50 protein-coding genes and 4 pseudogenes are annotated in these 56360 nt (G+C 67.9%); 24 read left to right on the top strand and 30 right to left on the bottom strand.

The window, feature by feature from the left end; all coding sequences use genetic code 11:
• Window positions 1-816: 816 nt before the first annotated feature.
• From AAHF99_RS24780 to AAHF99_RS24770, 3 genes are all read right to left on the bottom strand, one after another.
• A complete protein-coding gene (locus tag AAHF99_RS24780) occupies window positions 817-1956 on the bottom strand; it encodes a YihY/virulence factor BrkB family protein (RefSeq protein WP_342167019.1) in 1140 nt (379 codons plus the stop codon).
• Between the two features lie 43 nt (window positions 1957-1999).
• Window positions 2000-4906: a bifunctional diguanylate cyclase/phosphodiesterase gene (locus tag AAHF99_RS24775; RefSeq protein WP_342167018.1), complete on the bottom strand. Its 2907-nt coding sequence runs from the start codon at window positions 4904-4906 to the stop codon at window positions 2000-2002.
• An 84-nt stretch (window positions 4907-4990) separates the two neighbouring features.
• Window positions 4991-5278, bottom strand: a complete 288-nt coding sequence (locus AAHF99_RS24770; RefSeq protein ID WP_342167017.1) for a hypothetical protein — start codon at window positions 5276-5278, stop codon at window positions 4991-4993.
• A 140-nt stretch (window positions 5279-5418) separates the two neighbouring features.
• Here AAHF99_RS24770 and AAHF99_RS24765 point away from each other — a divergent pair, with 140 nt between their 5' ends.
• The 7 genes from AAHF99_RS24765 (at window position 5419) to mdoH (ending at window position 12280) form a co-directional block, all read left to right on the top strand.
• Window positions 5419-6525, top strand: a complete 1107-nt coding sequence (locus AAHF99_RS24765) for an SMP-30/gluconolactonase/LRE family protein (protein ID WP_412759947.1) — start codon at window positions 5419-5421, stop codon at window positions 6523-6525.
• A 96-nt stretch (window positions 6526-6621) separates the two neighbouring features.
• Complete coding sequence (locus AAHF99_RS24760) at window positions 6622-6975, top strand: hypothetical protein (RefSeq protein WP_342167015.1); 354 nt, start codon at window positions 6622-6624, stop codon at window positions 6973-6975.
• Window positions 6976-7049: 74 nt separating this feature from the next.
• Window positions 7050-7403, top strand: coding sequence for a hypothetical protein (locus AAHF99_RS24755; RefSeq protein WP_342167014.1), 354 nt, complete (start codon window positions 7050-7052; stop codon window positions 7401-7403).
• Between the two features lie 32 nt (window positions 7404-7435).
• Entirely contained in the window at window positions 7436-7597 is a 162-nt protein-coding gene (locus tag AAHF99_RS24750; RefSeq protein ID WP_342167013.1) for a YqaE/Pmp3 family membrane protein, read from the top strand.
• Between the two features lie 421 nt (window positions 7598-8018).
• Window positions 8019-8462: a Ros/MucR family transcriptional regulator gene (locus tag AAHF99_RS24745; RefSeq protein WP_342167012.1), complete on the top strand. Its 444-nt coding sequence runs from the start codon at window positions 8019-8021 to the stop codon at window positions 8460-8462.
• Window positions 8463-8591: 129 nt separating this feature from the next.
• A complete protein-coding gene (locus AAHF99_RS24740; protein ID WP_342167011.1) occupies window positions 8592-10145 on the top strand; it encodes an OpgD/OpgG family glucan biosynthesis protein in 1554 nt (517 codons plus the stop codon).
• On the top strand, window positions 10145-12280 hold the full coding sequence (mdoH, locus tag AAHF99_RS24735; RefSeq protein ID WP_342167010.1) for a glucans biosynthesis glucosyltransferase MdoH: 2136 nt from the start codon (window positions 10145-10147) through the stop codon (window positions 12278-12280). The genes AAHF99_RS24740 and mdoH overlap by 1 nt, the downstream gene beginning before the upstream one ends.
• 2 nt (window positions 12281-12282) lie before the next feature.
• Here the strand turns inward: mdoH and AAHF99_RS24730 are convergent, their stop codons facing one another.
• Window positions 12283-12831, bottom strand: a complete 549-nt coding sequence (locus AAHF99_RS24730) for an invasion associated locus B family protein (RefSeq protein ID WP_342167009.1) — start codon at window positions 12829-12831, stop codon at window positions 12283-12285.
• Between the two features lie 220 nt (window positions 12832-13051).
• Here AAHF99_RS24730 and AAHF99_RS24725 point away from each other — a divergent pair, with 220 nt between their 5' ends.
• The gene (locus AAHF99_RS24725) at window positions 13052-14245 is read left to right on the top strand and encodes a YbfB/YjiJ family MFS transporter (protein WP_342167008.1); all 1194 of its coding nucleotides are present in this window, start codon (window positions 13052-13054) and stop codon (window positions 14243-14245) included.
• Window position 14246: 1 nt separating this feature from the next.
• Here the strand turns inward: AAHF99_RS24725 and AAHF99_RS24720 are convergent, their stop codons facing one another.
• Entirely contained in the window at window positions 14247-14723 is a 477-nt protein-coding gene (locus AAHF99_RS24720; RefSeq protein ID WP_342167007.1) for a CYTH domain-containing protein, read from the bottom strand.
• Window positions 14724-15147: 424 nt separating this feature from the next.
• Between AAHF99_RS24720 and AAHF99_RS24715 the strand changes: the two genes are divergently transcribed.
• The 8 genes from AAHF99_RS24715 to AAHF99_RS24680 all read left to right on the top strand — a co-directional run bounded on the left by AAHF99_RS24715 (window position 15148) and on the right by AAHF99_RS24680 (window position 25817).
• Window positions 15148-17604 carry a PAS domain-containing protein gene (locus tag AAHF99_RS24715; protein ID WP_342167006.1) on the top strand — a complete coding sequence of 819 codons (2457 nt, stop codon included), beginning with the start codon at window positions 15148-15150 and terminating at the stop codon, window positions 17602-17604.
• Between the two features lie 72 nt (window positions 17605-17676).
• On the top strand, window positions 17677-19257 hold the full coding sequence (locus AAHF99_RS24710) for a sigma-54 interaction domain-containing protein (protein ID WP_342167005.1): 1581 nt from the start codon (window positions 17677-17679) through the stop codon (window positions 19255-19257).
• A gap of 206 nt (window positions 19258-19463) precedes the next feature.
• Window positions 19464-20015, top strand: a complete 552-nt coding sequence (locus AAHF99_RS24705) for an OsmC family protein (protein WP_342167004.1) — start codon at window positions 19464-19466, stop codon at window positions 20013-20015.
• Window positions 20016-20073: 58 nt separating this feature from the next.
• Window positions 20074-21255, top strand: coding sequence for an acyl-CoA dehydrogenase family protein (locus tag AAHF99_RS24700; RefSeq protein WP_342167003.1), 1182 nt, complete (start codon window positions 20074-20076; stop codon window positions 21253-21255).
• Window positions 21252-22586, top strand: coding sequence for an FAD-dependent oxidoreductase (locus AAHF99_RS24695; RefSeq protein ID WP_342167002.1), 1335 nt, complete (start codon window positions 21252-21254; stop codon window positions 22584-22586). Before AAHF99_RS24700 ends, AAHF99_RS24695 begins: the two co-directional genes overlap by 4 nt.
• Window positions 22587-22645: 59 nt before the next feature.
• Window positions 22646-24004, top strand: a complete 1359-nt coding sequence (locus tag AAHF99_RS24690; protein WP_342167001.1) for a CmpA/NrtA family ABC transporter substrate-binding protein — start codon at window positions 22646-22648, stop codon at window positions 24002-24004.
• A gap of 3 nt (window positions 24005-24007) precedes the next feature.
• Window positions 24008-24847: a nitrate ABC transporter permease gene (ntrB, locus tag AAHF99_RS24685; protein WP_342167000.1), complete on the top strand. Its 840-nt coding sequence runs from the start codon at window positions 24008-24010 to the stop codon at window positions 24845-24847.
• Window positions 24848-24854: 7 nt separating this feature from the next.
• The gene (locus AAHF99_RS24680; RefSeq protein ID WP_342166999.1) at window positions 24855-25817 is read left to right on the top strand and encodes an ABC transporter ATP-binding protein; all 963 of its coding nucleotides are present in this window, start codon (window positions 24855-24857) and stop codon (window positions 25815-25817) included.
• 334 nt (window positions 25818-26151) lie between these two features.
• Here the strand turns inward: AAHF99_RS24680 and AAHF99_RS24675 are convergent, their stop codons facing one another.
• From AAHF99_RS24675 to AAHF99_RS24660, 4 genes are all read right to left on the bottom strand, one after another.
• Window positions 26152-26907 (bottom strand): AAA family ATPase, encoded by a 756-nt coding sequence (locus AAHF99_RS24675; protein WP_342166998.1) that lies wholly within the window; start codon window positions 26905-26907, stop codon window positions 26152-26154.
• 156 nt (window positions 26908-27063) lie between these two features.
• Window positions 27064-27681, bottom strand: coding sequence for a thioredoxin domain-containing protein (locus AAHF99_RS24670; protein ID WP_412759946.1), 618 nt, complete (start codon window positions 27679-27681; stop codon window positions 27064-27066).
• A gap of 29 nt (window positions 27682-27710) precedes the next feature.
• Window positions 27711-28526, bottom strand: a complete 816-nt coding sequence (locus AAHF99_RS24665; protein WP_342166996.1) for a DUF3658 domain-containing protein — start codon at window positions 28524-28526, stop codon at window positions 27711-27713.
• A 272-nt stretch (window positions 28527-28798) separates the two neighbouring features.
• Window positions 28799-29656 carry a hypothetical protein gene (locus tag AAHF99_RS24660; protein WP_342166995.1) on the bottom strand — a complete coding sequence of 286 codons (858 nt, stop codon included), beginning with the start codon at window positions 29654-29656 and terminating at the stop codon, window positions 28799-28801.
• 149 nt (window positions 29657-29805) lie between these two features.
• On the opposite strand from AAHF99_RS24660, the gene AAHF99_RS24655 reads away from it, so the two are divergent.
• Window positions 29806-30675 carry a hypothetical protein gene (locus AAHF99_RS24655; RefSeq protein ID WP_342166994.1) on the top strand — a complete coding sequence of 290 codons (870 nt, stop codon included), beginning with the start codon at window positions 29806-29808 and terminating at the stop codon, window positions 30673-30675.
• 187 nt (window positions 30676-30862) lie between these two features.
• Here AAHF99_RS24655 and AAHF99_RS24650 read toward each other — a convergent pair whose 3' ends face one another.
• Window positions 30863-31324, bottom strand: a complete 462-nt coding sequence (locus AAHF99_RS24650) for a DUF6641 family protein (RefSeq protein WP_342166993.1) — start codon at window positions 31322-31324, stop codon at window positions 30863-30865.
• 683 nt (window positions 31325-32007) lie between these two features.
• Between AAHF99_RS24650 and AAHF99_RS24645 the strand changes: the two genes are divergently transcribed.
• Window positions 32008-32553: a hypothetical protein gene (locus AAHF99_RS24645; protein WP_342166992.1), complete on the top strand. Its 546-nt coding sequence runs from the start codon at window positions 32008-32010 to the stop codon at window positions 32551-32553.
• A gap of 341 nt (window positions 32554-32894) precedes the next feature.
• Here AAHF99_RS24645 and AAHF99_RS24640 read toward each other — a convergent pair whose 3' ends face one another.
• From AAHF99_RS24640 to AAHF99_RS24625, 4 genes are read right to left on the bottom strand one after another with little or no spacing between them, the layout of a single operon-like run.
• Window positions 32895-33824 (bottom strand): VOC family protein, encoded by a 930-nt coding sequence (locus AAHF99_RS24640; protein ID WP_342166991.1) that lies wholly within the window; start codon window positions 33822-33824, stop codon window positions 32895-32897.
• A gap of 27 nt (window positions 33825-33851) precedes the next feature.
• On the bottom strand, window positions 33852-34430 hold the full coding sequence (locus AAHF99_RS24635) for a YceI family protein (RefSeq protein WP_342166990.1): 579 nt from the start codon (window positions 34428-34430) through the stop codon (window positions 33852-33854).
• Window positions 34427-35035: a cytochrome b gene (locus tag AAHF99_RS24630; protein WP_342166989.1), complete on the bottom strand. Its 609-nt coding sequence runs from the start codon at window positions 35033-35035 to the stop codon at window positions 34427-34429. The genes AAHF99_RS24635 and AAHF99_RS24630 overlap by 4 nt, the downstream gene beginning before the upstream one ends.
• 21 nt (window positions 35036-35056) lie before the next feature.
• Window positions 35057-35665 (bottom strand): YceI family protein, encoded by a 609-nt coding sequence (locus tag AAHF99_RS24625; protein WP_342166988.1) that lies wholly within the window; start codon window positions 35663-35665, stop codon window positions 35057-35059.
• Window positions 35666-35781: 116 nt separating this feature from the next.
• Here AAHF99_RS24625 and AAHF99_RS24620 point away from each other — a divergent pair, with 116 nt between their 5' ends.
• Window positions 35782-36729, top strand: coding sequence for a LysR family transcriptional regulator (locus AAHF99_RS24620; protein WP_342166987.1), 948 nt, complete (start codon window positions 35782-35784; stop codon window positions 36727-36729).
• Window positions 36730-36895: 166 nt separating this feature from the next.
• Here AAHF99_RS24620 and AAHF99_RS24615 read toward each other — a convergent pair whose 3' ends face one another.
• A complete protein-coding gene (locus AAHF99_RS24615) occupies window positions 36896-37780 on the bottom strand; it encodes an SDR family oxidoreductase (RefSeq protein ID WP_342166986.1) in 885 nt (294 codons plus the stop codon).
• A 111-nt stretch (window positions 37781-37891) separates the two neighbouring features.
• On the opposite strand from AAHF99_RS24615, the gene AAHF99_RS24610 reads away from it, so the two are divergent.
• Window positions 37892-38299: a winged helix-turn-helix transcriptional regulator gene (locus AAHF99_RS24610; protein ID WP_111473360.1), complete on the top strand. Its 408-nt coding sequence runs from the start codon at window positions 37892-37894 to the stop codon at window positions 38297-38299.
• Between the two features lie 500 nt (window positions 38300-38799).
• Here AAHF99_RS24610 and AAHF99_RS24605 read toward each other — a convergent pair whose 3' ends face one another.
• The 8 genes and pseudogenes from AAHF99_RS24605 to AAHF99_RS24570 all read right to left on the bottom strand — a co-directional run bounded on the left by AAHF99_RS24605 (window position 38800) and on the right by AAHF99_RS24570 (window position 48941).
• Window positions 38800-40005, bottom strand: a complete 1206-nt coding sequence (locus tag AAHF99_RS24605; RefSeq protein ID WP_342166985.1) for an L-dopachrome tautomerase-related protein — start codon at window positions 40003-40005, stop codon at window positions 38800-38802.
• A gap of 193 nt (window positions 40006-40198) precedes the next feature.
• Window positions 40199-41692 (bottom strand): annotated as a pseudogene (tnpC, locus tag AAHF99_RS24600) (IS66 family transposase).
• A gap of 140 nt (window positions 41693-41832) precedes the next feature.
• Window positions 41833-42180 carry an IS66 family insertion sequence element accessory protein TnpB gene (gene tnpB, locus AAHF99_RS24595; RefSeq protein ID WP_111473357.1) on the bottom strand — a complete coding sequence of 116 codons (348 nt, stop codon included), beginning with the start codon at window positions 42178-42180 and terminating at the stop codon, window positions 41833-41835.
• On the bottom strand, window positions 42177-42548 hold the full coding sequence (gene tnpA / locus AAHF99_RS24590) for an IS66-like element accessory protein TnpA (RefSeq protein ID WP_342166984.1): 372 nt from the start codon (window positions 42546-42548) through the stop codon (window positions 42177-42179). The genes tnpB (AAHF99_RS24595) and tnpA (AAHF99_RS24590) overlap by 4 nt, the downstream gene beginning before the upstream one ends.
• Window positions 42549-42779: 231 nt before the next feature.
• Window positions 42780-44341: pseudogene (locus AAHF99_RS24585) on the bottom strand (ISL3 family transposase).
• 271 nt (window positions 44342-44612) lie between these two features.
• Window positions 44613-46076 carry a TolC family protein gene (locus AAHF99_RS24580; protein WP_342166983.1) on the bottom strand — a complete coding sequence of 488 codons (1464 nt, stop codon included), beginning with the start codon at window positions 46074-46076 and terminating at the stop codon, window positions 44613-44615.
• An 83-nt stretch (window positions 46077-46159) separates the two neighbouring features.
• On the bottom strand, window positions 46160-47680 hold the full coding sequence (locus tag AAHF99_RS24575) for a DHA2 family efflux MFS transporter permease subunit (protein WP_342166982.1): 1521 nt from the start codon (window positions 47678-47680) through the stop codon (window positions 46160-46162).
• Window positions 47670-48941 carry an HlyD family secretion protein gene (locus tag AAHF99_RS24570; protein ID WP_342166981.1) on the bottom strand — a complete coding sequence of 424 codons (1272 nt, stop codon included), beginning with the start codon at window positions 48939-48941 and terminating at the stop codon, window positions 47670-47672. The genes AAHF99_RS24575 and AAHF99_RS24570 overlap by 11 nt, the downstream gene beginning before the upstream one ends.
• Window positions 48942-49286: 345 nt before the next feature.
• Here AAHF99_RS24570 and AAHF99_RS24565 point away from each other — a divergent pair, with 345 nt between their 5' ends.
• Window positions 49287-50009, top strand: coding sequence for a TetR/AcrR family transcriptional regulator (locus tag AAHF99_RS24565; protein ID WP_342166980.1), 723 nt, complete (start codon window positions 49287-49289; stop codon window positions 50007-50009).
• Between the two features lie 133 nt (window positions 50010-50142).
• On the opposite strand, the gene AAHF99_RS24560 is transcribed toward AAHF99_RS24565, so the two are convergent.
• Window positions 50143-50754, bottom strand: a complete 612-nt coding sequence (locus AAHF99_RS24560) for a TetR/AcrR family transcriptional regulator (protein ID WP_342166979.1) — start codon at window positions 50752-50754, stop codon at window positions 50143-50145.
• Window positions 50755-50937: 183 nt separating this feature from the next.
• Here AAHF99_RS24560 and AAHF99_RS24555 point away from each other — a divergent pair, with 183 nt between their 5' ends.
• Both AAHF99_RS24555 and AAHF99_RS24550 read left to right on the top strand, forming a co-directional pair.
• On the top strand, window positions 50938-51426 hold the full coding sequence (locus AAHF99_RS24555) for a DUF892 family protein (protein ID WP_342166978.1): 489 nt from the start codon (window positions 50938-50940) through the stop codon (window positions 51424-51426).
• A 137-nt stretch (window positions 51427-51563) separates the two neighbouring features.
• The gene (locus AAHF99_RS24550; RefSeq protein ID WP_342166977.1) at window positions 51564-52001 is read left to right on the top strand and encodes a hypothetical protein; all 438 of its coding nucleotides are present in this window, start codon (window positions 51564-51566) and stop codon (window positions 51999-52001) included.
• 84 nt (window positions 52002-52085) lie between these two features.
• On the opposite strand, the pseudogene AAHF99_RS24545 reads toward AAHF99_RS24550, so the two are convergent.
• The 4 genes and pseudogenes from AAHF99_RS24545 to tnpA (AAHF99_RS24530) all read right to left on the bottom strand — a co-directional run.
• A pseudogene (locus AAHF99_RS24545) lies at window positions 52086-52496 on the bottom strand (transposase); the annotation flags it as partial.
• A 27-nt stretch (window positions 52497-52523) separates the two neighbouring features.
• Window positions 52524-54106, bottom strand: a protein-coding gene (gene tnpC, locus AAHF99_RS24540; protein ID WP_459558958.1) for an IS66 family transposase whose coding sequence is annotated in 2 segments (ribosomal slippage) — window positions 52524-52570 and window positions 52570-54106 — 1584 coding nt in all. Because the reading frame shifts where the segments join, the coding sequence is not laid out codon by codon here.
• Window positions 54061-54408 (bottom strand): IS66 family insertion sequence element accessory protein TnpB, encoded by a 348-nt coding sequence (gene tnpB / locus AAHF99_RS24535; protein WP_342166976.1) that lies wholly within the window; start codon window positions 54406-54408, stop codon window positions 54061-54063. Before tnpB (AAHF99_RS24535) ends, tnpC (AAHF99_RS24540) begins: the two co-directional genes overlap by 46 nt.
• Window positions 54405-54779, bottom strand: a complete 375-nt coding sequence (gene tnpA, locus AAHF99_RS24530; RefSeq protein ID WP_238205964.1) for an IS66-like element accessory protein TnpA — start codon at window positions 54777-54779, stop codon at window positions 54405-54407. The genes tnpB (AAHF99_RS24535) and tnpA (AAHF99_RS24530) overlap by 4 nt, the downstream gene beginning before the upstream one ends.
• Window positions 54780-55027: 248 nt before the next feature.
• On the opposite strand from tnpA (AAHF99_RS24530), the gene AAHF99_RS24525 reads away from it, so the two are divergent.
• Entirely contained in the window at window positions 55028-56050 is a 1023-nt protein-coding gene (locus tag AAHF99_RS24525) for a zinc-binding alcohol dehydrogenase family protein (RefSeq protein WP_342166975.1), read from the top strand.
• Here AAHF99_RS24525 and AAHF99_RS24520 read toward each other — a convergent pair.
• Both AAHF99_RS24520 and AAHF99_RS24515 read right to left on the bottom strand, forming a co-directional pair.
• Window positions 56040-56219, bottom strand: coding sequence for an SDR family NAD(P)-dependent oxidoreductase (locus tag AAHF99_RS24520; protein WP_412759945.1), 180 nt, complete (start codon window positions 56217-56219; stop codon window positions 56040-56042). The genes AAHF99_RS24525 and AAHF99_RS24520 overlap by 11 nt on opposite strands.
• Window positions 56220-56233: 14 nt before the next feature.
• A pseudogene (locus AAHF99_RS24515) lies at window positions 56234-56360 on the bottom strand (IS481 family transposase); the annotation flags it as partial.

Below are 56360 nucleotides of genomic sequence, written 5' to 3'. Positions count from 1 at the left end.
ATCACTAAGGTGAACGAGTTGCCGCCGAGCATTGCTTAACAACTCGGAAAGCAATCCATCGACAGTTCATCGGTGAAACTGTGTGATCGGTGGATCGCACTCTCGGCGGCTCAACGGATGTTGGCGCGCGGTCGGCCGTAGCTCCCGGATTATCGGCTCGGTGAAACTCAGTACGGGTGGGTCTGGGCAGGTTTCTGCGGCGAAGACCGCGCTCTTCAGGATTGTCCGCCGTGGCGGTCGCGTGATCCTGCCGGGATTTGCCAAGCTTCGACGCGATGCCGATGATCGGCCCTGTGGCGTCGCGATTGACTATCCGGCCCGGCACGGATGTCGCCCAAGATCTCGTGGCAATCGCTTCGGTCGCGATAGTGTCGAGGGACGGGGTGTGGGAGCGTTGGCGGGCCGGTTCCGGGGCGCTTTCCGGCGGGCGGCGTGCGCTTCGGCTCGTGGCGGTGTGGGCGTGGGGACTCGCGGGGGGATGCGGCGTCTTCAGTTTTCAGCCGAAGTGGAGGGCGCAACAGCGGTCGATACGGCGCCGCCTTCCAGTGTTCCGGGGGGCGACCGGGGGCCTCCCGCAAGATCCTGTCCAGTCAAACGCCGCCGCTGGTCCGCATGATGGCGCGGTGATGCTCTCGGGATGCCCTTCGGCCTTGGGGGAGAGGCGGTTTATCGCGGTTTTGCTTTGCGGGATGGGCCGGGAATCTGGGTGCGGGAAACCCGGCGTTCCGCCCCCCGGTTGGGCGTTCCGCCGGCTGGGGCCGGGGGTTTCGCGCAATCTCGGCGGGGCGTGATATTCGCGCCACACCCCTTTGCCGGTCACTCGGCGGCCTGCCCCACCGTGTCCGCCATCCGGGCGCGGCGGGTGCCCATGGGCTGGGGTTGGCCCACCGTCGTGTCCTCGGCGGTCTGGTGTTCCATCTCGGCGTTCACCTGCGCGCCGAGCAGCACGATGGTGGTCGAAATCCAGATCCAGGTCATGAAACCAATGGCGGCGCCGAGGGACCCGTAGGTCTGGTTGTACTTGCCGAAGTTGCCGACATACCACGAGAACAACAGAGAGCCGCCGAGCCACAGGAACGCCGCCAGGGCGGAGCCGGGGGTGGCCCAGCGCCAGCGGGGGGCGTCGCGGCTGGGGCCGTAGCGGTAGAGCAGCGCGAGGCCGAGGAGCACGGCGAGGAACATCACCGGCCAGCGCAGTTGCGAGAGCCACCATGCGCCTTCGCCGAGGCCGAGGAAGTTCAGGGCGATGGGCAGGGCCACGACGCCGGCCAAAGCCAGCACGAGGAACAGCAGCGCCCCGGCGGTGAAGCCGAGGGAGACGAGGTTGAGGGTGAAGAAGCCGCGCGATTCGCGCTCGTTGTAGACGAGATTCAGCGCATCGAAGACGTGCTTCATGCCGCCGTTGGCGCTCCAGATCGACAGCACGAGGCCCAGGAGCAGGCTGAAGCCCAGGGTGGTGTTGCCCTTCTCGTTGAGGCGCGTCACCTGCTCGCCGACGATGTCGAGGGCGCCCTGGGGCAGGATGCCCTGCAGGCTGCCGAGCTGCTCGGAGATGGTCGCCGTGTCGGCCACGAGGCCGTAGAGCGAGACCAGGGCGGCGATGGCGGGGAAGATCGCCAGCAGGGCGAAGAACGTCACGCCGGCGGAGACGAGCATGATGCGGTTCTCGCCGACATCCCGCCACGTGCGCACGAGGATGTCCTTCCACCCGGCGGCGGGGATCTCCGTGGGGGTAGCGGCCTTGCGGCCCCGGTCGGCCTGGGTGCGGGCGACGTGCTCGGCCTCGGGGCCGGAATGGGAGGGCGAGGGCTCGCGGGCGTCGCCCTTCCGCGGCCTCGGCGTGCGGGTTCTCGGCAGGGCGACGAGGCCGACGAGGGCAGTGGCGAGGCCGAGCGTCCAGATGAGGGACGCCGCGCCCGTGGTTCCGTCCTGACGTGGGGAAGGTGAATCCGGCATCGACGCCCCCGTTTCATTCGGGACAGCGCCCGAATTCCTTCGGCTAACCTCCGTTCGACCCGGCGCGTTTCAGGGGTCGGCCGGTTTGTCTTTCGGGGGGTGCGAGGCGGGCTTGCCCATCCCTGGCCCAGGCCGCCGCCGCACCCTCGCCCCGGAGGTAGTGGGCGAAGACCTCGATGGGTTCGGGCCGGCCGACGAGGTAGCCCTGCACCTCGTCGCAATCCTCATCGGTGAGGAAGCGCATCTGATCGGTGGTTTCCACGCCCTCGGCCACCACGCCCATGCCGAGGCTGCGCCCGAGGCCGAGCACCGCGCGGACGATGACCGCCGCCTGGGGGCTTCCCTCGACATGGCCGACGAAGGAGCGATCGATCTTGATCTTGTCGAAGGGGAAGGCCTGCAGCGTCGCGAGGGAGGAATAGCCGGTGCCGAAATCGTCCATGGCGATGGAGATGCCGAAGCTCTTGAGCCGCCGCAGGATGCTGAGCGCGCGGGCCATGTCGTTGATGATGACCGACTCGGTGATTTCCAGTTCGAGCCGCGCGGGCGGCAGGCCCGCCTCGGCCAGGATGGCGAGGACCCGCTCGGCGAGGTCCGGCTGCTGGAATTGGAGGGGCGAGAGGTTCACGGCGATCTTGAGGGGGCGGTCCCAGCTGGCCGCCTCGCGGCAGGCCACCCGCAGCACCCATTCGCCGAGGGCCATGATGAGCCCGCTCTCCTCGGCCAGGGGCACGAAGACGCTCGGCGGCACGAGCCCGCGCGTGGGGTGGCGCCAGCGCACCAGCGCCTCGAACCCCACGAGGTCCCGCCCGCCCGTGGTCATCTGCGGCTGGTAGTGAAGCGTGAGTTCGTTCGCCGCGATGGCGTCGCGGAGGTCGCATTCGAGATCGCGGCGCTCGGCCACCGCCTCGTCCATGGCGGATTCGAACACGCGGTGGGTGTTCCGCCCCTCCAGCTTCGCGCGGTAGAGGGCGAGGTCGGCGCGCTTGAACACCTCCTCGCCGCTCTGGCCGTGCTCCGGCATTCGAGCAATGCCGATGCTGAGGCCCACCTCCATCCGCTGCTCGCCGAAGGGGATCGGCGCGTTCACGGAGCGGATGAGGCGCCGCGCCAGATCCTCGATGGCGGCGAGGTCGCCCCCCTCGGCCACCAGCACGGCGAACTCGTCGCCGCCCAGGCGGGCCACCACATCCTCCGCGTGGACCTCCACCCGGATGCGGTGGGCGACGGCGCGCAGCACCGTATCCCCCGCGAGGTGGCCGAGGCGGTCGTTGACGGCCTTGAACCGGTCGAGGTCGAGGCAGAGCACCGCCGCCGAACCCCCGCGCTGCCGGAGTTCGCCGAGGCGTTCATCGAGGCGATCGTAGAACAGGGCGCGGTTCGGCAGGTCGGTGAGGCCGTCGTGGCGGGCCATGTGGGCGATCTGGCCCTCGGCGGCCTTGCGGGCGCTGATGTCGATCTGCGTGCCGACGAAGCGCAGGGGGCGGCCGTCCTCGGCGCGGGCCACCACCCGGCCCCGGGTGAGGAGCCACGCCCAGGTGCCGTCGCTGCGGCGCATCCGGTGCTCGCACTCGTAGAGCGCCGTGCGGCCTTCGAGGTGATCTTCCAGGGTGCGCTCGGTGAGGGGCGCATCCTCGGGGTGGACGAGCATCCGCCATGTGCGGGCGTGGGCTTCGAGATCGCCCGGCTGGTAGCCCAGCACCTGCCACCACCGCTCCGAGCACCACGCGGCGCCGGTCGCGAGATCGGAATCCCACAGGCCGTCGCTGCCGGCGTCGAGGGCCAGCGCCAGGCGCGCCTCGCTTTGCGTGACGCGAATCTCGGCGGCCTTGCGGGCGGTGATGTCGGTGAAGGTGAGCACGGCGCCGCCGCCCGCGAGGGGCACGAGCCGCACCTCCACGACGCTGCCCAGCGGGCCTTCGTGCTCGAAGGCGTAGGTTTCTCCCATCGCGATCCCGTCGAGGGACCAGTGGCGCAGCCGTTCGGGCGCGTGGGCGAAGCGGCCGGCGGCGATCAGGTGGGAGCACACCGCCTCGAAGGCGGCCTGGGCGCGCATGAGCGCGGGCGGCAGGCCGAGCAGGGCGACGGCGCGCTCGTTGCAGACCCGCACGGTGCCGGCGGAATCGACCATCATCAGGCCCTGGTCCATCGTCTCCAGGACCGTGTCGAGCAGTTCGGACTTCTCCCGCAGGAGTTGCTTGCCCTCCCGCAGGCTCCGGTTCGTGCGGTGCAGATGCTCGACGAACAGCGCCAGCGCCGACATGGCGAGGATGGTCAGCATGCCTGCCGCGATGCCGAGCGCCAGCGCGCCGCGCGGGAAGGTGTTCACCTCCGGCACGAAGGTCGGATCCGGCACGATCTCCACCGCCGCCATGGCGATGAAGTGCAGGCAGGCGATGGCCCCGGTCAGGAGGGTGGCCGACACCACGTCGGCGCCGCGCCCGGCCGCGCGCCGGGCTTGGGTGAGCGCCAGCGCGGCGAGGCCGGTCCCCGCCACCAGGGCGACGCCGACCATGGGGATGTTCCAGGTGAAGAAGCCCGGCAGGCGCACGCCGGCCATGCCGGTGAAGTGCATCGCCGCGATGCCGAGGCCGAGCACCGCCCCGGCGGAGGCCGCGCCCGCCGCGCCGGGCAGGTGCCGGGCGAGGACCAGGGCGGTGCAGGAGGAGGCCACCCCGACGCCGAGGGACAGGAGGGTCAGGGACAGATCGTAGCCGATGCCGAAGCCGGGATCGTAGCCGAGCATCGCGATGAAATGCGTGGACCAGATGCCAATGCCGGCTGCGAGACCCGCTCCGAGGATCCAGGCCGTATGGCTCGCCTGCGTGCCGGCCCGCGCCTGACGCAGGAGGTGGAGCGTCGCGAGGCAGGAGAACCAGCAGACCAGGGCGGCGAGCGGCACCGCCCAGGCCGTGTGTTCGTAGGTCAGGCAGAAGAACGCGCGGTACATGAGTCCATCGAGCCCCCGACAGTTGGGGCACGATGGACGCACACAACTTTAAGATGAGTTAGCTTGCAACCTGTCGGCGATATTCTAACGGCCTAGTGAAGGGCCGCCGGCCGCGCCGCCGGTGCCGGGCGGGCCGCTCGTGTTGGTGCCGCCGATGTTCACGCCGGGCGTCGTGCCGGGAATCGGCGAGTTGCTGGGGTTGGCCTCGTTCCCCCGCGTAACCGGGCTCGGGCCGAGGTCGCGCTCGCCGCGGGTGACGCCGCCGACGCTGGCGGGCGGGGTGACGCCTGTGTTGCCCGCGCCTCCGGTGACGGTCTGCGCCATGGCGGGCGATGCGAGGGCGAGCGACAGGGCGAGGAGGGTGATCCGCATGAGGTCCGATCCGTTCGGGGGGAAGCCGGGCGGCAACGGATCGGGCGGGGGAAGGTTCATCCCCACTGCGGCGTCGCCGCCGGGAACCAGCCGCGCGACGGGGGCTTTCCGAGGCTGAACGCCTTCAGGAACCTTGCATGATCCGCCAGACGCTCGCCGCCGCCTTCCTCGTGTCCTTCGGCCTCGGCGGGCCGGGCCATGCCGAAGGGGGCGCCCAGTTCGACGGCTCGGCGCTGAAGACGATGCTGCAGAGCGACAGCCTCGTCTTCAACGGCGTCACCCGTTCGCAGGATGGGCGGGTGTTCTCGCCGTTCCAGCGGCAAAGCAAGAACAAGGGCATCGAACTCGGCGAGTGGAAGGACGGCAAGGTCGTCGCCTATCCGAACGAGGAGTGGAATTCCTGGAAGCAGGGCGACGACCCGGCCAAGGCGTTCGTCGCGGTGAACGCCATCCGCATGGGGCCGGACGGCGACCTGTGGGTGGTCGACAAGGGCGCGCCGGGGCTCGGCGAAGCCCCACTGCCCAACGGGCCGAAGCTCGTGCAGATCGACATCGCCACCAACCAGATCCGCAAGGTGTATCCGCTCGGGGCGGCCACCAACGACAAGAGCTTCATCGACGATTTTCGCTTCAACGGCGGCAAGGTCTACCTCACCGACGCCGGGCATCCGGGGCTGATCGTGCTCGATCTCGCCTCCGGTAAGCTGCGGCGGGTGCTCGACGGGCATTGGTCGACCATCGCGCAGCGTCCACTCACCGGCCAGGGCAAGGTGCTGCGCGACGACAAAGGCACGCTCCTGGCGATCCACGCGGATCAGCTCGAAGTCTCGCCGGACGGCAAGACCTTCTATTACCAGCCCTGCACCGGGCCGCTCTACAGCATCGAGACCCAATGGCTCGATGACGAGAACGCCAGCGACGCGGAGCGCGCCCGGCACGTGAAGCTGTTCGCGCCGACCGTGGCGACGGGTGGGACGGCCATCGCCGCCGACGGCACCATCTATTCCAGCGACACCGACGCCCTGCGCATCCTGAAGATCGCCCCGGACGGCACGACCAGCACTCTGGTGCAGGACCCCCGCCTCGTCTGGGTGGATGCCATGTGGATCGACGACGAGGGCGGCCTCTGGATCCCTGCCGCGCAGATGAACCGCACACCGGCCATGAACGGCGGCGAATCCTCGACGGTGAAGTTCCCCACCACGATCTATCGCCTCGACATCGGCGCGAAGCCCGTCAGGAACTGAAGTCCGGAGACGCGCGGCGGTGGATGTCTCGTCCGCCGCCGCTGCATCGCGCGGCGGATCGGCTAAAGTCGGGGCGTTGTCGCCGCGCCCCAAGTGATGTTCCCGCTGACCGAGACGCCCGCTCCTACCCGTGACGATCCGGCCGAAGGGCTGGCGAAGGTGCACCGTCTGGCGACGGAGCTCGCGGCCCGGATGCGCTATGCGCAAATCGTGGAGCGCCCTCTGCCGTCGGAACAGGTCGAGGCGCTCGTTCAGGCCGCCCGCCTGCTGCAGGAGAAGGGCGAGCCCTGGCCACAGCTCGTGGGCGAAGTTTTGAAGCAGGTCGCCGACGATCTGGCCGACGAAGCCGCGCCGAAGGAGCCGGAGCCCGAGGGCGGCCGCATTGTCGCCGGGCTGAACCGTTTCCTCGGCGCATTCCGGCGAGAGGCGAAGGCGCCCTCGGGAGCGTGAGCAGGTGGCGACGCGCCGCACGCAGCCTTTGCGTCGGTGTCGCGTTGGCCCCGCACGACTGCAAGGGCTCCACGATGCTTCGCTCCGAAACTCCACCCCCGCCGGGAAACCTCGAATCCCACGAGCCGCCGGAAAACGACCGCCCCAACGCCGCCCAGCTGAAGGGCGACATCAACAGCGGCCGCACCGGGGACAAGATCGAGCATGTCGATGTCGGGGCCGCGATGCTCGGCACCTGCGAGGAGGCCGGCGGCGCCCCGCCGACGTCACAGGAGGTTAAGCTCGCCCGCAAGAACGAAGCGGCATCCGAGCGCGTCCGCGATACCGCCGATCCGCACGGCAAGCGCAGTTGGACCCTTCCGCTTTACGGCGGCGTTCTCGCAGCTATCTGCGTCGTGCTGGTCGTCGGGCTGATGCTGATCCACTGATCGCCACCCGGCCGCCAAGGAGTTTTCGTGAAATGGTTATGATCATCATCTGCTTCCTTGCGCCGTGGCTTGCCATGTTCCTGCGCGGGAAGATCTTCCAGGGTATCGTCTGCATCGTCCTCCACCTGACGTTGATTGGCTGGATTCCTGCGACCATCTGGGCGCTGGTGGTCACGCGGAAGGAGACGGCCTGACAGGCTCTCCACGCCTGATCGCCCGAGGCCTGTGATAAAGAATAGAGCGCGGCGTGACATTCGATGGAATGTCACGCCGCGCTCATTTTTATTGTATAAATACTTTATTTTCTGACCAAAATAACACAAAAATCAATATTCGTTCGCTGCGGCCATTCATTACATTTGTATAATGTGGGCTTAAGCCGAAGACTCTACCTTAGGTAGTATACATGACGCGACAGGCGCGCAGCCGGCTTGTACTGAGGTCGCCACGCCGAGCCTAGCCATACGATTTCCACAATCGACAATCTTACTGATGAGCATCAAGCCATTCGCTGAGCGCTGATCTGTAATACACCGTTACGGCATCACTCCCCCTTGCACTTTTCCGCGTTTAAGCTCATCGCAAAGTCGAGGGTGCAATTATGGAAACACACGAATGTCTCACGAAACCGAAGGGCATGGCTTCGACTTCATGGTAGCGACCGGCGACATCGTCGCCGCCTACGTGTCGCACAATCATGTTGCCGCAGCCGACCTGCCCCACCTGATCGCCACCGTGCACCAGACCCTCGGTGCCCTCGGCACGAACGCTCCTGCCGTTCAGGAAGAGGCTGTCGAGAAGCCGTCCGCCGCGCAGGTCCGCAAGTCGATCCAGCCGGATGCGATCATCAGCTTCCTCGACGGCCGCCGCTACAAGACGCTGAAGCGCCACCTCGCGGCGCATGGCTTCTCCCCGGCGACCTACCGCGAGCGGTTCGGCCTCGCGGCGGATTATCCGATGGTGGCGCCGTCCTACAGCGAGAAGCGCTCGAACCTGGCGAAGTCCCTCGGCCTCGGCCGCCCGACCGAGTCCGCCGAGCCCGGCCGCAAGGCCGCTTGAACCAACCCGCACCGGCCGCACGGGTGACGCCCGGCGGCCGGCGCCACGCCATAGCCGGGACAGCGGGGAACCATTCAGCCACCTTGGCTATATCTGTAGCTCCGAGACGTGCTGAAGAGACCCAATCCCGTGCATCGACGCAACGTCCTCCTCGGCGGATCCGGTACGGCCCTGGCTGGCTTCCTGGAGTGGGGTCTGCTGCCGGGCGCCGCGCTGGCCGAGACGAACGACAAGCAGCCTGCCCCGGCGCCCGCACCGGGCCCGTTCGAGGGATCGACCGTCCGCCGCCTCGCGCAGGCGCTGTCGAAGCAGCCGTTCAAGGCGCCCTCCACCGACCTGCCGGGGGCGATCAAGTCCCTCAGCTACGACCAGTATCGCGGCATCCGTTTTCGCAAGGAGCGCGCCCTGTGGCGCGACCAGAAGCTGCCCTTCGAGGTGCAGTTCTTCCCGCGTGGCTTCCTCTTCCGTCCCGCGGTCGACATCTTCGAGGTGGCGGACGGCAAGGCCACCGCCGTGCCCTACAATGCCGACCTGTTCAGCTATGACGACCCGACGTTCCGGGTGACCGAGCCCCTGGGCTTCGCGGGCTTCCGCATCCATGTGCCGGGCCAGGGCGGAGGCGACAGCGACGAACTCTGCGCTTTCCTCGGCGCGAGCTACTTCCGCGCCATCACCAAGGGGCAGCAATACGGCCTCTCGGCGCGCGGCCTCGCCATCGGCACCGGCAATTCCAAGGGCGAGGAATTCGCCCGCTTCCGCTCGTTCTGGCTGGAGAAGCCGAAGCCCGACTCGCCGGCCCTGGTGATCCACGCCCTTCTCGACAGCGAGAGCGTCACCGGCGCCTACCGCTTCACCGTACGGCCGGGCACCGCGACCGTGTTCGACGTCGAGAGCGTGCTCTACCCCCGCGTCGACATCGTCGAATCCGGCATCGCGCCGCTCACCAGCATGTACCAGTTGTCGCCGAAGGATTCCCGCCGGTTCGACGAGTGGCGCCCGGCCGTCTACGATTCCGAGGCGCTGCTGATGTGGACAGGCCAGGGTGAGCAGATCTGGCGACCGCTGTGCAATCCCGTGGACCTGCAATTCAGCGTTTTCGGGCAAGCCAACCCGCGCGGCTTCGGGCTGATGCAGCGCGACCGCGTCTTCGCGGATTACCAGGACCTCGAAGCCCGCTACGACAAGCGGCCGAGCCTCTGGATCGAGCCCATCGGCGATTGGGGCGAAGGCGCCATCGACCTCGTGGAGATCCCAACGCCGAACGAGACCAACGACAACATCGTCGCGTTCTGGCGCCCGAAGGACAAGCTCTCCGCCCACGGCGAATACACCTACACCTACCGGATGCACTGGGGCTGGGACACGCCCTGGCCGACCCAATTGGCGCGCGTCACCCGGACCATGATTGGCGCGGGGCCGGAGGACAACAGCCGCATCTTCGTCATCGACGTGGTGGGCGAGGCGGTGAAGGGGAAGGGCGCCGACGCGCCGTTCCGCGCGGAGGTCGGCACGAGCGTCGGCAAGGTCACCGACGTGTCGGCCATCCCCAACCCCGAGACGGGCGGATGGCGGGTGAGCTTCCATCTGCGCCACGGCGGCGCCAAGCTCGCGGAACTGCGCTGCGTTCTGCTCGGTGAGTCGGGGCCGGTCTCCGAGACCTGGCTCTACCGCTGGACCGCCTGATGCAGAGTCTGGACGCCGTGTCCGACGCGGCGACGGTTCCCGCCCTTCCGCCCCCGGCCCCGGTGGACATGCCGGTCCAGTCGTTGCGCGCCGAGCCGCGCCGCGAGACCGGGCTGATCGCGCCGACGCGGGGTGTCGCCCTGCGGCGGCTCCTCGTCATCGGCGGCGCCGTGGTGATGACCGCCATCGGCGGGCGGCAGATGTACCTCGTCCTCAATGGGGCGGGGCAGAGCTTCCTCGGATGGGCGGTGCTCATCCTCTTCGTCGTGCTGTTCGCCTGGATCGCCCTGGCCTTCACGAGCGCCCTCGGCGGCCTGATCGACATGCTGGCCGGGCGCCGAAGGAATGCCGACGAGACGTTGCCGGAGCTCGGCACGCGCACGGCCCTGCTGATGCCTTGCTACAACGAGAACCCGGCGCGGATCGCGGCGGGTCTGCAGGCAATCTACGAATCCCTGGAAGCGACCGGTCGTCTCGACCGCTTCGACTTCTTCATCCTCAGCGACACCACCGATCCGGACGTGTGGATCGCGGAGGAGGCCTCGTTCCTCGCCCTGCGTGAGCGGACGGGGGGACACGGGCGGATCTTCTATCGGCGCCGGGCCAAGAACACCGAGCGCAAGGCCGGCAACATCGCCGATTGGGTGCGCCGTTTCGGCGGGGCCTACCCGTTCATGCTCATCCTCGACGCGGACAGCGTCATGGAGGGCGCCAGCGTCGTGCGCCTCGCCGCGCTGATGGAGAGGGAGCCCGGCACCGGCCTGATCCAGACCTTGCCGGTGATCGTGAACGGCACGACCCTGTTCGCGCGGATGCAGCAATTCGCCGGGCGGATCTACGGCCCGCTCATCGCCCACGGCATCGCCCGCTGGCACGGCACTGAGGGCAACTACTGGGGGCACAACGCCATTATCCGCACCCGCGCCTTCGCCGAGCAGGCGGGCCTGCCGGTGCTGCGCGGGCGCACCCCCTTCGGCGGCCACGTCCTCAGCCACGATTTCGTGGAGGCGGCCCTGATCCGCCGGGGCGGCTGGGCGGTGCGCATGGTGCCGGACCTGCCCGGCAGCTTCGAGGAGGGCCCGCCCTCCCTCACCGACGTCGCGGTGCGCGACCGGCGCTGGTGCCAGGGCAACCTGCAGCATGCCGCCGTGCTGCCGACGCGGGGGCTCCACTGGGTCAGCCGGCTGCACCTGATGATGGGCATCGGCAGCTACGTGACCTCACCCCTGTGGCTGGTCTTCCTGCTGTTCGGCGTGCTCATCTCGCTGCAATCGCGCTTCGTGCGGCCCGAATATTTCGGCGAAGGCCCCTCGCTGTTCCCGAACTGGCCGAAGGTCGATCCGGTGCTCGCCGAGCAGCTCTTCACCGCCACGATGGCGGTGCTGCTGGCGCCGAAGCTGATGGCCTACATCGCCCTGCTGTTCGACAGCCGCCTGCGCCGGGCCTGCGGCGGCGGCCTCCGCGCTTTTGGCAGCGTGCTGGTCGAGACGCTGGTCGGCGGCCTGATCGCCCCCATCGCCATGCTGATCCAATCCTCGGCGGTGGTCGGCGTGCTGCTGGGCCGGGATTCCGGCTGGAATGCGCAGCGCCGCGACGACGGGCGGGTGCCGGTCGGCGCCGTCATCCGGGGCTACTGGCAGTACACGCTGTTCGGCCTGATCCTGGCGGGCGCCGCCTATGCGGTCTCGACGCCGCTCTTCCTCTGGATGACGCCGGTTCTGGTGGGTCTCGGCCTCGCCGTGCCGCTGGTGCTGCTGACGTCGAGCCGCAGCGCCGGCCGCGCCCTGCGCCGCCTCGGCCTGCTGCGGATCCCGGAGGAGATCGCCCCGCCGCCCTCGCTGCAACGGGCGCTCGGCCTCTACCGGCAGTTAAGCCAGGAGATGCAGGATGAGGACGCGATGCAGCGCCTGATCCGCGATCCGGCCCTGCGCCGGCATCACCTCGACGCCCTGCCGCCGGCCCGCAGGCGCGGGGAAGGCCCGCTGGACGCGAACCTCGTGGTGGGCTGCGCCAAGCTCGCCGATGCGGACAGCCTCGACCACGCCTGGGCAAATCTCACCCGCGCCGAACGGGCTGCCGTGCTGGGCTCCCGCGACGGCATGAAGGCCGCGCTTGCGCTTGCCGAACCGGCCTGACGTCAGGTTCGGTTCAGCGCCTCGATGGCCTGCTGAAGGCCGCGCAGGGAGAGGGGCAGCACCATCGGGCGGCCGGTCGCGTCCGTGAAGGTGAGTCGCCCCGGCTCGGCGGCGGTCAGATAGGCCTTGAGCGCATCGGCCGGGGGCTGGGCCTCCGCGACGCAGCCGCCGGGGATGCAGCGGCGCCATGGCAACTCGATCGGCCGTGCATCCTTCTCCGACAGCGCGAGCGCGGCGCTGCTCGGCAGCACGATGTTGGTTGGCAGCACGACCATGATCCGCAGGGGCTCGCCGGGTTTCGCGCGGCTGAAGGTGATCTGTGCGACGGGGACCGTGCGGTCCTTGTCCTTCACCTGGATGGTCTGCGCGACCTCGCAGGCTTGGTTCTTGTCGTTCACCCGCTGGCAGCGGAGCACCCAATCGCCATAGGCGGCGGTGGTGGCGACCGGGTCGGACGCGACCGGAACCGGCGCGGGACCGGCCGCCGACGCGACGAAGCCCGAGGCGCAAAGCAGGAAGGCGACGACCAGACCGGTTTGTATCAGTGACATCACATTGTCCGGAGGGAGCATCGACCGCACCGGCCGATATCGCTGGTTGTAATATCTAAATACTTATATCTGTAGATGTATTCAGATAATATATGATCGAATACAAGCTCAAGCTCGATAGCACAAGCATTGGTTCGGCTTTGCAAGAGGCGTTTCACCGCGAGCCATGCGGCGGATTGGGCGTTCCCAAGGCCGGGCCGCCGTGCTCAACCCTTGGGCAATGACGACGCCCGCGCCTTCCCCCGCCCATTCCCCCGGCACGAACCGTCCCATCGTCGCGAGCGGCCTCGTCGCGCTCGCCATCGCCATGGGCATCGGTCGATTCGCTTTCACCCCGCTCATGCCGCTCATGGTTCGGGACGGAACGCTGGATGTCGCCTCCGGCGCGGAATGGGCGGCGGCGAACTATCTTGGCTACTTCGTCGGGGCGCTCACCGCGTCGTGGTTCTCGGGCAATCCCCGCCGCGGCCTGCTGCTCAGCCTGCTCGGCGTCGCGGTGACGACCCTCGCCATGGCCGCCGTCGGGGCCTCCTCGCCCGGCTTTCTCGGCCTTGGTCTGCGGGCGGCGGCGGGGGTGTTCAGCGCCTGGGCCCTGATCTGCGCCAGCGGCTGGTGCCTCGCGGAACTGGCCCGGCGGGGCGCTGCCGCGCTGGGGGCCTGGATCTATACCGGCGTCGGCCTCGGCATCGCCTTCGCGGGCGTGCTAACCTGGCTCGGCGGGGTCCAGCCGGCGGAGAGGCTGTGGCTCGAACTGGGGGTGATCGCCGCCCTCGGCGGCCTGCTGGTCCAAGGCCTGTCCCACGGCCAGGGCACGCAGCCGGCGCAAATCGCGGAGCGGGAGGCGGCCGCTGTCGCTCCGCTACGCGGGGGCGGGCAGACGGCCCTCGTGATCTGCTACGGCACCTTCGGCTTTGGCTACATCGTCCCCGCGACGTTCCTGCCCGCCATGGCTCGGGCGCTGGCACCGGACCCGCTGGCGTTCGGGCTGACATGGCCGCTGTTCGGCCTCGCCGCCGCCCTCTCGGTGGCGGCGGTGGCCCGCTTCGCCGCGCGGGGCTCGCGGCGGCGGATCTGGGCTCTGGCGCAGGCGGTGATGGCGCTCGGCACCGCCCTGCCCTTGTTCGTGCAGACACTGCCCGCCATAGCCGCCTCGGCGGTGTTCGTGGGCGGCACGTTCATGGTGGCAACCATGGCGGGGCTGCAACTCGCCCGGGAAGCGCGGCCCGACGACCCGACGCCGCTCCTCGCCCGGATGACGGCCGCCTTCGCCGCCGGCCAGATCGCCGGTCCGCTCATGGTGCGGGCCATCGGCCCCGGCCGCGTCGCCGGGTGGGATGCCTTGAGCTGGACCGGGGCGCTGGCGACGATCCTGCTCGTCCTCACCGCGCTCTGGCTCTGGCGGGCCGAGGCCTGATTCAGGCGGCGACCAGCAGGGGCCGACGCATCCCGGCCGCGAGCCGCGAATTGCGGTAGCGCTCGTCGGTGGTCACTTCGCGTCCGATCCAGGACGGGAGCGGCACGTCCTCGTCCTCGCGGGTCAGTTCGACCTCGGCCAGGATGAGGCCGGCGAGGCTCCCGGCGAACAGGTCCACCTCCCAGGTGAAGCCGCCGGCCGCGATGCGGTGGCGGACCTTCTCGACCCGGTGGCGGGGCGAGACCGAGTCGAGCATCGCCGCGCCGAGTGCGGCATCGACCTCGCGCTCGATCTCCTGTCGGACGGCGCCCTGCCGCTTGCCCTTCCAGGCGACGAAGTAGCGCTCGCCCATCTGCCGCACCCGAAGCGTGTTCTCGTCGTCGGTGTGCAGGTAGCCCTGAACGATGCGGACCCCGTTCCGGCAATGCTCCAGCACGGACGGGTGGGCGAGGAATTTCCGCTCGATCTCGATCGACATGCAGTGCCTGGGGCGTTCGCGATGCGACGTCGTTACGCGCAATTGGCCCGGAGGCAAGGGCGCGGGACGGACCGCTTCACGTTATCCCGCTCACGCAACAGGCGGGGGACCGCATCGACCCGATGTTGAACAAGGGAAATCTGCGCCCCTTGGTTGCAGAGCAGGCTTGCCTAAAAGTCATGCAGTCGGGCGAAAGCGTCAGCGAGACTCCTGCCTTCAATGGCGTTCGGTCGTGCGGGACCAACGGGCGCTTTGGGGGGTTCCCTATAAACTTGGGTTGGCTTTCCTTGGCGCCGATCTCGCGGGAGCGTCGAGTGCCGGGCGAGGTCGACTCGTGCCGGCATCGATGCAGTGGGCATGACGACAGCTATGCACGGCAACACGTTCGTCCGGGTGGAAGCCCCTTGGAAGGGTCGCGACTCCCGTGGCTGACCCGTTCCGGTTCCTGCCTCCGGGAGGTTTGACGGGCGCCGAGATCCGCGCCCACGATTGGTCGGCGAACCCGCTCGGCCCGCCTGAGGCGTGGCCGCCGGCCCTGCGGAGCGCGCTCGCGCTGATGCTCCCCTGCCCCACCGCGATGTTCCTCGCCTGGGGGCCGGACCTGCGGTGCTTCTACAACGACGCCTACCGGCCGATGCTGGGCTACCGCCTGAACGAAGCCCTCGGGCGCCCCTTCCGCGAGGTCTGGGCCAGCATCTGGGACGAGATCGAACCGCTCGTGGCGGCGACTCTCGCGGGCGAGAGCCAGACCCTCACGGACGTCATGCTCGACCTGTCGCGGGACGGGGCCTCCGAACAGGGCTGGTGGTCCTTCACCTACTCGCCCGTGTTGGATGAATTCGGCGGGGTGAACGGCCTGTTCTGCGTCACCGCCGAGACCACGGCGCGGGTGCGCGGCGAGGCCCGCCTGCGGGAGAGCGAGGACCATTTCCGCCATACGGTCGAACTGAACCCCCAGGTGCCCTGGACCTGCGATCCGCAGGGCAACATCACCTCCTACTCGAAGCGCTGGCTCGATCTGACGGGGCAGGCCCCCGGCGAGCTGGACGGCGCGGGGTGGATCAAGGCCCTACACCCGGACGACGTCCCCTGGACCGTCACGGTGTTCACGCAATGCCTCGCCTCGGGCGAGCCGGTCGATGTCGATTACCGCATCCGCGACGCGCGCACCGGCACGTCCCGCTGGATGCGCGCCCGCGCCCAGCCGCGACGCGGGGACGACGGCGCCATCCTCCGCTGGTACGGCGTGGTGGAGGACATCCACGACCGCAAGCTCGCGGAGGACGGCCTCCGCGAGATGAACGCGACGCTGGAGCGACGGGTCGCGGAGGCCCTGTCCGAGCGCAAGCTCTGGGCGGACGTGTTCGAGACCACCGACGCCCTCGTCGGCGTCCTAGATCCTGGCTACCGGTTCCTCGCCGTAAACGCCGCCTATGCCCGCGAGTTCGAAGCGCTTTACGGCATCCGGCCCAGGGCGGGCGACAACCTGCTCGACCTGCTGGCGGATCATCCCGAGCACCGGGACGCCGTGCACGCCGTCTGGTCGCGGGCGCTCTCGGGCGAGGAGTTCACGATCATCGCGGAGTTCGGCGACCCGGCCCGGACTCGGCACTGCTACGAGTTGAAGTTCACGACGCTGCGGGATGCGCAGGGACGGCGCCTCGGCGCCTTCCAATACGCACAGGACGTCAGCGAGCGCCTGCGCAGCGAGGAGCAACTGGCCCGCGCCGAGGAGGCGCTGCGTCATGCCCAGAGGATGGAGGCCGTGGGCCAGCTGACCGGCGGCGTGGCGCACGACTTCAACAACCTGCTCACGATCATCCGCTCGTCGGTGGAGTTCCTACGCCGGCCGAACCTCGCGGAGGAGCGGCGCACCCGCTACCTGGAGGCGGTGTCCGACACGGTGGACCGTGCGGCCCGCCTGACCAGCCAGCTGCTCGCCTTCGCCCGCCGCCAGCCCCTCGCCCCCGAGGTGCTGGACGTCGGAGAACGCCTCGGCGGCGTGGCCGACATGCTGAATGCCGTGACGGGAGCGCGCATCCGCATCGTCACCGAGGTCCCCGACGGGCCCTGCCACGTGCGGGCCGACCCGAGCCAGTTCGAGACGGCCCTGGTCAACCTCGCGGTGAACGCCCGCGACGCGATGGATGGCGAGGGCACGCTGACCCTCCGGCTCGCCTGCGGGACGGCGCTGCCGTCCATTCGCGGACATGCGGGCGCGCCGGGGCCGTTCGCTGCCATCTCGGTGACGGACGAAGGGCCGGGCATCGCGCCGGATCTGCTGGTGCGGATCTTCGAGCCGTTCTTCACCACCAAGGATGTCGGCAAGGGCACCGGGCTCGGGCTTTCCCAGGTGATCGGCTTTACCAAGCAATCCGGCGGCGACGTGGAGGTCGTGAGCGGGCCGGGCCGGGGGGCGACCTTCACCCTCTACCTGCCCCAGGTCGATGCCCCGCCGCTCCCGACGGAGACCGATACCGGCGCGGATGACGGGCAGACCGACGGGCGCCCGCTCTGCGTGCTGGTGGTGGAGGACAACCTCGAGGTCGGGCGGTTCTGCACCCAGCTTCTGGAGGATCTGGGCCACTCGACCGTCTGGGCGCACAACGCCGAGGCGGCGCTCTCCGAAATGGAGCGAGTGCCGTTCCGGTTCGATGCCGTCTTCTCGGATGTCGTCATGCCGGGGATGGGCGGCGTCGCCTTGGCCCGGCGGCTCCGTACCGAGCACCCGAACCTGCCGGTGATCCTCACCACCGGCTACAGCGACACGCTGGCCCGGGACGACGCCCATGGCTTCGAGCTGGTGCGCAAGCCCTACAGCGCCCAGCAGGTTGCCCGCGCCCTGCGCGGCGTCCTGAACCGGAGGGCCGCCAGCGGCTGAGATCCCGCGCGGGCGATTGCACGAAGCTTGCAGACCATCCGCCGCCAGGGAGACCTTGGAAGGCGCCGCGGGATGGATGAACGAGTCAGGGGTGCGTCCTCCGCGCATTGGCGCACCCAGGAGATGTTCCTGCTGCAGGAGGTGATGAACCTGATCGGCAAGGGCATCCACCTCGATCAGGTCGCGCGCGAGATGCTGCATCTCCTCTCGGAGATCGTCGGCCTTAACCGGGGACGGATCGTCCTCAAGGACCCGGAGGGGGACGGCTACCGCATCGCCTATTCCTACGGCCTGACGCGGGAGGAGGCCGCCCGGGGGCGCTACGCGGCGGGCGAAGGCATCACCGGCCGCGTCATCAAGGACGGCCACCTCATCATCGTGCAGGACATCGACAAGGACCCGATCTTCCTCGGCCGGGCGGTCGAGCGCGCCCGGCTTCCGAGGGGCGCGGTCTCGTTCCTGGCGCTGCCGATCCGCGTCGATCACCGGACCGTCGGCGCCATCGCCTGCCACCGCATCCGCCACCGGGAGCGGGCGCTCTCCGACGACCTGACGATCCTGCGGATCATCGCCACCATGGTCAGCCAGTTGCTGACCCTGAACGAGCGGGTGGAGCGGAAGACGCGAGCGCTCGAGGAGCACAACGACATGCTGGCGCGGGAGCTGCGCATCAAGCGCGCCCGCTACGGCATCATCGGTACCTCCCCCGCCCTGCTGCGGGCGCTCGGGCAGGTGGAGAAGGTGGCGAACGCGACGGCGAGCGTGCTGCTGCTCGGCGAATCCGGCAGCGGCAAGGAGCTGTTCGCCCGCGCCCTGCACCTCGCGAGCCCGAGGCGGGACCGGCCGTTCATCAAGGTGAACTGCGCCGCCATCCCCGACAGCCTATTCGAATCCGAATTGTTCGGCCACGAGCGGGGGGCCTTCACGGGCGCAGTCGAGGCGCGGGCCGGCTGGTTCGAGCAGGCGAGCGGCGGCACCATCTTCCTCGACGAGATCGGCGAGATGCCGGCCGTCCTGCAGACCAAGCTGCTGCGCACCCTGCAGGAAGGCACGGTGGTGCGCCTGGGCGGCAAGCGGGAGATCCGGGTGGACATGCGCCTCGTGGCCGCCACGAACCGCGACCTCGCCGCCGAGGTCGCCCATGGCCGCTTCCGGGAGGACCTGTTCTACCGGCTCAACGTCGTGCCGATCACCCTGCCCCCGCTCGCCGAGCGGCGCAGCGACATCCCCGACCTCGTCCTCCACTTCCTCACGAAGGCGAACCAGGACAACCAGCGCAACGTGAACCTCACGCAGGCGGCGTTCGGCACCCTCGCCCGGCAGCCCTGGCCGGGCAACATCCGGCAACTGGCCAACTTCATCGAGCGGCTAGTCCTCCTCTCCGGGGACGGCGTCCTCGACACCGACGACCTGCGGCCCTTGCTCGAAGGGGACAGGATGGCGGGTTTCGCCACGTCGCAGTCACTGCCGGGGCCGGCGCCGGAACGGGGATTGCCGATCCGCCCCTACCTCCCTGCGAGCTCTCACGACCACGAGCAATTGCGCATCGCCCTGTCCCAGGCCGGGGGCAACAAGACCCGCGCCGCCCAGCGCCTCGGCCTGACCGAGCGGCAATTCTCCTACCGCTGGCGCAAGCTCCAGGCGGCATGCTGAGCGACTCGGACAAAGTCCGGCATTGTCGACAAAGTGTCGACAATGCCTGCCGCCGGGCCTCAGCGCGGTAACGTCCTTCTCCGCGCAAGCTGTTGCCGGAGAACGATCTTTCAGAATTTTCGACACACCTTGAGCGTTGGCATCGGGCTTGCCAAACCCCTGCCGAGCCGGGCCCGGCAGGGCTCGCGCAAGGAGGATCCCTCGCCATGAGCACCAGCGCCGCCCCCAAGACCGTCACGGCCTATCTCCGCCCGATCGACCGCGACGGGCTGATGCAGTTCGCGGAGAAGGGCCGCAACAATCCGGGCTCGCGCGGCACCAACAAGGTGCACACCGTCGTCGATGGCCAGTACCGCACCCTGAGCTATGTCGGCGACCACCAGCCCGTCGTGGTGGACGAGCCCCTGCACCTGTTCGGCGAGAACACCGCGCCGGCCCCCGGCGAGATCGTGCTCTCGGCCCTGGGCGGCTGCCTCGCGGTGGGCATCACCGCCGTGGCGACCTGGAAGCAGGTCCGCCTGTCGCGTCTCGAACTGCATCTTGAAGGCGATATCGGCAACCCGGCCGCCTGGGGTGCCGGCGGTGCCAAAAAGGCCCCGGCGGACATGGGCTTCCAGGAGATCCGCGTCGCCGTGACCATCGAGGGCGACGCCTCCCGCGAGGAACTCGACGAGATCGTCCGCCATGCGAACGCCTACTCCCCGGTGGCGAATTCCATGCGCAACCCGATCCCCTTCACGATCGGCCTCGCCGGCTGACCCCTGCGGCGGGGCCCTCGGCGCCCCGCCTCTTTCCCCCTCCAGAGGAGACGGCACGATGGCGAGCGCACCCGCTCTTCGGTTGGTCGAGGCCCCCATCGGGGCGGCGTCGGCGGTCGGCCCCGACTGGACGGACGAGGCCGTCCTCGCCCGGACGACGGCCATTGCCGAAGGCCCCTTGAGCGCGGCGGCGACGAGCATCGACCACGGCGATTACCCCCTCGACATCATGGGCCAGCTCGGCGCGGCAGGAGCGCTCGGCGTCCATCTCGACCGGCACGGCGGGCGCTTCGGGCTCTCCCTCGCCGCGATGCAGGCCGCCAGCCGCGCCTGCGGCGCCACCGGCTTCCTGATGTGGTGCCACGATGTCTGCGGCCTCTACCTCGAACAATCGGGCAACCCGGCGCTGACCGACGCCGTGCTCGACGATCACCTGACCGGCCGGACCTTCGGCGGCACCGCGCTGTCCAACCCGATGAAGGCGTTTGCCGGGATCGAGCCGATCCTGCTCCGCGCCCGCCGCGTCCCCGGCGGCTACCGGGTGAGCGGCATGCTGCCCTGGGTCAGCCATATCGGGCCCGGCCAGTATTGCGGGGCCATCGCGGGTGTGGTCGGCGCGGGCGAGGCGATCAGCCACGAGATCATGTTCCTGCTGGCCTGCGATTGCGCCGAGTTGCGGCCCTGCCCGCAATTCTCCGGCATGGAGGGCACCAGCACCTGGGGCCTGCGCCTGGACGAGTACTTCGTCGGCCAGGACGACCTGATCGCCGACCCGGCCCGACCCTTCATCGGCCGCATCCGCGCGGCCTTCATCCTGCTCCAATGCGGCATGGGCCTCGGCGTCACCGAGGGCAGCCTCGATTCCATGCAGGCGGTCGAGGAGCCCCTCGGCCACGTCAACCAGTTCCTCCACGACCGGCCCGACGCCATCACCGCCGAACTCGCCGAGTTGCGCGCCCGCGTGATGCGCCTCGCCGAGACGCCCTTCGAGGGCGCGACCGACTACCTGATCGACGTCCTCGACGCCCGCGCCCAGGTGGCCGAACTGGCGCTGCGCGCCTCGCAATCGGCGCTGCTGCACCAGGGGGCGCGGGGCTACCTAATGTCGGCGGCGCCGCAGCGGCGCATCCGGGAGGCGCATTTCGTCGCCATCGTCACCCCGGCGATCAAGCACCTGCGCTGGGAGATGGCGCGGCTCTCGCGCGACATCCTGCCGGCCGCCACCGGGGGCCGGACATGAGCGCTCCCGAACCCACGGACGGCCTCGGCCCCTGGAAACAGTTCCTCTGCCGGGCCTGCGGGCTGATCTACGACGAGGGCGAGGGCGACCCGGATGGCGGATTGCCCCCCGGCACGCGCTTCGCCGACATTCCCGACGATTGGGCCTGCCCGATCTGCGGTGTGACCAAAACGGATTTCGAGCCCTACCAGCGTCGTGCTTCCGTGGCGGCGGCGCCGGTGGCGGTCGCGCCGCTGCGGCGGCCGGGCGTGGTGATCGTCGGCGCCGGCCTCGCCGGCTGGAGCACGGCCGAGGCGATCCGCGCCGAGGACGCCGAGATCCCGATCACCCTCGTGACCGCCTGCGGCGGCGACCTCTACCACAAGCCGGAACTCTCCATCGCCCTTGGGCGCGGCCTCTCGCCCTCCGACCTGCGCCGGGAGACGGGCGCGGAAGCCGCCTCCCGCCTCGGCGCGCGGCTCATGAGCGAGACCTTCGCCATCGGCCTCTCGCCGGAGCGGCACAGCCTGCGAACCACGCGCGGCACCCTGCCCTACACCCACCTCGTCCTCGCCCACGGCGCCCGCCCCGCCCTGCCCGCCTGCCTCGACCCCGCCCTGTGCTGGCGGGTGAACGACCTCGCCGCATGGTCCGGCCTGCATGCCGTACTGGCGCAGGGGCCGCGCAACGTCGCCATCATCGGCGCCGGCTTGGTCGGGTGCGAGTTGGCCGAGGATCTGGCGCGGGCCGGTCACACGGTGACGCTCATTGGGGCCGAGGCGCGGCCCCTGCCCGAACTCCTGCCGGAACAGGCCGCATGCCGTCTCCTGGCCGGGCTCGGCGGGCTCGGCGTGCGCTTCCTCGGCGGCACCCTGGTGAACGGCCTCGCCCGCCGGAAGGAGGGCGACATCGCCCTCGCCCTCGCGGAGGGGACGAGCCTCGTCGCCGAGACCGTCATCGCCGCGACCGGGCTCGCGACGCCCTCCCGCCTCGTGCGCGGGGCCGGGATCGCCTTCGACAAGGGCATCGCCGTCGATCCGGCGACCCTGCGCACCAGCGCCCCCGATATCTTCGCGCTCGGCGATTGCATCAGCCTCGCCGGCAGCCCCTGCCGCTACATCGAGCCGGTGGCGCGGCAGGCCCAGGTGATCGCGCGGGCGATCCTCGGCCGGGAGAGCCCCGGCTATGCCCATGCCGCCCCCGTCATCCGCCTGAAGACCCGCTCGGCCCCGATCGAGCTTCACGGCGTGCCCGTCGCCGGCGCCCCCTGGCACGTCACCGAGGAGAGCGAGCGCCGGCTCGCGATGGAGCAGCGCCAGGGCGGCGAGGTCGTCGCCTGGCTGGCCGCCTAGCGCCGCTGTTGGCGCAAGTGTTGCTGAGAGTTTCTGAGACTACCCCGCCGGAGATCGCGATGGCCCTGTTCGACAATCCCTTCGGCACCCCGCGTCGCCTCCGGGGCGGTTGCTCCTGCGGGGGCCATGCGGATCAGGCCGCCCACGAGGCGGCGCTCCCCTCGGGCGACGCCGCCATCACGCAAGCCGTGGAGGCGACGATGATGCGGGCGCTGTTCCCGCACGCCACCGAGCGCCGGGCCTTCCTGCGCAGCGTCGGCCTCGCGACGGCGGTGGCCGCCGTGAACCAGTTCCTGCCGACGGGCTTCGTCGCCGAGGCCTTCGCGGAAGCGGGTAAGCCGGAGAAGACGGACCTGAAGGTCGGCTTCATCCCGATCACCTGCGCCACGCCGATCATCATGGCCAAGCCCATGGGCTTCTACGAGAAGCAGGGGCTCAACGTCGATGTCGTAAAGACCGCCGGCTGGGCGGTGGTGCGCGACAAGACCCTGAACAAGGAATACGACGCCGCCCACATGCTGGCGCCGATGCCGCTCGCCCTCACCCTGGGCCTCGGCTCGAACCCCGTGCCCTTCGCGGTCCCGGCCATCGAAAACGTCAACGGGCAGGCAATCTGCCTCGCCAACAAGCACAAGGACAACCGGGACCCGAAGAACTGGAAAGGCTTCAAGCTCGCGATCCCGTTCGATTACTCGAACCACAATTACCTGCTGCGCTACTACCTCGCCGAGCATGGGATCGACCCCGACACCGATGTGCAATTGCGCCTCGTGCCCCCGCCCGAGATGGTCGCCAACCTGCGGGCGGACAACATCGACGGGTTCCTCGCCCCCGACAACTTGGTCCAGCGGGCGGTCTACGACGGCGTCGGCTTCATCCATATCCTGTCGAAGGAGATCTGGGACGGGCATCCCTGCTGCTCCTTCTCGGTGGCGCAGGACACGATCCGCGAGATGCCCAACGCCACGGCCGCGCTGCTGCGCGCCGTCCTCCAGGCGACCGCCTTTGCCTCGAAGCCGGAGAACCGGAAGGAGATCGCCGCCGCCATCGCCCCCGCCAACTACCTGAACCAGCCGGTGACGGTGGTGGAGCAGGTTCTCACCGGCACCTACGCGGACGGGCTAGGCAGCGTGAAAAAGGATCCGAAGCGGATCGCCTTCGATCCCTTCCCCTACGAGAGCTTCGCCATCTGGACGCTGACGCAGATGAAGCGCTGGGGCCAGATCAAGGGCGATATCGATTACGCGGCGGTGGCTCGCCAAGTCTACCGCGCCACGGACGCGGCCAAGCTGATGCGCCAGGACGGGATGACGCCTCCGGAGGCGACCAACAAGACCTTCGTGGTGATGGGCAAAACCTTCGACCCCTCGAAGCCGAAGGAATACCTCGAATCCTTCGCCATCAAGCGTGCGAGCTGAGCCATGCAGCGTTCGCTACCGCTGAGGGCCGGGGCGCTCTCGCTCATCATCCTCGCCCTTGTCCTGTTCGGCTGGCAGATCGCGGTGAGCGGCGTCGGCAAGACCGAAGCCATGGACCCGGAATACGCGGCCCTGATGGGCGAGACCGCCACCACCGGCAAATCGGCCATGCCCGGCCCCCTCGATGTCGGGGCGGCGATCTGGAAGCACCTGAAGGACCCGTTCTACGACCGGGGGCCGAACGACAAGGGCATCGGCATCCAGCTCGCCTATTCCATCGGCCGTGTGGCACTGGGCTATGGCTTGGCGGTGCTGGTGGCGATCCCGGTTGGATTTCTCATCGGCATGTCGCCCCTGATGAGCCGGGCGCTCGATCCGTTCATCCAGATCATGAAGCCGGTCTCGCCTTTGGCGTGGATGCCGCTCGCCCTCTACACGATCAAGGATTCGAGCCTTTCGGCGATCTTCGTGATCTTCATCTGTGCCCTGTGGCCGATGCTGATCAACACGGTCTTCGGCGTGTCCAGCACGCGCAAGGAATGGCTCAACGTCGCCCGCACCCTGGAGGTCGGGCCGGTGCGCCGGGCCTTCACGGTGATCCTGCCGGCGGCGGCCCCGACGATCCTGACGGGGATGCGCATCTCCATCGGCATCGCGTGGCTCGTCATCGTCGCCGCCGAGATGCTCGTGGGCGGCACCGGCATCGGCTACTTCGTCTGGAACGAGTGGAACAACCTGTCGATCACCAATGTGATCACGTCGATCCTGGTGATCGGCCTCGTCGGCATGGTGCTGGACCAGTTGCTGGCCCGCGCGCAAGCCCTCGTCACCTTCCCCGAATGAGGCCCGCATGAGCACGCTTCTGCCCTTCGCCCGGCAGGCCCGCCCCATGGCCGAGCCCCGCCGGACGACCTCGTCCGACAAGTTCATTTCCATCGAGGGGATCGCCCGGCGCTATCCGGCACCCGGCGGCAAGCAGACCACGATCTTCGAGAACCTGTGGCTGCCGGTGCGGCGGGGCGAGTTCGTCTGCATGATCGGCCATTCCGGCTGCGGCAAGACCACGGTGCTGAACATCCTCGCCGGGCTCGAAGCTCCGAGCGAGGGCGTCGTCATCGTGGACGGGCAGGCCATCGCGGGCACCAGCCTCGACCGAGCAGTGATCTTCCAGGGCCATGCGCTGCTGCCCTGGCGCAGCGTCCTCGGCAACGTGGCCTACGCGGTCTCCTCGCGCTGGCGGAAGGCGAAGCGGGCGGAGGTCGAGGCGCGGGCCCGGAAGGCCATCGCCACGGTTGGCCTGGCGGGCTCGGAGCACAAGCGGCCCTCGGAACTGTCGGGGGGCATGAAGCAGCGGGTCGGCATCGCCCGCGCCCTCTCCATCGAGCCCAAGATCCTGCTGATGGACGAGCCGTTCTCGGCGCTCGACGCGCTGACCCGCGGCACGTTGCAGGACGAGGTGCGCCGGATCTGCGTCGAGACGGGGCAGACGGTCTTCATGATCACCCACGACGTGGACGAGGCGATCTACCTCGCCGACCGGATCGTGCTGATGACCAACGGCCCCGAGGCGAAGGTGGCCGAGATCGTCGAGAACCCGCTGCCGAAGGACCGGGACCGGACGCACTTGCACCACGCCCCCGGCTATTACGCCCTGCGCAACCACCTGATCGACTTCCTCGTGACCCGCTCCCGCACCCTGAGGGATGCGATGCCCGAGGGCTACGATCCCATGCACCCGCCGGTGGTGCGCCCGTCCCTGAGCGAAGCGGACGCCGCCGCGATCACCGCCGAGAAGCCGGCCCTGCGGGCCTGATCCTCCCGCCGCCGGCCTATTGCGCACGCAAACAAAAACCCCGCTAAGGGCTTAGCGGGGCTGCTGAATTGGTAGCGAGGGAGGGATTTGAACCCCCGACACAAGGATTATGATCTCAACGCAAGCACGGCTAAGTTGTTGATTGGGCAGGGGAGACCAGGGTGCTGCGCTAGCGGTGCGCTAGATCAATCAAGCTCGCCGTTAGATGGCTGACGCCCTTCGAGAGTGGCCGCTTAGGCGGGTGCCACTATCGCTTTTGCGGCCCGCTTTGGGTGGGTTTCTGCCGGTCTGCTTTCGGACGGCGATGCATATAAGCGGACGGGCTCGCTACGGCCTATTTTTCACTGATCATGGCCTCGATCATGCCGTATGGATCATCCACGAATTGGCGCATGATCTGAAAATGCTCAGTGTCCTGCAGTACCGCTGGCTCCAATCCGTATCGGCTCATCCGCAGCAATCGTGCCCCTGGATGCCCCATGATGATCGGTGAGTGCGTGACAATAATCACTTGGCTTTGATTGCCTGCCTCCATCCGGTTCAGGAGCTTGAGAAAATCAAACTGACGCTTTGGCGATAAGGCAGACTCTGGCTCATCGAATATGAAGATGCCGGGCTTCGTGCAGCGCTCCTCGAAAAATCGGATGAAGCCTTCTCCATGCGAATGAGACAGGAAGTCGGCTGACGGACTGCCTGCCTCGTCGAGATAGCGAGCGACGGAGAAGAAACTTTCCGCTCGAAAGAACCAGCCGCGCCCGATCTTCGGCAACCAACCGGCCTTGAGTGATCGCGCGAGTCCTCCGCCGCCGGTCTCGATCGCGCGGGAATTATCTATGGCCTGATATCCCGGACCGCCACCGCTCTCATCGAACCCTGCGAGTACCGCAATACCTTCCAAAAGCGTTAATTTGCCGACGCCGTTCTCCCCAGCAATGATGGTGATGGGGCGATCGAATACGATCTCGAATGCACCATTCTTGAACAGCGGAAGCGAGTAAGGATAAACGCCTCTAGCAAAGATCGCATTTTCGTCAAGCCAAACCCTCTTCAGGTATGGCGGCGGCAAATTTTTGTGGCCGTATCTGCCCATAGATCATTCTCTGCTGCTTTGCGTTGAAGCCCCTCACCAAGAAGCGGACGCTACCGACCCAAAGCAAATTCACGGAAGGTCTGCTTCAGGAATGTTTAGTGAGGCGTCCTTTGCCCAGAAATGAAAGATCGGGCGGCCGATCGCGCGGGTCCGACCCTAGCCCGGGAGCTTCCGGACGATCTCGTCGAACACGTCGGCGGGCAGCGCACCGACGTAACGGTCGCCGTTCAGGAACAGAGTTGGCGTTGTACGGACATTCAGAACTTTCATCGCCCCGGCCTGCACGCCGTTGACTTGGTCGTAGAGAGCTTGGTCCGCCAGCACGGCATCGAACTTGGCTCTGTCGAAGCCAGCTTGCCGGAGGAGGTCGCGCATCGCGTCGAGCGGTTTATCGACGAAGGCCCAGGATCTCTGCCTCTCGAACAGCAGGTCCGTGATCGGGTAGTAGTTCTTGCCGCCGTCGGCACGGGCCAGCATGAACGCGGCGGTGTCGAGCGGGTTCAGTGGGTATCCGCGTAGGGCAAAGCGCATCCGCCCGGTATCGATCCAGCGGGCCTTGATGCCGGGCCAGACCTCATTGTGGAAGGCCGCGCAATGGGTACAGGTCACAGCGGCGTACTCGATAAACGTCACCTTAGCCTCGGGCGAGCCGATCCAGATGTCGCCCAGCGGCCCCGCCAACGCCGGATCATCGACGGGGGCCGCCTGCGCAAGGGCGGGGGCGAAAGCCGGGCTCAGCATCGCGCCGACGAGCAGGCTGCGACGGGTGACCAAATGGCCGAAAGGACACATCTTGGTCTTCCTCAGGCTGGCAAACGAGCGGTGGGCGTCCTGACTTCGTATTCGCGCATACCCGGTCCCGGTCCCTTGATCTCAAGATCTCCTGCATCTCCAAGAGCCTGGAGACGACCGAATAGTACGATGTCACTTACCACCTGACCGGGTGGGTCAACCTCGTCGGTCAGGTGCTGCATGGTGCGCCCGATCACTCTCGCGGCTACCTCCCAGTCCGGTGTGGCTTGGGAGACGAGCACGGTGTCGAAGTACGTCAGGGGAGCCGAGACCAAGCGACCGTCGCGTACGATGCGCAGCGGGGCATCCTCGCTCCTCAATGCCGCCCACCCAGCGGCGGCGGCGTCGCACTCGGCCCGAGTGAAGACGCGCCGCTTATCCCTCAGGCCGGACGCGACGATGTCCTCGCAGCGCATGATCCCGAGCGACCAGGGCCTTCGGATGCCGTCGCGCGTGACGAAGTCGAGGGCCGTGGCGTCGATGATGTCGAACGGGCGGCCGTTCATGCGGAACGCGAATTCGAGAAAACTGGCGTGCTCGGCGGCGTCACTCATGCAGACCCAGTAGACCGGATGCACGCGGGCCGACGTGGCTTCCATCCACGGCTCCTCTGCCTCGCGCTGGTCGGCGTAGGGATCGGGTCGCAGGACGGCTCTGAGCCACGCGTGTCGAACATCTGGGTCCGGCGGATTGATGGGGCCGAAATGCAGGGAGCCCGAGAGCGCGATGACCCGCGCTTCGTCGCCCTGCGACAGGAGGGCTTCTCGAATGGTGTCCGCCCTGCTCGCACCCCACACCACATGGACGACTTCGGCCTCACCGGGCATCTGTGATCCTCCATCGCCTCATAGTGGTCAGGCCGACTGGAAGCGTTGTCACCGCTCGACGTAGCTGTGATGTGACCCTGCTGGGCTGCCGTGTAACGTTTGGTGACAGCACCCTGCGGGTGGCGTCATTTCTCCTCGCGAAGCGTCGGTCCTACGTCCGGTTTCGGGCGAAGCAGTGACGAGCGTGTACGACCATGTTGGGTCGAGAACGGAACGGCTAGTTTCCGGCGCGCACCAAAAATCATTACAAGTTGATTGCACAAACTGTAGCGCTATCTGATCGCGTACCATGAAACATCGCGCGCGATACAGCTATCCAGGCGTCTACCGGCAAACAATTCGTCATTATAGAGGGCGATCTCCGCATCGGGTGGGACTGAGTATGTCGAGCCATCCTGGTACAACGGTCGCACGATCAGGTCCGTCTTGCTGCGCCGACTATCGAAGGTGACCCAGCAGCTGAATGACACCCGGGTCAGGTTGGCGTCGTTACGGGTGTTCTTAACCTGAAAAACGTACCGGTTATCCTTATCTTTTGAGTAGGTGAACGCAGGCGTGAACGCCGACGCCTCGTACATATCTGCAGAACCGACCCAGCAACGTGTGCGCTCAATGGCCAAACCGGGCTGCCACGAAAGGCCATTTGCGCTGACGAGTGACGCCTGAGCCATTTCCCCCGGCGCCATCCAACCTCCGGCCCCGATAGAGACCTTCAAAACACGTAGGCTGAGATTGCCGTTCGCATAGATCGGTCGACAGGACACCATAGCCAGGCGCAGCCAATCCCGCGGGTGCCGGTTCGTGATTCGACCGTACAAGTAGCTGCCCTCGACCCAGGTCTCCAACCCCACGGGTGGATCTTCGGTGTAGCGGTAAAAGGCAGCCCTCGGCTTGATGTCCTCGGCCAAGAGGCGCTCTGCGTAACCCATTGCCAGGGGGACGGCACCCAACGCCATCAGCACGAGCAATCCGCTGCGGAGGATAGCTGCTGCCATCAAGAGGCCACCGCCGAAGAAAGCGATGCCGCCGAGGATGATCCACTCGTAAAGATAGGGTGAGAGCGGATCGAGCCCTTCGTACCAAGCGGCAACGATCCCGAAGCCAATGCTGGTGAGCCAGCGCCGCAGCATGTTCAGCGATACCTTGGTGAGCAGGGGGTGTCGTCCATTGCGTAGGAAGCTCCAGGACCGCCGGGATAGCCCCAGGGGCACCCCAGCTGCGCGGGGTGCTGCACCGGCACAGGACGGCGCTCCAAATGCCCTGCAGCGGTACTGACCGCATGCCGGCTTCCGATGAGATGATGCAGGCTATGATGACGCCGGCCGATCTGCCCATCTGGGCCATGCTGACCCCGCCCAGCTTGGACGCACTGCTGCTGGGTCGCGGCCAAACCGTGCCACGAGCGATCACCCTCGCCTCGGACGTCGACAGCAGCAGCGTTGCCGACGCCCCGCTGCTCACGACCACTCGGCTGATGATCCAGCGGGCCCAGGCAATCGACGGCCTCACCTTGACCGCTACCGGCGCACTGAGCCGCGCCGATGTGCGGGCAATTTTCGACGCAATGAGCTGGCCCAGCTACGACAAAATCAACGCGCTTGCCATGAACAAGGTGCTCAACGAGGCCGACGTGCTGCCTGTCGAGCTTACCCGCCTGACCGCGCAGACCGCCAGGTTGCTGCGGAAGCGCGAGAAGCGGCTGCTGGTGACCAAACTCGGCAGTGGTCTCGCTGAGGCCGAGGCAGCCGCCGAGCTTTTCGCGAAACTCTTCGCGACCATCTTCTGGCAGACAAACCTCAGCTATTTCGATCGCGTGCCGTTCGAGGCCTGGCCGCAGAACCACATTGGCATCGTGCTGTGGTGCTTGTCCGTGGCAGGGGAGAGGTGGTTTCTGCCCGAGGACCTGATGCGGTCGTGTACGGTGTGGGAGCCGGCGCTGATCGAAGGCCACGCGGACTTCCCGGCATACGCCTTCGAGAGCCGGGTCCTGCGCCCGCTCAGTTGGTTCGGCCTGCTGGAGATGCAGATGATCGGTGACCCGAACGCCCCGACCTGGCAGCGTGATCGGCAGTACCGAAAAGCTGATTTGTTCGATCGAGCACTGTGTTTCGACGTGCAGGTGTCCAAACCGCAGGGGCCCGCACATTGATAGCTTCGCGGCCAATCGCACCGCTAAGTTCTTGTTGCCGCGCTCAGAAAATCTGCGAAATCGCGGCATTCGACCCGACCACATCAGCGCCGTCTGCCGCATGGATTCTAAAGAGTCTCTATTACGGACAAAACAGCTTGTGCGGCCATGGCGCAGCTGCAAGCACCGTTCGCCATGGCCATTGAGATCACGCGGCCTTCTTACGCCGCTCGGACATCATCAAACCGCGCGCTGCGGCAGCCTCTTTGATCTGCGGATCCAACTCTCCGGCACGAACCGCAGTGATCAGCGCGTCGAGCGTGGCGGGCAGCTTGTCCAAGCTGCCGATACTGATGGCGGCCTTGCCCGGCTGCAACTCCAGCGGCTTGCCACCGACCCGCATGATGAAATGCACGGTGCCGGCCTGATCCTGGAACCAGCCCTTGCGCACGCGCCGGTTCACCTCCACCCGCACGCGCTGACCCGACGCGTCTTTGCGTAGGGCAGCGACTTTAGGCGGATCGTAGAGGCGACCCTCAAGGGTCGCGTTCACCATGTCCCTCTGTTCGGCGAGCTGACACAGCAGCTTCTCGCGCGCACGGCTTAGGGGATCGTTGGCTGAGGCTACTGGCGCGGCAGCAGTCAGCTTGAGGGTCTTCAGCACGGACATTTGCGTCTCCTCCATGTGAGCTCAATCAGCTCTATGTCCGGGACGCTACTGCCGTGATCCTGCCGTTCAACCAAAGAATGGGGCAGGTGCTTGCCTGGATTAACCAAACCTGCGAAGTGCAACTGAACGATTGAGGCGTATTCTCATCGACTTGTTGGGTCAGAGTGCCAGAGTACTGCGCCGCCAAAACCGCTGCTGGAAGTCCTTGTAAATGCGCTCAGAAAAGCTCGGATTTCGCACTCTTTGGCGCGACCGCGGTCATCTGCCTCGCCGCAGCCCCCTCTCCCAAAGCCAATAGCCCACAAAACCAAATGGGTAGACTGGAAGTCCGCTCATGGCGCTCTCCACGGAGCGATAGCGAAGTGGCGCCATGAGCAGCCATCGAAAGATGGGTGCGAAAGCAGCAGGGGCGAAAAGCCCGTCCACGGCGTTGTCGCGAGTGGCTGGCTTGAAGAGCCAGACACGACGCGAAACGTCGCGGACAACGCCTGATAGTACTTCGTTGGATAGCGTCTTAGTGACGAATAATCTCTCTATAGAGAGATTGTTCTTTCCTATGTCGTTATTCAATGATGTAATGTCAGTCGGATGATATATTATGCTCTTACCTATGTGGCATAAATATCGACGCACGCCCTGCCGGCGTTGTAAGACCATATTAGCGTAACAACAAGGAGAGAAAAATGACTCATGAAATCAAGAGTTGGCTCGAAACCCAGGCTGCCACGCAGCAGTGGCTTGAAAAACACTACCGTGGCCGGATGGCTTACCAGGTTAGCAGGGGAAAGATTTTTGCACTTTCTTTTGCCGACTATGTCAATCTTTGGGGCCTGCGGAAACTCAGGGAGGTTGCTAAGCTAATTGAAACCGGCAAGCTCACCAGACGGATGCGCCATCCCGATAAGGGATGGGTCCTAAGCTGGATTAGCAAAGAGGCTCGTGAAGCCGGAGAGATGAACGCCACGACGGCACGCATTCTGCAGCGCAACTCGAGCAAGCTTCGCTTTTATCTTCAAGCCGGGGACACCCATACGGATGTTGCCAAGCGTAAAATCGGTGACGCAAAAAGGGGAAAGGCGCTCTCAGACGCTCACAAACAGGCCATTCGGGAAGCGCGCATAGGTGTGAAGCAGAGCGCCGAGCACAAGGCCAAACGGATCGCCGCCATGAGGGCCACGAAGCAGCTTCAGCGCGAGCGACGTGCCCAGTCAGCTGCGCAGCCAGCTTGATCGCTAGCGGAATTTGGTAAGTGCAGGGTTTCACAATCCCTGCATTCAGGCTGATGGCCGCAAAGACGCCATTCGATGTCTATGGCACGGCTGGATGTGGCCGATAGCGGAATGACCGCTTCGGAGAAGGTCCGCGGGAAAAGCGGACAACCTGCTACCGACCCAACCCAGCCGTCAAGAACGTCGTTTGAGCTACTCTAAAGCGGACATTCGTCTGCCATCCAAGACTTTCGGCGCGTGGCCGGAACGATCTTTGGCCGTCCCCGAGCAGACGCCCCAGAAGGGACCCTTTCGGGTCGCACTCCCGCCCTGACGTTTCTCCAGTAAACGACCGTTCAAGTTCACACGCTCGATGGCACGAGGCGGATGCGAGTTCCCCACGGATCGTGAAGCACGGAGGCACCGTCGTCATCGGTCATCGCCAATCCGCCCTCCAGGCACCGCCCACGAACCTTAGCTAATGTCCCCCTGTCGATCAGGAGCTCGACCTCGGCCAGACCGGCCATGCCCGCAGGGCGCACCGGGGCGCCCCGGCTGTTCCAGATGTTGGTCGCGAGCTGGTGGTGGTACCCACCGGCACCGAGGAACGTCGCGCCCGGATACCGGCACATTATGTCGAACCCGAGCAGATCCGCGTAGAAGCGCTCCGCGGCGTCCAAAGCGCCGACTTGGAGATGGACGTGTCCAACGCGACCGCTCGCCGGCATGCCCCTCCAGGGGGCTGGGGCGGCGCGCAGGAGCCCGGCATGGTCGAGCCGGTCGTTCCTCATGACGAGGCCACCGTCCTCCGCACGCGGCCACTCGGAACTCGGGCGGTCCACGTACACCTCGATGCCGTTCCCTTCAGGATCGATGAGGTAGACCGCCTCGCTGACGAGGTGGTCGGCCGCGCCCGAGAGTTGGATCTTGCGCTCCGCCGCGTAGGCGAGCCAGGCGCCCAGGTGGCCGCGGCTCGGGAGCAGGAAGGCCGTGTGGAAGAGGCCCGCCTGCTGCGGGCTCCAGGGCTGGGCAGCGGGATCGTGCCGCAGTTCCAGCAGGACGGTGGCCCCGACCCCGAGGCGCAGCGTATCGGATTTCCGCGAGATGGTCGCGAGGCCGAGCGTATCGCGATAGAACCGGGCGAGGCCATCGAGGTCTCGAACGACAAGGGCGACGCTACCGACGCGGTAGGGGGCGGTGTCCAGCAGTGAAACCGGGACGTTCGGCGAGGTCCCACCCCCCTGCTCAGTCCCGGGCGCACTTCCTGCCGGGCGTTCGCTGTCATGGGTCATGCTAGTGCTCCGGAGCTATGGAATCGGTCAGCCGCCGTCGGCGGGCGCGGGCTGGATCGTGGCCGCGAGGTCGATGTCGACCCCGACGTCGAGACCGACCCACTGGCCCGATGCCCAGGGGCCCTGGCCGACCCCGAAATCGGTTCGGACGAGACCGACATGGCCGGTGGCCCGCGCCTGATCCTTGTCGAGCGTGAGATGGAAGGGCAGCGTGAGGGGCCGGCTCGTGCTCCGGATCGTCAGGGTCCCGACCGCCTCGTAGTCGCCGCGGCCCTTATCGATGAAGCGGGCCGCCTCGAAGCGTGCTTGGTTTGCGCCCTTCACGTCGAACCAGTCCTTCTGCGGAAGGGCCTCGTCACGCTGGACGTCGCCCGTCCTGGCGCTGGCGAGGGCGATCAACACGACGGCGTGTCCGGCCTCGGGCTTGGCCGGGTCGAAGTCGATCTTGGCCTGGAAGCGCTCGAAGCGCCCGGTGAACGGCGCCCCGACCTGCACACCGGAGAACTTGATGGTGCTCTTGGCCGGGTCGACCGCCCATTCGGCGGCGGTCGCGGGAACCGCGGCGGCCGACAGGGCGACCGCGAGGCAGAGGATGCGCGTGTTCATGGGTTCGATTCCAGGGACCCGGACCGCACCGAAGGTGCACGGGCCGGGAGCATGCGGCGCAGGACGTCGTCGTGGATGATGAAGTGGTGGCGCAGGGCGGCTGCCACGTGGAGGATGAGCAGCGCCGTCAGCAGCCACGCCCCGTAGGCGTGCACCAGCTTGAGGACGCCCTCCGCCACCGCCGGGTTCGGGACGAACGCGGCGAGGGGAAGGTGCGGCCAGGGCACGAGGCCGTAGAGCACCGTCGGGATGTTGAACGGCGACAGCGACACTACGGCCCAGCCGGTCAGGGGCAGCCCGACGAGGAGCAGGTACAGCAGGCCGTGCGCCGTCGAGGCCGCCATGCGCTCCCGCGCCGGCATCCCGGTCGGGTGCGGCGGCGGCCGGTGGGTCAGGCGCCAGAGGACCCGCAGGACCGTCAGGGCCAGCACCGTGATGCCGACCGACTTGTGCCACTGGTAGAGCTGGAACTGGCGCATCGGCGCCAGTCCCGCATGCGTCATGATCAGGCCCATGCCGATCAGGGCCAGCACGCCGAGCGCGCTCGCCCAGTGCAGCAGGATGGCCACGGCGGAGTACCGCCGTGCGGACACACCGGTTGCCATGGCCGTCCTCCGAGCCGTCGGTCAGTCCTGACGCTCGAAGGCGCCGGCGATGGTGAGGTGCAGCTCGTCGCCGATCAGCGGCACGTAGGTCTTCACGCCGAACTCGGAGCGCTTGAGCGTGCCGGTTGCCTCGAAGCCGACCGTGTACTTCTTGTTGAGCGGGTTGGCGCCGGCGCCGACCAGGGTGACGTCGAGGGTCACCGGCTTGGTCACGCCGTGGAGCGTCAGGTCACCCGTGACCTTCGCGTGGTCCTTGCCGGCCGGCGCGACCTTGGTCGAGACGAAGGTCATGGTCGGGTACTTCCCGGCGTCCAGCCACTGGTCACCCTTGAGCTCGTCGGTGAGCTTGGCGCTGGTGGTCGTCACCGAGGCGACCGGGATCTTCACCGACAGCTTCGAGGCGGCGGGGTTCTTCGGATCGAGGGTGAGGCTGCCCGACACGTCCGAGAAGCCGCCGGCATAGTTCGAGAAGCCCATGTGCGACACGCGCCAGCCAACCTGGGTATGGCCGGGGTCGACCGCGTAGGTGCCGGCCTGGATCTGGGCCGGGTCGCGGGTAGCCGGCGACTGGGCCAGGACCGGGGTGGCGAAGAGGGCCAGGGCGAGGCCGGGGATGAGAATGGACTTCACGGGTGTCTCCGGGACTGAAACGGGCGACCCGCCCCACCTGGGGAAGGGCCGCGAGAGCCGAGGACGCTGAGATACCCACGTTGGCGGCCGAGTTTGAGCCTGCTATCCGGAACCACATGGTTGCGAAAACGGAAACCTTCGGCGGCGGATTGGACGACCTTCGTGCCTTCTGCGCGGTGGTCGACCTGGGCACCGTCACGGCGGCCGCAGCGAGCCGGGGCGAGACCAAGGGCAGCCTCAGCCGACGCATCTCGCGCCTGGAGGCCGCGCTCGGCGCCACCCTGATGGCCCGCCATCCCCGCGCGGTGTCGCCGACCGCGGAGGGCCTGGTCTTCTATGCCAAGGTGCAGGAGAGCCTCGCGCTGCTCGACGAGGCGGCCGAGACCGCGCGTGACGCCCGCACCGTCCCTGCGGGCCACCTCCGGGTGACGACCTCGGTCGATTTCGGCATCGAGCTGATGCCGGGGATCGTCGCGAGCTTCCGCCGGGCCTACCCGCAGATCACGGTCGATATGATCAACACGGACGCGCGGCTCGACCTCGCGGCCAACCGGATCGATCTCGCCCTGCGCCTGGGCGATGTGGAGGAGACCGGCTACAGGGCCGCGCTGATCCTGCGTCTCTGGGTCGGGCTCTACGCGGCGCCGGACTACCTCGCGCGGCGTCCGGCGCCGACGAGCCTCGCGGCCCTGGCTGAGCACGACCTGATCCTCTCGCGCGAGAGGCCCGGGGCGCTGGGCATCATGCTCAGCGACGGCCAGGGCCGGACGGAACAGGTGGCGCTCAGCCCCGCCGTCCGGGCGAGCGACTTCGCCGCGGTGCTCCGGCTGACGCTGGCCGGGACAGGCATCGGCCATCTGCCGAGCGCCGTGGCGGCCGGCTCCGTCGCGAACGGGGCGCTCGTACGGGTGCTGGCACCTTGGGCGACGGCGGGCGGGGCGCTCCGGGCCGTGAGCCTCGCTGGCCGGGAATTACCGGCACGGGTGCGCGTCTTTCGCGAGCACGTTCGCTCCGAGATGATGAAGCGCTTCGCCGTCGAGCCGGACCAAGCCGAAGGCACCTGATGCGAGCGGTTCTCAGGGACGTTCCTCGGCCGTCGAGCAGCGTCGGCGCAGGGTGGAGGCTGTGTGGAACGGCGCCATGACGGCGTGTCCTCATAGCCTCGGTCTCTTACCCGACTGCGCCGCCACGAGGGGTTTGTACCTATCCCGGGCGGCGGGGGTTTGCTGATCAACCCTTAAGTGCTGCCTCGATCACGGATGAGGTCGAGGTGGTCGGCCGACCGATGAGCGCACTGAGTTGGTGGCCGCCATCGAAGAGGGCGCCCTTCTCGGCGCCAGCATCCGAGTCGGCCAGAAGGCCGGCAAAGGCGTCGGGTAGCCCTGCGCCGATCAGAGCGGTTTTGAAATCCGTCTCGGGCAGGTTCCGGTAGGCAAGCGCCTTGCCCGAGGCTTGGGATATGAGCTTGGCGAAGTCGGATAGGCTATAGGCTTCGTCGCCTGCCAATTCGTAGATACGCACGCCCTGGTCGGTCTCGGCGGTCAGCACGATGCTTGCGGCCGCCGCGTAGTCGGCCCGCGCCGCGGAGGCGATCTGCCCTTCCCCCGCGCTGCCGAGGAAGACGGCGTGTGCGAGCGCGGGAGGGATCGGGGCCGCATAGTTCTCGGTGTACCAGCCGTTGCGCAGCAGGACATGGGGCACCCCCGACGCCGCCAGCATCGCCTCGGTGGCGCGGTGTTCCTCCGCGAGGGCCAGGGGAGACGTGTCGGCACGGAGGAGGCTGGTGTAGGCGATCAGGCGGACACCGGCAGCCTTGGCGGCGGCGATGACGTTCTGGTGCTGGACCGCGCGTTGACCGACCTCGCTGGAGGAGATCAGCAACAGCCGCTCGATGCCCTCGAAGGCCGTGGCGAGCGTGTCGGGCCTGGCATAGTCGGCCGTGCGGACCTCGACGCCGAGCCCAGCCAGCTTCCTGGCCCCTTCGCTTCCGGCATCGCGGACACCAGCGATCACCTGTGCGGCGGGCACGGTCCGGAGCAGATCCTGAATGACGAGGCGCCCAAGTTGGCCGGTGGCCCCTGTTACGAACAGACGGGTGTGCGAGGAGAGCGTCATAGGGAAAAATCCTAAGCGGTTCGTTTTCCGCACAAGGTCTATAAATGAGACCTGAATTGCCTGTAAGGAGGCAGGTTCTGGGAGCCTGGTGACTTGGAAGGAACCGCCTGCATGAGCGACGCGAACGGGCTGGCCAGCAAGTTCGATAGCTGGCAGCGCATGAGACTCGATCCGGCCCGCTGCCCGGTCCGGGACGTGCTCGATCACCTCGGCGACAAATGGACGACCTTGATCGTGATCGCACTGGCCGGCGGTCCTCGGCGGTTCGGCGAGCTGAACCGGTCCATCCCGGATATTTCGAAGCGAATGTTGACGCAGTGTCTGCGTGCTCTGGAGCGCGATGGGCTCATCACCCGCCATGTATTCCCAACGAGCCCGCCGAGCGTTGAATATCGGTTGGCGGACCTGGGTCGTTCTCTTCTAGGCCCCCTGGAAATTTTGATCGAATGGGCTGAAGCTAACCATCAAACCGTAGTCGATGCTCGCCTTCATTTCGATGGTGCTGCTCTAAGTACCTAGGAGTAGACGGTCCTAGCGTCCGAAAGGGTTGGGAGCGGGCGCCTTGACGATGTCCGCTCCGATGCTTCTGTCGCTCGGAAGCAGACAGGCAGAAATCCCCCCTCCCCAGTCATCCTGACGGGCCTATCGGTGAGACCGATGCTGGCCGAAAGCGGAACGACCGCTCCGGAGGAGGTTGACCAGAAAAGCGGACGGCCTCCTACCGACCCAACCCGGCCGCCCGGACCGCCTTGTGCGCATCTCCGAAGCGGCCGTTCGTCAGCCGTGCGCCACCTTTGGTCCGGTGTGGAAAGCGACTTGGCCGATTTAACAGGCAGCCAGAAAGAAGCAGCCGGCAGTCGGTCGCGGCATCGACTGGAAGGGTGCACATGCTCCGAAGCCGAGTTGGAACTCCGCTCTCCCGAACATGCCGCATCAGATAAGTCGATCACTGCTGAGAAAGCCCGCCGCGGCAGCTGCAGGGCGGGCTCTCGTGGTGCGATACGGGATCCCGCCTGTCTTCAGCGGGTGGTTCCCGAACCCGTCGACCCTGGGACAGCGGCTTGGTTAGCCTTGATGGCCCACAACTCGGTCGGCAAGCTGATAGGGGCGCCGGGCTTGTAATCCGCCGAGTCCTGAATGTGGGACGTCGTCACGTAGATCGTGCCATCGGGCCCTTCGCTGAACGTATCCGGCCACCGGAGCCTGTCGTCCTGAACCAGCGTGGTCAGGCCACCGTCCGGCTTGGTCAGGTCGCGGACCTTCACTGCGTTGTCCTGCGGTGAGGTGACATACATCCGCCCGTCCTTGCGAGAGATCAGTAGCCCGTCAGCCGGCCCGTTCTCGCCGACCGTGGCGATCTTCCCGCTCAGGGTTCTGTCGCTCAGCGACTCGGGCACGAATGATGCCGTGGCCCAACCTGTCAGTGCGTCAGTCGGGAGGCTGTAGAGGGTCTTACCCTTGATGGCCTGCCAGTAGAGTGTCTTGCCATCAGGGGAGAGTGCAATGCCGTCGGCGGAGAACTCGACGCCGCGCCCATCGGGGCGACGGAGTGGCTTGCCGTCGTACTGTATGGTCACGCTCTTATCCGGCATCGTCGAGGGGTGGCCGGACAACACGCGCTTGGCTGAACCGCTGTCGAGATCGACCACGATCAGCGCCCCCTCAGCCCCGGAGTCCGTCAGGTAGGCGGTCTTGCCATCGGGCGAGATGCGTACGTCGTTGATGTAGGAGGCCTGCATCACCGTGCTGGTATCGAACGGGATTGTCTTCACGACCTGATTGGTCTTCAGGTCGATACCCACGAGCTTGGCTCCATCCTTGATCACATGCGCCATCGCCGGTGCGGCGGCGTCGACCACCCAAAGGCGATCCTGCCCATCGGCGACGACGCTCTGAACGCAGACGAAGTGTGTTTTGGGATCGACCTCGTCCTTCCTGGCATTGCGCCAGCTGTTCCAGTCATCGTTCGGGTAAGCGACCGGCTTGCCATCCTTCAACTCGGCAACCGAGACCGGAGCGTCCTCACTCCAACGCGGGAAGTTAACGAACATACGCCCGTCTCGGCTTACAGTGATCCCTGTGACCTGATGCGCGAAGCTCGCGATCTGGGTGAGATTGCCATCGGCTGGAGCGCGGCTCTGGGCTAGGGCGGGACCCACTAGCGCTGCGGTACTGGCCATCAGGGCTAGGGCCAGACCGAAATGGGCGCTCGCTGAAAGTTTCATACTGGGCACTCTCTGAGAGGTATGCCAGCCAACTCCTCAGCACGATCTTGGCTCCCCGGCACAGGTAAGCGCTCGCACCGGGCAAACATCAGGCGTATGCCCGGTGCCGGGGTTGCGCATCTTCGCCGAGAACGGCTGTCGCCTCGCCCTCTTTTTCCGGATCGCCGTAAGCGCTCGGTGAGCGGCCGCCTGGTCAGGCGGCGTGCGCGGCTGGCTGGGCTTGCGTCCAGTTCCAGGGCAGCAGATCGGTCAGCCGCTTGACCGGATGATCGGCGATGCGTGTGAGCACGTCACGCAAATAGGCCTCGGGATCGAGCCGGTTCAGCTTGGCCGTCTCGATCAGGCTGTAGAAGGCGGCCGCGCGTTCGGCCCCGAGGTCGGAGCCGGCGAACAGGTAATTCTTGCGCCCGACCGCGACGCCGCGCAGTGCCCGCTCGGCCGCGTTGTTGTCGAGCGCGATGCGCCCGTCGTCGAAGGCGCGGGCGAGCGCCGGCCAGCGCGCCAGCATGTAGCGCAGCGCCTTGGCCAGTTCGGACCGACCCGGCAACTGGGTGAGGCACAGTTGCGCCCACACCTTCAGCGCCGCCGCCAGCGGCTTCGCGCGGGCCTGTCGTTCACGGGTGCGGGCGTCGGGCGGCTTGCCGTGCAGCTCACGCTCGATCCCGTAGAGCGCGCCGATCCGCGCCAGCGCCTCCGCGGCCAGCGCCGAGCCGGTCGCGGCGTGCACGTCGAAGATCTTGCGCCGCACATGAGCCCAACAGGCCGCTTCGGTGAGAGCACCACCTGGGCGGGCTTCCTCGTAGAGCGCGTTGAAGCCGGCATAGCCGTCGGCCACCAGCACGCCGGAGAAGCCCGCCAGATGCGCGAGCGGGCGCTCGCCCCGGCGGTCGGGCGAGGCGAAGAACACGGCCGCCGGCGGACGGGCGCCGCCGTGGGGGCGCTCGTCGCACACGTAGGTCCAGAGCCGGCCGGTCCGGGTCTTGCCGGTGCCCGGCGCCAGCACCGGGATCGGCGTGTCGTCGCCGTGCAGGACGGCCGAGCCGGCGATCACCTCCCGGCGCAGCAGGTCGACCAGCGGCCTCAGGGTAGCCGCGGTGGCACCGAGCCAGCCCGAGAGCGTCGAGGTGGCCAAATCCACGCCGTCGCGGGCGTAGATCTCGGCCTGGCGGTAGAGCGGCAGGTGATCGTCGAACTTCGCCACCGCGATGTGGGCGAGCAGTCCGGGTCCGGCCCGTCCGCGGGGAACGGCGTGGTGGGGGGCGGGTGCCTGCACCACCTGCTAGCAGGCGCGGCAGGCGAACGCCTCGCGCACGTGGCGCACGACCTTGAGCCGGCCCGGCACATAGTCGAGGCTCTCGGTCACGTCCTCGCCGATCCGGCGCAAGGCCCCGCCGCAGGCCGGGCAGGTGCAGGGACCGGCATGGACCACGCTCTCGCGCGGCAGATGCTCGGGCAAGGCCCGCCGGGCCGGCCTGAGGCGCGCGGCCTCCACCGCTTCGGCCACGACCGGCGCGGCACCCGAGCTCTCGGCCGCGTCGGCTTCCAGCGCCTCAATGGCCAGTTCGAGCTGCTCGACCCGCTCTCCGAGCTTCTCGGAGGAGATGCCGAACCGCGCCCGCTTCAGCCGGGCGAGTTCGAAGCGCAGCTTCTCGATCAGGGTGTCGGCCTGGACCGCCTCGCGCGCCATGCCGACGATCAGACGCTTGAGCGCGTCGACGTCGTCGGGCAGCAGGGCAGGATCGAGAGCCACCCCAACAGCTTAAGCCTTGCCGAGGGGGCTCGCTACAGCCTCGGTCCCGGACACGACCGGCTCGGTAGTCTTCCGCCTCAGCCCGCAATCCTCGGCCGGTCGGTGCGCAGCGGCGTGCGCCAGTCGATGCCCTCCAGCAGCATGGCGAGTTGGGCCGGCGTCAGCGCCGCCGCGGCCCCGGCGGTGGCCGGCCAGACGAAGCGGCCCTTCTCCAGGCGCTTGGCGAACAGGCATAGGCCCTGGCCGTCCCACCACAGCACCGTGATCAGGTGCCCCTGCCGCTCACGGAACACGAAGGCCTGCCCCGAGAACGGATCGCGGGCCAGATGGTCCTGCACGAGCGCGGCCAGACCGTCGAAGCCCTTGCGCATGTCGGTGTGTCCGGTGGCCAGCCAGACGCGCGAGCTGGACGGGACCGGGATCATCGGTGGAGCAGCGCCGCGATCACGCCCTGCAGCAGCGCCAGGTCCGCACCCGCCTCGGCCCGCAGCCGATGGCCGCCGGCCAGCTCGATCTCGACGACGCCCGACCCGGCCGGCCTCTCGGCGGTCGCAGCGGCGGGCGGCGGCAGGGCGAGCGGGACGAAGGTCGGCGGGGCGGAGGTCGTCCGGGCCTGCTGCTCGGCCAGCACGGCGCGTCGCCACCGGAACAGCAGGCTGGAATGCAGCCCGTGCCGGCGTGCCACCGCCGAGGCGGTCGTGGCGGGATCGTCCGCCTCGGCGAGGATGGCCCGCTTCTGCGCGGGCGACCAGCTTCGGCGTGTGCTGGCGACAACGATATGAGGATTGGTCATAGGTCCAGACACAGGGCCGATACAGCGCCATCCGACACCACATCCTGTATCCCGAGCGAGGCACTACCCGCACAAGGCGGCCGTCACCGAGCGCTTACGGATCGCCGATGAAGAGCCGTTTTTAGGACCGCCAAAGGCTTCTGCGATAGCTTAATTGGGTCGAGTGTCAAACAGCATGGGAACGGGACCCCGGATCGGCTTCCAATCGGGGCTCTGACGCAATCTCGCTGATCATGGAGGCGTGAGGCCGATCAGGCGAGCTTGCAGCAGGTCAATCTTGCCGCGGCCGTACATCTGACGCTTCACCAGCTTGAGTTTGGTGATCTGTCCTTCAGTCTGGCCGTTCGACCATGGCAACGTGATCGCCTCCAGAACCGCAGGTTTGTCCTGACCCACGCCGCGGGCGAACGAGGCGACGAGGCTTGTGCCAGCACGCGTGAGCCACCCTTCGAGCCTGTCCGGCGCCATCGCCCGAACCATCGTCTGGAAAGCGCCCACCACCTCGCGCGCCTCGACCAGCGCTGGCACGCCGTCCTCGATGGCAGCCACGGTCAGCGTCTCCGCCTTGGTCAAGCGGTCGCGACCTGTCATCAGCCATCGCGCCAGGGTTCGTGCCGACGGCACACGCTGCAGCCGTTCGATCTTGGCCTGCTCGGCGCGTCGACGCCGCGTCGCCCATTCCCCGACCACACGCAGCGATCCCCGGAAGCCTTGCCCTTTCGCCCTGCGCCAAAGTTCGGTCGCGTTGCGGCTGCCAGCATCCCACTGGGCATCGAGCCAGGGCAGATAGGCGTCGAGCGAACTCTGGCGGACCCGGAAGACGTCGGTACGCTCCCCACGTAGGACCGCACGCACCACCTTGCGGCTGTGGCCAAGACGTTGGCAGATCCGGCGGATCGGAACGCCTGTCTCGGCGAGCGCGCGGATGGCCGCGTCCGCCTCCTCCCGCCGCAGGTAACCCTCGTACTGGATGCGCTCGGCTGCAGTGAGCAGCGCCGGATCGATCGTGGTTGCGCCGACCACCTCGCGAACCTGTCGCATCGATCTGCGCACAGCATCGAGGAAGCCACGGCTGGCATTCTCCATAAGGTGCCACCGGTCGGCGACCTGGATGGACTGCGGCAGAGCACGGGCGATGGCCTCGCCATATCCACCCCCGCGGTCGCGGGCGACGATCCGGATCGAGCCGTTCATCTTCAGCCAAGTCTGTGCGGTGGCCTGCTCGCGGTCGGGCAGGAGCGCTACGATGCGGCGTCGTTCGAGATCGCAGACGAGGGTGCCGTAGCGGTGGTTGCGCCGCCAAGCGAAGTCGTCGATGCCGATGATGCTGAGTGGATCGGAGTGTATCGTTGCCCGACGGCGGATCACACGCAGGAGCGTGTCGCGGCTGACGGGCAGCATCAGGCGCTGAGCGAGGCCTGCACCGGGCCGACCACCGAGTGCGAGCCCAACTGATGGACGATCTGCTCCAGCCGCGAGGTGCGTCGCGCGAAGGTAGGCAGGACGTCCTCGGAGAAGCGCTCGGCAAAGATCTTCCGCCCACAGGCCGCTGCATCACACCAGAAGCGTCTCACCATGACTTGGAGTTCGACGCGCCGACCACCGAGCGGCAGGTCGGCAGCACGGCGCTGGTAGCGGCTTTGGATGCGACGTGAAGAGGTCCGGCAGTCTGGGCACGTCGCCTTCGCAGATCCGGACCTCACGACCAGACTGATCCGATCGGTGCCGACATCGAGGTGATCGACGACGAGTCCGGCAGGGACGAGGCTCGACGGCCTGAAGCGGGGGCGCATGCTGCGGCTCCATCATGGATATCCGCAATCTCAACGCCGCCGGAATCAGCGAGAGTGAGTCAGGGCCCTTATTCCACGCCGAAACACAGCTTTGATGCCGACAACCTGCCGTCGCTATATCCAGGGGCATGACGACGCCGAACTCGTCGCCGCCGAGCCGCGCAACCTCCGCCGCCTCGCACAAGCGCGCCATTCAGGCACCACGCGAGCTGCCGGGACCGGAAGGCCTGATAACTTCACGTAAAATAACGTGGTATCTGTCGTTGCAGATTCACCACGTGTCGGGAGCTTCCTCCGAAGTCCACCCCGCCCCGAGGCTCTTCTGGAGCGACACGTACGCGGTCGTCATCTCGGTCTGCCCTTGCGCCAGGCTCTGCTCGGTCTGCAGGCGCTGGCGCTCCACGTCGAGCACGTCGACCGTGCTGATGGTTCCGGCCTGGTTGCGCTGGTTGGTCAGGCTGGACGCCCGTGCCGCTGCCGCGTTCGCCCGGGCGAGCCGCGCCACGGCCACGCGCTGGTGCCCGTAGCGGGAGAGCGCGGTCTCGGCGTCTTGCAGAGCCTGGAGAACCGTCTGCTCGTACTGGACGACCTGTATCTCGGCCCCGGCCTCGGACTGGCGGATCTGCGCGAGCGTCCGGCCGAAGTCGAGGACGTTCCACTGCAAGGTCGGTCCCACCGTGTAGGTCGACGCGGCGAGCGTGCCGATGTCGCCGATGTTCGGCGAGATCCAACCGGCGTTGCCGATCAGGTTCACCCGGGGGAAGAGGCGTGCGACGGCCTGCCCGATCTGAGCGTTGGCTGCGGCAAGCTGCCGCTCCGCCTGACGGACATCCGGTCGCCGCCGCAGCATTGCCATGGGGTCGCCGAGCGCGACGCTGCGCGGGGGCACGGGCACCGGCTTGGCCGATCTGAGGGCCGGGTCGAGAGCGCCCGGTTCGAGGCCGAGGAGGACGGCGAGCCGGTTGAGGTTCGCGTCGACCTCGGCCTGGAGCGGCGGGATCGTCGAGGCCGTGTTCTCGTACTGGCTTCGGATGCGCTCGACGTCCAGGGCGGAGCCGGCCCCCTGCGCGAGGCGCTGCTCGGCCAGCCGCAGAGTCTCGCGCTGGAGCGCGGCGGAGCGCTGGCCCAGCGCGACGCGCCGCTGGGCGCCCCGCAGTGCGACGTAGGCCTGCGCCGTCTCCGCCGCGACCTGGACCTGGGTGTCGGCGACCTGCGCCTCGGCCGCGCCGGCCAGCGCACCGGCCTGCTCGATGGCGCGCTGCCGCCCCCCGAAGATGTCGATCTCCCAGCTCGCGTCGAAGCCCGCGTTGTAGATGTCGAAGTTGATCGACTTCGGGACGGGAGCGCCGGTCAGGCCGGTGAGCGCCTCGCCGGCCCGGTCTCCCAGGAAGGTCTTGAGCGGCAACTGGTTGTTGAGGGCGACCGCGTTCGAGCCCACCGTCGGCGCCAGGTCGGCGATCCGACCGCCGACGACGGCGCGCGATTGCTGCAGGCGCGCCCAGGCCACCCGAACCTGTGCGTTGGCCTCCAGCGCCTGCTCGACGAGCCTCGTCAACTGCGGATCGTTCAGGCTGGTCCACCACCGTGCGGAGCGCGGCTGCGAGACCGCCGCGACGGCGCCCGCGCGGACGAAACCCGCGCCCGTTTCCGCTCGCGGCGCCGCGGAGGGCGGACCGGCGTAGTCGGGTCCGACGACGCAGCCGCCGAGCATCAGGGCGACCGCGACGACCGGCACGAGCGAGGGACCGCGTGATGGCAGCCTCCGCGCCCCGCACCGGGCAGGCGAACCGGGTCTCAGCGGGAACACGCTCGTCACCATCAGGACGCCTTGCTGGGAATGGGGCGGATGAAGGGGACGAACGGCAGCCCGACCAGCATCAGAACGCCGAGGATGAAGTAGAGGTCGCTGTAGGCCATGACCTCGGCCTGCAGGTCGATGGTCGTCTTGAGCATCTGTAAGGCGCCCTGCATCCCGCCCTCGCCGGCAGCCATGCGGTTCATGGCGTCCTGCGCGATGGGCGAGGTCGCCGAGATCGATTCCGAGATGCGGTCGGTGTGCAGGTCCTCGCGTCTCTCCAGCATGGTCTTGATCAAGGCGAGGCCGAACGAGCCGCCGAGGTTGCGACCGGCATTGAACAGGCCGGAAGCGTCCTCGGTCTTCTCGTCGGGGACGCTTCGCGTGGCCGCCTCGTTCAGGAACAGCAGGCTGAGCGCCTGCCCGAAGCCGCACAGGATCTGCGAGGTGACGAACTGCGACCCGTTCGCGTCGGGGATCAGGCCGGAATTGTAGAAGCACCCCGCCGAGTAGAAGAGCAGCCCGCTCCCGATGACGATCCGGATGTCGAGGGCGCGCACGATCAGGGGGTAGAACGGCATGATCAGCAGGGAGGGCAGGCCGCTGATCAGCGCGACGTGGCCCGCCTGCTCGGCGTTGTAGTCGGGCACACGCGCTAGGAACTGCGGGATGAGGTAGAGCAGCCCGTAGAGCGCCGCGCCGACGACGAGACTGCTGACGAAGACGCTGCCGAAGCTCTTCTGAAACAGCAGCCGCAAGTCGATGATCGGCGTCCGGCTCGTGAACTGGCCGACGGCCATGGCCACGAACCCGAGCCCCGAGACGACGCTCAGCTTGAGGATGAAGGCGGACTCGAACCAGCGCTCGCGCTGTCCCTCCTCCAGCAGGGTCGTCAGGCAGCCGAGTCCGACCGAGAGGCCGACGACGCCGAGCCAGTCGGCCTTGGTCAGTAGCCCGAGCCGCGTCGCGCGCCCCGGGACGGCGATCACGATCAATGCGATGAGCGCCAGCCCGACCGGCACGTTGATGAAGAAGGTGTAGTGCCAGCTGACGTTCTCGGTCAGCCAGCCGCCGACGAGCGGGCCGACGACGGGGCCGAGCACGGCGGTCAGCCCGAACAGGGCAGTCCCGAGCGGCCTCTGGCCCTGCGGCAGACGCGTCGCGACGATGGTGAGGGCCGTCGGGATCAGGGCGCCGCCGGAGAAGCCCTGCCCGACGCGGCCGATGATCATCTGCGTCAGGTTGGTGGATAGACCGCACATCGCCGAGAAGCCGATGAACAGGGACGTGGCGAGCAGGAGAAAGTTGCGCAGGCCGAAGATCTTCTCGAACCAGCCGGCGAGCGGGATCATCACGATCTCCGCCACGAGGTAGGAGGTCGAGATCCAGGTGCCCTCGTCGGCGCTGGCCGCGATGCCGCCCTGGATGGTCGGCAGGGCCGCGTTGACGATGGAGGCGTCGAGCGTCGCCATGAAGGCGCCGATGGTGCCGGCGGCGACCGCCATCCAGGCCGAGAAGTCGGCCTTCTCCGCCTCATCGGCCACGCGCGTCTCCCGGGCCGGCATCGCTCGTCTGCTTCGGCGCGTCCTCCTCCTCGTCCTCCTCGTCCTGGCGGGCGCTGCGGGTGTCGACCGTGACGACGACGGAGAGGCCCGGCACGAGGACCTTGCGAGCTTCCTGGCCGGACTTGAAGCGGATGCGGACCGGGACGCGCTGGACGATCTTGGTGAAGTTGCCGGTGGCGTTCTGGGGCGGGATGAGGGCGAAGCGTGCGCCGGTCCCGGGCGAGAAGCTCGCGAGGCGCCCGTTCAAGGGTCGGTCGGGAAGTGCGTCAACCTCGATCTTCACCGGCTGGCCGATCCGCATCAGACCGACCTGCGTCTCTTTGAAGTTCGCGTCGATGTAGAGATCCTCGACGGGCACGATGGCCATGAGCCGGGTCCCGGGCTGGACCGTCTCGCCGATCCGGGCGTTCAGGTCGCCGACGCGGCCGGCCACCGGGCTGCGGATGACGGTGTGGTCGAGGTCGACCTGGGCCTGGGTCAGCTCGGCCTGCGCCTGTTCGACCATGGCTCGCGCCTGGGGCAGTTGCGCCTGCGTCGAGGCCAGTTGTTTCCTGGCGGACTCGACCTGCGCCTCCCCGAGGTCGACCTGCGCCTTCGCCTGGTCGGACTGGCTGCGGTACTGTTCGAGGCGCTCGACAGTGTCGGCGCCGCTCGCGGCGAGCGGCCGGTAGCGGGCGACCTGGTCGCCCGCGAACCGGGCGCCGACCCGGTTGACCGCGAGTTGAGCCTTGGCCTGCTCGATCTGGGCCCGTTGCCGCTCGACCTCCGCCTCGGTTCGCGCCACTTCGGCCCGACGCCCGTCGAGCTGCGCCCGGGCCTGGGCCACCCTGGCGCTGCTCTGCCGGTCGTCGATGCGGACGAGGAGGTCGCCGGCCGCCACCGTCTGATTCGCGGAGACGGGGATCTCGGCGATCCGCCCCGAGACCTGGGGCGAGACGGTGACCTGGTCGGCCTTGATGTAGGCGTTGTCCGTCTCCTGCATGAAGCGGCCGGTGGTCCAGTAGTGCCAGCCGTAGACCGCACCGGCCGCAACGAGGCCGAGCGCGACGACCAAGAGGCCGATGCGGACCCAAGGCTTCTTCAGGGGCGAGGGCTTGCCTTCCTTCTCGCCCCCATCCCCTTCCTCGCCGGCATCGCTGCCCCCGCTACCATCGCGGTCGTCCTTCCCACCGTCGCCGGCGCGGTCTTCGGACGTGGCGTCGGACGCGTCCGCATCGTCTTCGCCCGGCTTCGTGGACATAGTTCCCGCGACCTAAAAAAGCACCTGCCGCGTACCTTTAAGCTGAGGTGTGGGGGGGAAACAAGGGGAGCCTCCGGCGTTCTCCATCGGAGTCGGGATCGTACGTGCAGTAAAAATGCAACGATGCCTGGAGGCAGCATAGCCATAGGTATACCCAGACAAAATGCCCGTCGAAGGTGCTTTTAACGAAGCCACGGGGTGAGCCTACGCTGTAGTTTGGCGGCCGCGTCGCGGTATGCGGTTCCTCGGAACGGTCAGGCCCCAGCATCCAGCCCATATCCAGACAGGAGATCGCTCGATCTCACGAAGTATCGGAAGCGAGAGCGGGACTTCGAGGACAGTCGCATGGCAGATGCCGGACCAGACGAGGCTGCTCCGCAGGATCCAGTAGTGACCGGCCTACGAAAGCGAGGACGACCGCGTCGTGGCTCGGAGGCCGAGATCACCGAGCGCATCCTCGATGCGGCTCAAAGCGTCTTCCTCAAGGAAGGCTTCGACGGTGCGAAGCTGGACGCCATCGCCGCGGCTGCAGGGACCTCGAAACGGACCTTCTACGCGCGCTTCAAGTCCAAGTCCAACGTGTTCGAGGCCGTCGTCCAACGCATGATCGAGGATGCTTTCCGGCCCCTGTCGGTCGAGGGGACGGGGGGCTCGCACCGGGAACGGCTGCACCGTCTCGCGCAGGAGATGTTGGCACAGTCCCTCTCCCCGGACATCGCGGCGCTGGAGCGGATGTTGATCGGGGTCGCACCCCGCTTCCCGGAGCTGCCCCGCCGTCTCAACGAATTCGCACGTAAGAGGGGTGTGGTGCTTGTCGAGCGCTGCCTCGCCGCCGGGATCGCGGCTGGCGAGTTCGCCTGCGCCGACCCAGGCTTTGCCGCCGAACACTTCCTAAGTGCCATGATCCGCGTACCGATGATCGAGGCAGCGACGGGCATCCACTCCGCCGAGTTGACGTTCGTGAAGCGCGAGACGCTCAGGCAAGCGGTCGACCTCTTCATCGGTGGCGTGGCCGCGAACGCACCGGGGGCGAGGCTCGCCGCGAACCCTTCTGCTCCAGGGGGCTGACAAAATCACGGCTGATTCCCGAGACGGCAGCCTCTCGAGGGCGCAGCCATGACGGATGTCTGCATCGACGATGACCTTCATGGACCGAGCTCGCCGTGTTCGTGACAAGCGCTTCCACCGGCGCCACCTCGATCTAATATTCGCCGTCCACGTCGGACACCGCGTCCTGATCCAGCCCCCCGAACGGAGCCAAGTCATCGGCGACCATGTCGATGACGGTCGCGACGTCGCGGCGGGCACGCTCGCGCAGCAGGGCGAGGTCCACGCCGTAGAGCGCGTGCATCTGCAGCGGCATCAGCGCCATCTCCACGATCCGTGTGGCGATGGGCGTGGCCGCGGCAACCTGGTCCGGCGTATGGCCGTCCCCGACGATGACCTCGGCCACGCACTCGACGCACCCGCCGAAACCGATCTCGTAGGACGCCCGGGCCATGTCGGGAAAGCGCTCCCGCTCCACGATGGTGATGCGCATCAGCGCGATGACGTCCGGGACGAAGGTCTCGTCGGCGAGCATGACGCATGCGCGCAAGATCCTGACCCGGAGCGGCCCCCCTTCGTCCCCCGCCGAGATCCGCCCGAGCGCCAGGGTAACGCGTCGTTGGACCACCTCCTTGAACAGCATCTCCTTGGTCGGATAGCGCGCGTACAGGGTTGCCTTGCCGGCACGGGCCAACTCGGCGATGCCTTCGTAGGTCGTTCGGTCGAACCCCTGCTGCAGGAACAGGTGGGTCGCGACATCGAGCACTCGGGCCTCGACCTCCCCCGTTTGGTCCGCGCGCGGTCGACCGCGCCGACGCGAGGGGTTCTGGCCACTGGCCCCCTGGATCTGCTCGCTCAAACTCTTCCCCCTGAGCGTGGGAACAACCCGGATGCCCGGCGGTTCTGAAAATGAACGCGACCGTTCATTAACTGCATCCGGGATCGAGACATGGCAGAGACTGCTTACTTTGAATGGTATGTCACGGGCCTGCAGGCGATCAAAAGCGCCGACGAGCAGGGTAAGGAGGCGGCCCGGGCGGCCACCAAGGATCTCAGTGATCCGGAGCTTCGCAAGATCGCCGAGGAGGGCGCCAGCGCCGCGGAACGCCATTCGGATACGATCTCGCGCCTCCTGAAGGACGCGGGTGGTCAACCGACTAGCATCCCCAACAAGATCATGGAAGGCATCAGGGCCGGCACGATCCAGGCGATGGATGCCGCCAAGGACCCCGAGGTGAAGGATGCCAGCGGCGTGGCGTCAGCCCAAATCTCCATCCACTACTACATCGCGGCCTACGGCACCCTCGCGTCGACCGCCAAGCACCTCGGTCGCGACCAGGATGCTGCGGAACTCAAGCGTATGACGGACGAGATGATAGCCTTCGACAAGCGCTACACCGAAGTCTCCGAGGCACGGACCAACAAGCGCGCCAGCTGACCGAACCATCGGCATACAGTCGCCACCCCAACCCGTTGCGGGGGCCGACCGACTTCCACGAACCAATCGGTCCGTCCGCCGCTCGGCGGGCCTCATGCGAACCACCTGAGGGGGTGAGACGCTTCACGGTGCCTGCGATGATCCTCAAGTTGACGCCTTCCATTCTTCTCATTCTCAGCCTGACCGGTCCGGCACTTTCGCAGTCCGCGCCGACGCGTTCGACGATGCTGTACGGAAACTACTGCGGACCCGGAAACAACGCTCCGTTGCCTCCCATTGATGCCCTCGATGCGGCTTGTGCCCGGCACGACGCGTGCACGCCGGACGGCGCTCTGGCGCCGAAGGCGTGCCATCTCCGTCTTCAGCAGGAGGCGGCGCGGATCGCGGGGGATCCCCGCCAGCCCGACAATCTCAAGGCGATGGCGGGCATCGTTTCCATGGGCGCGGCGCTGATGCCAGCCGAGACCGCGCCTCTGATTGAAATGCCGCTCCGCGGGGAACGGGGGGGTGAATTGCAGGCATCCAGCCACGCGACGCGCTCCGCTTCCTTTGTCCGGCGGACGGCACGCGACTGAGGTGCTTTTTGGCCATGAGACCGACGGCGATACTGTCGTCGGCACTATGCTGATGCGCGTCCCTCACCCTAGAGCCGTGCCCGGTCACGTAGCGACGGCCAAGTCGGTATCGTAGCCGGCGGCAGCAAGGGAGTTGCGGCACTCATCTGCCGTGAAGCGAGCCAAAGCCTGCCGGATGGCGTGCCACAGATCAGGGACGGTGCGGGCCGCCGCTGTCCGGAGCAGAGCCTTCAGCTTGGCGAAGATCTGCTTGATGGGATTGAAGTCCGGGCTGTAGGGTGGGAGGTAGAGCAGCCTCGCCCCGGCGGCCTCGATGGTCTCACGCATACCTGCCACCTTGTGGGCCTGCAGGTTGTCGAGAATGACGGTGTCACCGGGCTTGAGCGCGGGCACAAGCGTGTCGGCGACGTAGGCCCGGAAGCGTGCGCCGTTGGTGGCGCCGTCGAACAGGGTCGTGGCGCATAAGCCTTCGCTGCGCAGGGCGGCGGTGATCGTGTAAGCGCTCGGCGGCGGGCCTTCCGGTCAGGCAGCGTGAGCGACGGGCGAGGCCGGCGTCCAGTTCCAGGGAGCAGGTCGGCCAGCCGCTTTGCCGGATGGTCGGCGATGCGGGTGAGCACGTCGCGCAGGTACGCCTCGCTGTCGAGCCCGTTCAGCTTGGCGCTTTCGATCAGGGTGTAGAAGGCGGCAGCGCGCTCGGCCCCGCGCTCCGAGCCGGCGAACAGGTAGTTCTTGCGCCCCACCGCCACGCCGCGCAGCGCCCGCTCGGCCGCGTTGTTGTCGAGCGCGATGCGCCCGTCGTCGAAGGCGCGCGTGAGCGCGGTCCAGCGCGCCAGCATGTAGCGCAACGCCTTGGCCAGGTCGGATCGACCTGGCACCTGGGACAGGCTCGCCTCCGCCCATGCCTTCAGCGCCGCCCCCAGCGGCCTCGCGCGGGCCTGCCTCTCGCGGGTGCGGGCGTCGGGCGGCTTGCCGTGCAGGCCGCGCTCGATGCCGTAGAGCGCGCCGATCCGCGCCAGCGCCTCCGCCGCCAGGGTCGAGCCGGTCGCGGCGTGCGCGTCGAAGAACTTGCGTCGCACGTGCGCCCAGCACGCCGCCTCGGTCAGCGCCCCACCCGGGCGCGTCCCCGCGTACAGCCCGTTGAAGCCGGCGTAGCCGTCGGCCACCAGCACCCCGGAGAAGCGCGCCAGGTGCGCGAGCGGACGTTCGCCCCGGCGGTCGGGCGAGGCGAAGATCACCGCCGCCGGCGGCCGGGCGCCGCCGTGGGGGCGCTCGTCGCACACGTAGGTCCAGAGCCGGCCGGTCCGGGTCTTGCCGGTGCCCGGCGCCAGCACCGGGACCGGCGTGTCGTCGCCGTGCAGCACGTCCGAGCCGGCGATCACCTCCCGCCGCGGCAGGTCGACGAGCGGCATCACCGCCGCGGCCGTCGCGCCCAGCCAACCCGAGAGCGTCGAGGTGGCCAGATCGACCCCGTCGCGGGCGTAGATCTCGGCTTGGCGATAGAGCGGCAGGTGGTCGTCGAACTTGGCCACCGCGATGTGGGCGAGCAGACCCGGGCCGGCGCGTCCGCGGGCGATGGCGTGGTGGGGCGCCGGCGTCTGGACCACCTGCTCGCAGGCCCGGCAGGCGAAGGCCTCGCGCACGTGGCGCACGACCTTGAACCGGCCCGGCACGTAGTCGAGGCTCTCGGTCACGTCCTCGCCGATCCGCCGCAGCGCACCGCCGCAGGCTGGGCAGGCGCAGGGGCCGGGGTGGACGATGCTCTCGCGCCGCAGGTGCCCGGGCAGAGGCCGCCGCGCCGGCCGGATACGCGCTGCCTCCACCGCCCCGGCGACAGCGGGCATGGCAGCCAGACGTTCGGCCTCGTCGACCTCCAGCGTCTCGATGGCCAGTTCGAGCTGCTCGACGCGCCCCCCGAGCCTCTCCGACGCGGTGCCGAACCCAGCTCGCTTCAGCCGGGCGAGTTCGCCGCGCAGCTTCTCGATCAGACAGCTTAAGCCGTACCGAGGGGGCTCGCCACATCCATGCGCCCGGACGCTGCCGCCTCGGTACTCCACCGCGCTCAGCCGGCGATCCGGGGCCGGTCGGTGCGCACGGGGGCCCGCCAATCGATACCCTCCAGCAGCATCGCGAGTTGCGCCGGGGTCAGCGCGGCCGCGGCCCCCGCCGTGGCCGGCCAGACGAAGCGGCCCTTCTCCAGACGCTTGGCGAACAGGCATAGCCCCTGACCGTCCCACCACAGCACCTTGATCAGGTGCCCCTGCCGGCCGCGGAACACGAACGCCTGTCCCGAGAACGGGTCGCGGGCGAGATGGTCCTGCACCAGGGTGGCCAGACCGTCGAAGCCCTTGCGCATGTCAGTGTGCCCGGTGGCCAGCCACACCCGCGCGCCGGAGGGGACCGGGATCATCGGCCGGTCAGCGCTGCGAGTACGCCCCGCAGGAGTGCGAGGTCGGTCCCGGCCGGCACCCGCACCCGGTGGCCGCCGGCCAGCTCGATCTCGATGGGGCCGGGCTCCGCCGGCACGATGGGCGCGCCGGCCGTGGGGGCCGGCAGGGCCAGCGGCACGAACGCCGGCCCGGCGGGTGCCACCGCCGCCCGCTGTTCAGCCAGGACCGCGCGGCGCCAGCGAAACAGCAGGCTGGAATGCAGCCCGTGCCGGCGTGCCACCGCCGAGGCCGACGTGCCCGGCACGTCCGCCTCGGCCAGGATCGCCCGCTTCTGCTCCGGCGACCACGCCCGGCGCGTGCCGGCGACCACGACGTGCGAGGGAGAAGTCATAGGTCCAGACCCAGGGCCGATACAGCGCCATCTGACGCCAGCACCTGTATCCAGAGCGCGCCACTATCCGCGCAAGGCAGCCGTCACCGAGCGCTTACTTTGAGTCAACATTTCGCCCCTGCCTTACCGTCTCAGCAGCAGCGGCGTAATATGCGCGTCATGCCGCTGCGCCAAAGGAGGCGGCACGCTATGAGGCAGCCTAGGACGGCGGCGCGGGATCGCCCGTTGCGACATCCTGGGAGACACTCATGCGTGCTGTGACCTACACCGAAGGCGCCCGGATCGATGCGCCGGACGCCCTCCTCGACACCACCTTTCCCGATCCCGTGCCGGCCAGGCGCGACCTGCTCGTACGCGTGCAGGCCGTTTCCGTGAACCCAATCGACACCAAGGTGCGCCAAGGCGCCTACAAGCAGGGTTGCGAGCCGAAGGTTCTCGGCTGGGATGCGGCCGGAACCGTGGTCTCGGTCGGACCGGAGGCGCACCTGTTCAAGCCCGGCGACGCGGTGTTCTATGCCGGTGCGCTCGACCGGCCAGGTAGCAACGCCGCGTTCCAGTGCGTGGACGAGCGCCTCGTCGGTGCCAAGCCAGCCAGCCTCGATTTCGCCGCCGCCGCGGCGCTACCGCTTACCGCGCTGACCGCTTGGGAGATGTTGTTCGACCGGCTCGACGTCGCCACGCCCGTTCCGGGTGCCGCCCCCGCGATCCTGATCGTCGGGGGCGCCGGCGGCGTCGGCTCGATCGCGATCCAGCTCGCCCGGCAGCTCACGGATCTCATCGTGATCGCTACGGCCTCGCGCCCCGAGACGGCGCAATGGTGCCGGGACCTCGGCGCCCACCACGTGATCGACCATGCGAAGCCCCTCGCCACCGAGGTGGCGGCGCTCGGTCTTCCCGGGGCGCCCGGGTTCGTGTTCGCGACGACGCAGACCGGTGCGCATCTCCCGCAGATCATCGAGCTCCTCGCGCCACAGGGTCGCCTCGGCCCGATCGACGATCCCGAGACCCTGGATGTGATGCCGCTCAAGCCCAAGAGCCTGTCGCTGCACTGGGAGCTGATGTTCACCCGCTCGCTGTTCCAGACCGCCGACATGGAACGGCAGCACGCGATCCTGACCGAGATTGCCCGCCTGATCGACGCGGGACGGCTGCGCACGACGTTGAGCGAGACCTTCGGTCCGATCAACGCCGCCAACCTGGCACGCGCCCACGCACTCATCGAGAGCGGGAAGGCGAGGGGCAAGGTCGTCCTCGCTGGGTTCAGCGACTAAGCCGGCACGCGAAGCGTCCCGGCTCGGAGCTGGGACGCCAATCGAGCTTGCCCCGGTCCCGGCCGTTCAGGACAACGGAAGCGCCCTCCGACGCAAACCGTTTCGCGGTGGCGGCGCCGATGCCGCTTCCGGCACCAGTGATGACGCGCCTCTTCTCGAAGCGGAACATGTTCGGCTTCCTTCCTAGATGTTTGGTCCCGGCATTTGGTGGAGCGGGTTTGACCTGAAGCGTTCGGGCTCGGCGGACCATGCTTTGCAGATAGCCTCGTAGGGCGTGAGGCCACGCAGGATCTTGAGGCGGCGGCCAAAG

Origin of the sequence: Methylobacterium litchii (assembly GCF_038442315.1) — a bacterium.
Lineage (GTDB): Bacteria > Pseudomonadota > Alphaproteobacteria > Rhizobiales > Beijerinckiaceae > Methylobacterium > Methylobacterium litchii.
The sequence above is the reverse complement of the archived record's forward strand: the minus strand, read 5'-3'. Positions and strand labels throughout refer to the sequence as shown.

Excerpts from the sequence above, each read along its gene's own strand:
- AAHF99_RS24745 (WP_342167012.1), top strand. The coding sequence starts at position 8,019 with ATGTCTCACGAAACCGAAGGGCATGGCTTCGACTTCATGGTAGCGACC.
- AAHF99_RS24710 (WP_342167005.1), top strand. The coding sequence starts at position 17,677 with ATGGATGAACGAGTCAGGGGTGCGTCCTCCGCGCATTGGCGCACCCAG.
- AAHF99_RS24665 (WP_342166996.1), bottom strand. The coding sequence starts at position 28,526 with ATGCCCGGTGAGGCCGAAGTCGTCCATGTGGTGTGGGGTGCGAGCAGG.
- AAHF99_RS24690 (WP_342167001.1), top strand. The coding sequence starts at position 22,646 with ATGGCCCTGTTCGACAATCCCTTCGGCACCCCGCGTCGCCTCCGGGGC.
- AAHF99_RS24550 (WP_342166977.1), top strand. The coding sequence starts at position 51,564 with ATGATCCTCAAGTTGACGCCTTCCATTCTTCTCATTCTCAGCCTGACC.
- AAHF99_RS24620 (WP_342166987.1), top strand. The coding sequence starts at position 35,782 with ATGGTTGCGAAAACGGAAACCTTCGGCGGCGGATTGGACGACCTTCGT.
- AAHF99_RS24780 (WP_342167019.1), bottom strand. The coding sequence starts at position 1,956 with ATGCCGGATTCACCTTCCCCACGTCAGGACGGAACCACGGGCGCGGCG.
- AAHF99_RS24635 (WP_342166990.1), bottom strand. The coding sequence starts at position 34,430 with ATGAACACGCGCATCCTCTGCCTCGCGGTCGCCCTGTCGGCCGCCGCG.
- AAHF99_RS24695 (WP_342167002.1), top strand. The coding sequence starts at position 21,252 with ATGAGCGCTCCCGAACCCACGGACGGCCTCGGCCCCTGGAAACAGTTC.
- AAHF99_RS24645 (WP_342166992.1), top strand. The coding sequence starts at position 32,008 with ATGACTCATGAAATCAAGAGTTGGCTCGAAACCCAGGCTGCCACGCAG.
- AAHF99_RS24760 (WP_342167015.1), top strand. The coding sequence starts at position 6,622 with ATGTTCCCGCTGACCGAGACGCCCGCTCCTACCCGTGACGATCCGGCC.
- tnpA (WP_342166984.1), bottom strand. The coding sequence starts at position 42,548 with ATGACCAATCCTCATATCGTTGTCGCCAGCACACGCCGAAGCTGGTCG.
- AAHF99_RS24610 (WP_111473360.1), top strand. The coding sequence starts at position 37,892 with ATGAGCGACGCGAACGGGCTGGCCAGCAAGTTCGATAGCTGGCAGCGC.
- AAHF99_RS24675 (WP_342166998.1), bottom strand. The coding sequence starts at position 26,907 with ATGGGCAGATACGGCCACAAAAATTTGCCGCCGCCATACCTGAAGAGG.
- AAHF99_RS24555 (WP_342166978.1), top strand. The coding sequence starts at position 50,938 with ATGGCAGAGACTGCTTACTTTGAATGGTATGTCACGGGCCTGCAGGCG.
- tnpA (WP_238205964.1), bottom strand. The coding sequence starts at position 54,779 with ATGACTTCTCCCTCGCACGTCGTGGTCGCCGGCACGCGCCGGGCGTGG.
- AAHF99_RS24720 (WP_342167007.1), bottom strand. The coding sequence starts at position 14,723 with ATGTCGATCGAGATCGAGCGGAAATTCCTCGCCCACCCGTCCGTGCTG.
- AAHF99_RS24775 (WP_342167018.1), bottom strand. The coding sequence starts at position 4,906 with ATGTACCGCGCGTTCTTCTGCCTGACCTACGAACACACGGCCTGGGCG.
- mdoH (WP_342167010.1), top strand. The coding sequence starts at position 10,145 with ATGCAGAGTCTGGACGCCGTGTCCGACGCGGCGACGGTTCCCGCCCTT.
- AAHF99_RS24770 (WP_342167017.1), bottom strand. The coding sequence starts at position 5,278 with ATGCGGATCACCCTCCTCGCCCTGTCGCTCGCCCTCGCATCGCCCGCC.
- AAHF99_RS24705 (WP_342167004.1), top strand. The coding sequence starts at position 19,464 with ATGAGCACCAGCGCCGCCCCCAAGACCGTCACGGCCTATCTCCGCCCG.
- AAHF99_RS24700 (WP_342167003.1), top strand. The coding sequence starts at position 20,074 with ATGGCGAGCGCACCCGCTCTTCGGTTGGTCGAGGCCCCCATCGGGGCG.
- AAHF99_RS24570 (WP_342166981.1), bottom strand. The coding sequence starts at position 48,941 with ATGTCCACGAAGCCGGGCGAAGACGATGCGGACGCGTCCGACGCCACG.
- AAHF99_RS24730 (WP_342167009.1), bottom strand. The coding sequence starts at position 12,831 with ATGTCACTGATACAAACCGGTCTGGTCGTCGCCTTCCTGCTTTGCGCC.
- AAHF99_RS24525 (WP_342166975.1), top strand. The coding sequence starts at position 55,028 with ATGCGTGCTGTGACCTACACCGAAGGCGCCCGGATCGATGCGCCGGAC.
- AAHF99_RS24630 (WP_342166989.1), bottom strand. The coding sequence starts at position 35,035 with ATGGCAACCGGTGTGTCCGCACGGCGGTACTCCGCCGTGGCCATCCTG.
- tnpB (WP_111473357.1), bottom strand. The coding sequence starts at position 42,180 with ATGATCCCGGTCCCGTCCAGCTCGCGCGTCTGGCTGGCCACCGGACAC.
- AAHF99_RS24605 (WP_342166985.1), bottom strand. The coding sequence starts at position 40,005 with ATGAAACTTTCAGCGAGCGCCCATTTCGGTCTGGCCCTAGCCCTGATG.
- AAHF99_RS24565 (WP_342166980.1), top strand. The coding sequence starts at position 49,287 with ATGGCAGATGCCGGACCAGACGAGGCTGCTCCGCAGGATCCAGTAGTG.
- AAHF99_RS24650 (WP_342166993.1), bottom strand. The coding sequence starts at position 31,324 with ATGTCCGTGCTGAAGACCCTCAAGCTGACTGCTGCCGCGCCAGTAGCC.
- tnpB (WP_342166976.1), bottom strand. The coding sequence starts at position 54,408 with ATGATCCCGGTCCCCTCCGGCGCGCGGGTGTGGCTGGCCACCGGGCAC.
- AAHF99_RS24655 (WP_342166994.1), top strand. The coding sequence starts at position 29,806 with ATGCCGGCTTCCGATGAGATGATGCAGGCTATGATGACGCCGGCCGAT.
- AAHF99_RS24725 (WP_342167008.1), top strand. The coding sequence starts at position 13,052 with ATGACGACGCCCGCGCCTTCCCCCGCCCATTCCCCCGGCACGAACCGT.
- AAHF99_RS24680 (WP_342166999.1), top strand. The coding sequence starts at position 24,855 with ATGAGCACGCTTCTGCCCTTCGCCCGGCAGGCCCGCCCCATGGCCGAG.
- AAHF99_RS24660 (WP_342166995.1), bottom strand. The coding sequence starts at position 29,656 with ATGCTGCGGCGCTGGCTCACCAGCATTGGCTTCGGGATCGTTGCCGCT.
- AAHF99_RS24640 (WP_342166991.1), bottom strand. The coding sequence starts at position 33,824 with ATGACCCATGACAGCGAACGCCCGGCAGGAAGTGCGCCCGGGACTGAG.
- AAHF99_RS24520 (WP_412759945.1), bottom strand. The coding sequence starts at position 56,219 with ATGTTCCGCTTCGAGAAGAGGCGCGTCATCACTGGTGCCGGAAGCGGC.
- AAHF99_RS24755 (WP_342167014.1), top strand. The coding sequence starts at position 7,050 with ATGCTTCGCTCCGAAACTCCACCCCCGCCGGGAAACCTCGAATCCCAC.
- AAHF99_RS24750 (WP_342167013.1), top strand. The coding sequence starts at position 7,436 with ATGGTTATGATCATCATCTGCTTCCTTGCGCCGTGGCTTGCCATGTTC.
- ntrB (WP_342167000.1), top strand. The coding sequence starts at position 24,008 with ATGCAGCGTTCGCTACCGCTGAGGGCCGGGGCGCTCTCGCTCATCATC.
- AAHF99_RS24615 (WP_342166986.1), bottom strand. The coding sequence starts at position 37,780 with ATGACGCTCTCCTCGCACACCCGTCTGTTCGTAACAGGGGCCACCGGC.